46 protein-coding genes, 1 tRNA gene and 1 pseudogene (1 of these 48 running past the window's edge) are annotated in these 57,671 nt (G+C 45.3%); 46 read left to right on the top strand and 2 right to left on the bottom strand.

Going from position 1 to position 57,671, the window contains the following annotated elements:
• Nucleotides 1-267: 267 nt before the first annotated feature.
• The 25 genes and pseudogenes from I6E26_RS02295 to I6E26_RS02415 all read left to right on the top strand — a co-directional run bounded on the left by I6E26_RS02295 (nt 268) and on the right by I6E26_RS02415 (nt 25,811).
• Complete coding sequence (locus tag I6E26_RS02295; RefSeq protein WP_235320219.1) at nt 268-825, top strand: hypothetical protein; 558 nt, start codon at nt 268-270, stop codon at nt 823-825.
• 28 nt (nt 826-853) lie between these two features.
• Nucleotides 854-2,056, top strand: a complete 1,203-nt coding sequence (locus tag I6E26_RS02300; protein WP_235320220.1) for an SEC-C metal-binding domain-containing protein — start codon at nt 854-856, stop codon at nt 2,054-2,056.
• Nucleotides 2,057-2,280: 224 nt separating this feature from the next.
• Nucleotides 2,281-3,021 carry a DNA repair protein RecO gene (gene recO, locus I6E26_RS02305; RefSeq protein WP_235320221.1) on the top strand — a complete coding sequence of 247 codons (741 nt, stop codon included), beginning with the start codon at nt 2,281-2,283 and terminating at the stop codon, nt 3,019-3,021.
• Nucleotides 3,022-3,048: 27 nt separating this feature from the next.
• Nucleotides 3,049-4,071, top strand: coding sequence for a PhoH family protein (locus I6E26_RS02310; protein ID WP_235320222.1), 1,023 nt, complete (start codon nt 3,049-3,051; stop codon nt 4,069-4,071).
• A 3-nt stretch (nt 4,072-4,074) separates the two neighbouring features.
• Nucleotides 4,075-4,551 (top strand): annotated as a pseudogene (gene ybeY, locus I6E26_RS02315) (rRNA maturation RNase YbeY); the annotation flags it as partial.
• A gap of 81 nt (nt 4,552-4,632) precedes the next feature.
• The gene (era, locus tag I6E26_RS02320) at nt 4,633-5,556 is read left to right on the top strand and encodes a GTPase Era (RefSeq protein ID WP_268824761.1); all 924 of its coding nucleotides are present in this window, start codon (nt 4,633-4,635) and stop codon (nt 5,554-5,556) included.
• Nucleotides 5,557-6,225: 669 nt separating this feature from the next.
• The gene (locus I6E26_RS02325) at nt 6,226-7,224 is read left to right on the top strand and encodes a deoxyguanosinetriphosphate triphosphohydrolase (protein WP_235320223.1); all 999 of its coding nucleotides are present in this window, start codon (nt 6,226-6,228) and stop codon (nt 7,222-7,224) included.
• A 174-nt stretch (nt 7,225-7,398) separates the two neighbouring features.
• Complete coding sequence (locus I6E26_RS02330; protein WP_235320224.1) at nt 7,399-8,685, top strand: TolC family protein; 1,287 nt, start codon at nt 7,399-7,401, stop codon at nt 8,683-8,685.
• 14 nt (nt 8,686-8,699) lie between these two features.
• The gene (locus tag I6E26_RS02335; RefSeq protein WP_235320225.1) at nt 8,700-9,812 is read left to right on the top strand and encodes an efflux RND transporter periplasmic adaptor subunit; all 1,113 of its coding nucleotides are present in this window, start codon (nt 8,700-8,702) and stop codon (nt 9,810-9,812) included.
• Between the two features lie 13 nt (nt 9,813-9,825).
• A complete protein-coding gene (locus I6E26_RS02340) occupies nt 9,826-10,542 on the top strand; it encodes an ABC transporter ATP-binding protein (RefSeq protein ID WP_235320226.1) in 717 nt (238 codons plus the stop codon).
• Nucleotides 10,532-11,749: an ABC transporter permease gene (locus I6E26_RS02345; protein WP_235320227.1), complete on the top strand. Its 1,218-nt coding sequence runs from the start codon at nt 10,532-10,534 to the stop codon at nt 11,747-11,749. The genes I6E26_RS02340 and I6E26_RS02345 overlap by 11 nt, the downstream gene beginning before the upstream one ends.
• Nucleotides 11,750-11,888: 139 nt before the next feature.
• Nucleotides 11,889-12,908, top strand: a complete 1,020-nt coding sequence (locus tag I6E26_RS02350; protein ID WP_328227929.1) for a rod shape-determining protein — start codon at nt 11,889-11,891, stop codon at nt 12,906-12,908.
• Nucleotides 12,909-12,954: 46 nt separating this feature from the next.
• Nucleotides 12,955-13,764 carry a flagellar basal-body rod protein FlgF gene (flgF, locus tag I6E26_RS02355; RefSeq protein ID WP_235320229.1) on the top strand — a complete coding sequence of 270 codons (810 nt, stop codon included), beginning with the start codon at nt 12,955-12,957 and terminating at the stop codon, nt 13,762-13,764.
• Between the two features lie 45 nt (nt 13,765-13,809).
• Entirely contained in the window at nt 13,810-14,598 is a 789-nt protein-coding gene (gene flgG / locus I6E26_RS02360) for a flagellar basal-body rod protein FlgG (protein ID WP_235320230.1), read from the top strand.
• Between the two features lie 26 nt (nt 14,599-14,624).
• On the top strand, nt 14,625-15,413 hold the full coding sequence (gene flgA / locus I6E26_RS02365) for a flagellar basal body P-ring formation chaperone FlgA (protein WP_235320231.1): 789 nt from the start codon (nt 14,625-14,627) through the stop codon (nt 15,411-15,413).
• Nucleotides 15,414-15,479: 66 nt separating this feature from the next.
• Nucleotides 15,480-16,073, top strand: coding sequence for a flagellar basal body L-ring protein FlgH (locus I6E26_RS02370; protein WP_235320232.1), 594 nt, complete (start codon nt 15,480-15,482; stop codon nt 16,071-16,073).
• Between the two features lie 38 nt (nt 16,074-16,111).
• The gene (locus tag I6E26_RS02375) at nt 16,112-17,230 is read left to right on the top strand and encodes a flagellar basal body P-ring protein FlgI (RefSeq protein WP_235320233.1); all 1,119 of its coding nucleotides are present in this window, start codon (nt 16,112-16,114) and stop codon (nt 17,228-17,230) included.
• 1 nt (nt 17,231) lies between these two features.
• Nucleotides 17,232-17,675 (top strand): rod-binding protein, encoded by a 444-nt coding sequence (locus I6E26_RS02380; RefSeq protein ID WP_235320234.1) that lies wholly within the window; start codon nt 17,232-17,234, stop codon nt 17,673-17,675.
• 73 nt (nt 17,676-17,748) lie between these two features.
• On the top strand, nt 17,749-19,182 hold the full coding sequence (locus tag I6E26_RS02385) for a phosphodiester glycosidase family protein (protein ID WP_235320235.1): 1,434 nt from the start codon (nt 17,749-17,751) through the stop codon (nt 19,180-19,182).
• A gap of 107 nt (nt 19,183-19,289) precedes the next feature.
• The gene (locus I6E26_RS02390; protein WP_235320236.1) at nt 19,290-21,308 is read left to right on the top strand and encodes a SpoIVB peptidase S55 domain-containing protein; all 2,019 of its coding nucleotides are present in this window, start codon (nt 19,290-19,292) and stop codon (nt 21,306-21,308) included.
• 165 nt (nt 21,309-21,473) lie between these two features.
• Nucleotides 21,474-22,244 (top strand): MlaE family ABC transporter permease, encoded by a 771-nt coding sequence (locus tag I6E26_RS02395; protein WP_235320237.1) that lies wholly within the window; start codon nt 21,474-21,476, stop codon nt 22,242-22,244.
• Nucleotides 22,245-22,262: 18 nt separating this feature from the next.
• Nucleotides 22,263-23,009, top strand: coding sequence for an ABC transporter ATP-binding protein (locus I6E26_RS02400; protein ID WP_235320238.1), 747 nt, complete (start codon nt 22,263-22,265; stop codon nt 23,007-23,009).
• A complete protein-coding gene (locus tag I6E26_RS02405; protein ID WP_235320239.1) occupies nt 23,006-24,283 on the top strand; it encodes an MlaD family protein in 1,278 nt (425 codons plus the stop codon). Before I6E26_RS02400 ends, I6E26_RS02405 begins: the two co-directional genes overlap by 4 nt.
• A gap of 34 nt (nt 24,284-24,317) precedes the next feature.
• Nucleotides 24,318-25,679, top strand: coding sequence for a TolC family protein (locus tag I6E26_RS02410; protein ID WP_235320240.1), 1,362 nt, complete (start codon nt 24,318-24,320; stop codon nt 25,677-25,679).
• A gap of 43 nt (nt 25,680-25,722) precedes the next feature.
• Nucleotides 25,723-25,811: transfer RNA gene (locus tag I6E26_RS02415), tRNA-Ser, on the top strand.
• A 97-nt stretch (nt 25,812-25,908) separates the two neighbouring features.
• Here I6E26_RS02415 and I6E26_RS02420 read toward each other — a convergent pair.
• Together I6E26_RS02420 and I6E26_RS02425 are read right to left on the bottom strand one after the other, a co-directional pair.
• Nucleotides 25,909-27,093 (bottom strand): aminotransferase class I/II-fold pyridoxal phosphate-dependent enzyme, encoded by a 1,185-nt coding sequence (locus I6E26_RS02420; protein WP_235320241.1) that lies wholly within the window; start codon nt 27,091-27,093, stop codon nt 25,909-25,911.
• Nucleotides 27,090-27,569: an Lrp/AsnC family transcriptional regulator gene (locus I6E26_RS02425; RefSeq protein WP_235320242.1), complete on the bottom strand. Its 480-nt coding sequence runs from the start codon at nt 27,567-27,569 to the stop codon at nt 27,090-27,092. The genes I6E26_RS02420 and I6E26_RS02425 overlap by 4 nt, the downstream gene beginning before the upstream one ends.
• Nucleotides 27,570-27,830: 261 nt before the next feature.
• Here I6E26_RS02425 and I6E26_RS02430 point away from each other — a divergent pair, with 261 nt between their 5' ends.
• The 21 genes from I6E26_RS02430 to I6E26_RS02530 form a co-directional block, all read left to right on the top strand.
• Nucleotides 27,831-28,307, top strand: a complete 477-nt coding sequence (locus I6E26_RS02430) for a YhcH/YjgK/YiaL family protein (protein WP_235320243.1) — start codon at nt 27,831-27,833, stop codon at nt 28,305-28,307.
• A 46-nt stretch (nt 28,308-28,353) separates the two neighbouring features.
• A complete protein-coding gene (locus I6E26_RS02435) occupies nt 28,354-32,136 on the top strand; it encodes a phosphoribosylformylglycinamidine synthase (protein WP_235320244.1) in 3,783 nt (1,260 codons plus the stop codon).
• 188 nt (nt 32,137-32,324) lie between these two features.
• Nucleotides 32,325-33,986 (top strand): AAA family ATPase, encoded by a 1,662-nt coding sequence (locus I6E26_RS02440; RefSeq protein WP_235320245.1) that lies wholly within the window; start codon nt 32,325-32,327, stop codon nt 33,984-33,986.
• Between the two features lie 26 nt (nt 33,987-34,012).
• Nucleotides 34,013-36,106, top strand: coding sequence for a type I restriction-modification system subunit M (locus I6E26_RS02445; protein ID WP_235320246.1), 2,094 nt, complete (start codon nt 34,013-34,015; stop codon nt 36,104-36,106).
• Nucleotides 36,107-36,116: 10 nt separating this feature from the next.
• Nucleotides 36,117-37,379 carry a hypothetical protein gene (locus tag I6E26_RS02450; RefSeq protein ID WP_235320247.1) on the top strand — a complete coding sequence of 421 codons (1,263 nt, stop codon included), beginning with the start codon at nt 36,117-36,119 and terminating at the stop codon, nt 37,377-37,379.
• Entirely contained in the window at nt 37,372-40,431 is a 3,060-nt protein-coding gene (locus I6E26_RS02455; protein WP_235320248.1) for a type I restriction endonuclease subunit R, read from the top strand. Before I6E26_RS02450 ends, I6E26_RS02455 begins: the two co-directional genes overlap by 8 nt.
• 174 nt (nt 40,432-40,605) lie before the next feature.
• Entirely contained in the window at nt 40,606-42,108 is a 1,503-nt protein-coding gene (gene glpK, locus I6E26_RS02460; RefSeq protein WP_235320249.1) for a glycerol kinase GlpK, read from the top strand.
• Between the two features lie 120 nt (nt 42,109-42,228).
• Nucleotides 42,229-43,218 (top strand): dihydroxyacetone kinase subunit DhaK, encoded by a 990-nt coding sequence (gene dhaK / locus I6E26_RS02465; RefSeq protein ID WP_235320250.1) that lies wholly within the window; start codon nt 42,229-42,231, stop codon nt 43,216-43,218.
• A gap of 20 nt (nt 43,219-43,238) precedes the next feature.
• A complete protein-coding gene (dhaL, locus tag I6E26_RS02470) occupies nt 43,239-43,862 on the top strand; it encodes a dihydroxyacetone kinase subunit DhaL (protein WP_235320251.1) in 624 nt (207 codons plus the stop codon).
• A 137-nt stretch (nt 43,863-43,999) separates the two neighbouring features.
• A complete protein-coding gene (gene dhaM / locus I6E26_RS02475; protein ID WP_235320252.1) occupies nt 44,000-44,392 on the top strand; it encodes a dihydroxyacetone kinase phosphoryl donor subunit DhaM in 393 nt (130 codons plus the stop codon).
• Nucleotides 44,393-44,491: 99 nt separating this feature from the next.
• Nucleotides 44,492-45,379, top strand: a complete 888-nt coding sequence (locus tag I6E26_RS02480; RefSeq protein WP_235320253.1) for a DMT family transporter — start codon at nt 44,492-44,494, stop codon at nt 45,377-45,379.
• Between the two features lie 61 nt (nt 45,380-45,440).
• The gene (locus tag I6E26_RS02485) at nt 45,441-46,640 is read left to right on the top strand and encodes a cell division protein FtsZ (RefSeq protein WP_235320254.1); all 1,200 of its coding nucleotides are present in this window, start codon (nt 45,441-45,443) and stop codon (nt 46,638-46,640) included.
• A gap of 69 nt (nt 46,641-46,709) precedes the next feature.
• Nucleotides 46,710-47,453 (top strand): tRNA threonylcarbamoyladenosine dehydratase, encoded by a 744-nt coding sequence (locus I6E26_RS02490; RefSeq protein ID WP_235320255.1) that lies wholly within the window; start codon nt 46,710-46,712, stop codon nt 47,451-47,453.
• A gap of 214 nt (nt 47,454-47,667) precedes the next feature.
• Nucleotides 47,668-48,627, top strand: a complete 960-nt coding sequence (locus tag I6E26_RS02495; protein WP_235320256.1) for a TAXI family TRAP transporter solute-binding subunit — start codon at nt 47,668-47,670, stop codon at nt 48,625-48,627.
• Between the two features lie 173 nt (nt 48,628-48,800).
• A complete protein-coding gene (locus tag I6E26_RS02500) occupies nt 48,801-49,199 on the top strand; it encodes a DUF1850 domain-containing protein (RefSeq protein WP_235320257.1) in 399 nt (132 codons plus the stop codon).
• Nucleotides 49,200-49,204: 5 nt separating this feature from the next.
• A complete protein-coding gene (locus tag I6E26_RS02505) occupies nt 49,205-51,139 on the top strand; it encodes a TRAP transporter permease (protein ID WP_235320258.1) in 1,935 nt (644 codons plus the stop codon).
• Nucleotides 51,140-51,277: 138 nt separating this feature from the next.
• Nucleotides 51,278-52,999 (top strand): putative bifunctional diguanylate cyclase/phosphodiesterase, encoded by a 1,722-nt coding sequence (locus I6E26_RS02510; protein WP_235320259.1) that lies wholly within the window; start codon nt 51,278-51,280, stop codon nt 52,997-52,999.
• A gap of 71 nt (nt 53,000-53,070) precedes the next feature.
• Nucleotides 53,071-53,568, top strand: a complete 498-nt coding sequence (queF, locus tag I6E26_RS02515) for a preQ(1) synthase (RefSeq protein WP_235320311.1) — start codon at nt 53,071-53,073, stop codon at nt 53,566-53,568.
• Between the two features lie 182 nt (nt 53,569-53,750).
• The gene (locus tag I6E26_RS02520) at nt 53,751-54,386 is read left to right on the top strand and encodes a helix-hairpin-helix domain-containing protein (RefSeq protein ID WP_235320260.1); all 636 of its coding nucleotides are present in this window, start codon (nt 53,751-53,753) and stop codon (nt 54,384-54,386) included.
• The gene (locus I6E26_RS02525) at nt 54,383-56,917 is read left to right on the top strand and encodes a DNA internalization-related competence protein ComEC/Rec2 (protein WP_235320261.1); all 2,535 of its coding nucleotides are present in this window, start codon (nt 54,383-54,385) and stop codon (nt 56,915-56,917) included. Before I6E26_RS02520 ends, I6E26_RS02525 begins: the two co-directional genes overlap by 4 nt.
• 215 nt (nt 56,918-57,132) lie before the next feature.
• A protein-coding gene (locus tag I6E26_RS02530) for an OPT family oligopeptide transporter (RefSeq protein WP_235320262.1) crosses the window boundary here: on the top strand, nt 57,133-57,671 show its 5' end (the start). 1,336 nt of this gene lie beyond the right edge of the window; only the first 539 of its 1,875 coding nucleotides appear in the window; its start codon is at nt 57,133-57,135; its stop codon lies off the right edge, out of view.

Genomic DNA, 57,671 nt, shown 5'->3' on the forward strand with positions numbered 1-57,671 from the left:
CGAGAATCCACTGACATAACGACTTTCAGTTACAATATTTGAGTAGATAGGCAATTCGGCAAATCAGAATTTATGATTTTAAGTCTCTAGCAATAGAAGGATAATAGTTATATGATTGCAAGAGAATTTTGAATTAGGGAGCATGCGAGTGCTATAAGGCTGGTATGCTTCTTTTTGTGTGTTCAGCAGGGGGACAATCTAAAATTTGCAATTAGTTTTCTGGAAAGGTATAATAAACGCAAACATAATTTGGAAGGGAAGAATATTATGAGCATGTTGACATTGGCTCAGGCCAAAGAGATTTTGCCTAAGCATACGACGGAACAGCATCTTTTTGTTCATGCAGCAGCCGTAAGCGCAGCTATGGGAGCTATGGCAGAGCATTTTGGGGAGGATAAAGCGTACTGGGAGGCTATTGGCTATCTTCATGATGTGGATTTTGAAAAATTTCCCCAGGAGCATTGCCATCATGTCCGGGAGCTTTTGAACAATGAGCCAGTGGATGAGGAAGATATGGAAAATATCATTGCTCATGGCTATGGTATTTGTACTGAGGAAGTGCAGCCATCCAGCAATTTGCAAAAATCCTTGTTTGCGGTAGATGAGCTGACTGGAATTATTCATGCCTATTCTTTGATGCGTCCAGAAGGGATGGAAGGCATGGAGGTAAAAAGTCTGAAGAAAAAATTCAAGGATAAGAAATTTGCGGCTAAATGTAATCGTGAGATTATTAAAAATGGCGTAGCAGATTTGGGCATGGACCTAGGGGATGTGATGGCCTGCTGTATTAAGGGCATGACTGAGCATAAGGCAGAGCTTGTGTAAAAATATTAAAATATGGAGTTAAGTAAAAATGGCAGAAATAAACGGAAAGACAATTGAGACGGAAAGGGATTTTACCTTTTCTGAGGCTGAATACAATCAGCTGATGGAGGAGCAGAGAAAAGAGCGAATGAAGGCCCTGCGCCGTCATAAGCTGCCAGAGAAGCTGAGCCTTCAGGATGCTTTGCTGGCTTTGACCAAGCAGGAGCTGGAGGATATTCAGTATAATCTGAATCTTCCTATGGGAAATCTGAATCGCACCAAGAAAGCAGATATGGTAGCGGCCATAGAGCCAGAGGTGGTAAATTTTGTGGGCCGTTGGTTTGTTAGTGCCTTTCAGGAGCAGAAGGATATTTTTGACTATGCCTGTCAGCATAAAGGCCTGTTAAAGGATTTGCAGCAGGAGGACTACCGTCTGGATTATCTCCGAGGAGTAGGTGTGCTGTACTGTGGCCTGCAGGACGGAGAAATGCTTTGGTATATGCCAGAGGAGATTCAGGCTGAATATGAGAAAATCAATAACGCCGCCTATGCTGATGCCGTAAACCTCAATACAGAGGTTATGCGTCTGGCAGCAGGCATGGTTTATTACTATGGCATTATTGACTATGACCAGCTCTATCAGAAGGTTTGCGACCAGATTGATGGTGAATTGGATTTTGCTGATTTTATGGGCATTATATTCAATGGTGGCTGTTGGTATCCCCAGGTGGTAACTACGGAAAAGGATTTGATGCATGAGTCAGTAATGAATCCAGAGGCTCTCCAGGCAGCTCAGAGACAGCGGGGTATGGTTAACTATGCTGATTTTCCTTATGATAAGCTGTTTGATGCAGGGCAGGAAAGCTATATTGAGTCCACAGAAGCCTATCGGGCTTTGGCTCAGTATTTTATGAAGCAAAAACAGCTGGATGTGCTGCAGGCAGCGGAGGCTGTCAACAGCATTAATATGATTCTCCAGAATGGTTATGGCATGAAGGAAATTATGGGCTTCCTCAAGGACCATGAACTGGTAATGGAGAACAGGGCAGAAGCAGATGAATTGGTGGCCCTGATTAGCGACTATAATAATACCTTGCCACAGTGGGTGCTAAAGGGGTATACTCCTGAGGAAGTAGCCAATATGCCTCGTCAGTCTGTGGTAAGGACAGGCCGTAAAATTGGTCGTAATGAGCCATGTCCTTGTGGTAGTGGCAAAAAATACAAAAATTGCTGTCTGAAAAAGGAATATTGATTGCTGAAGCCATCGGTATGACAGGGGTTTTCTTGTCAGCTGATGGCTTTTTAGCAAAAAAATTTTGTTTTTGGGGCATATTGATGTAAAATAATCTATATGTGACTATTTTTAGATAATACAGGGTGGAGCTAATATCTCCACCCTCGTCGAAACCCCATTGAAATAAAATGCAATGGCATTTTATTTGAACAATGTAGGGGTTATAAAAAGTGAGATTTTCTATGGGACAATATTCAACTGAGGCCCTGATTCTAGGAATTAGGAATTGGGGGGAGGCAGACAAAATCATAACCCTTTTATCTCCACAGCAGGGGCTTATTAAGGCTGCCGCCTTTGGCTGCCGCCGCACCAAAAGTGCTTTGGCAGGTTCTCTCCAGATGTTTAATCGGGTGGAGATTCAGTTGAAGCAGGGTGACAAGCTGGACACCATTCGGGGTTGCAGCCTTTTGCACAGCTATCGGGTAATGAGCACTGATTTTACCGCTATGGCCTATGGAGCCTTTGTGGCAGAAACAGCTAGCAGGCTGGCTATAGAAAATTTTCCCCAAAAGGATATGTACAATAGGTTGTTGGAAATATTTTCCACCTTTGGGGAGCGAAATCCTCGGATTGCTGCTTTGGCTGCGGCCTATCAGCTGTTGGAGTTTTCAGGTATGCAGCTAGGCTACCAATATTGTGCCGAATGTGGCAAAAGGCTGGAGGGAGATGGCACCTTTTCCTTTGAGGCTGGTGGAGGGCTTTGCTCAGAATGCAGCCGTCATGGCTATGGGCCTCAGGGAGAATATCCCCAGGAGCTTAGACAGCTGATAGTACAGCTTTTGCAGCTGGATTGGCAAAATCCTCCGGCTTTGACTGTCAAGGGTAAGACTCTTTTGGCAGCAGAGGCCCTGCTGTTGGGATATTTGCATCATATATTTGAAAAACCGTTAAAATCGCTGGAATTTATCCGGCAGATTAGTTAAGTGTGGAATAGAAACGAGGTTGCTTTATTGCGAGAGGTATTAGAGGAAATTATTGAATTTCAGGATAGACAGGAGGCTCAGGCTCTGCTGGGAGAGCGGGATGAATATGTTCGGGTATTGATGGACAATTTTGATGCTCGTTTTATCAGTCGGGGTGATGCCATTAGTATTAGCGGCGAGGCGGATCAGGTACAGCCGGCAGCTAAAATCCTACGAGAGCTGCAGTATCTTCATCGTCAGGGTACCACTATTACCATGCATGAGGTACGCTATAGCGTAGGGCTGGTTAAGGGCGGCAAGGGCGAGGCTCTTCACCATCTCTTTAGTGATACCATTATGGTGACTTCCAGAGGCCGTCATGTACGGCCCAAGACCTTGGGCCAGCGTATATATGTGGATACTATCCGACACAACTTTATTACCTTTGGGGTGGGGCCGGCAGGAACAGGTAAAACCTATTTGGCTGTGGTGCTGGCCTGTGCGGCTCTTCGCAACCGAGAGGTGGAAAAGCTGATTCTCACCCGCCCTGCTGTAGAGGCTGGCGAAAAGCTGGGCTTTTTGCCGGGAGATTTGCAGGAAAAGGTGGATCCTTATCTGCGACCTCTTTATGATGCCTTGCAGGATATTCTGGGGCAGGATGTATTTGCCAAGCTTATGACCAAGGGGGTAATTGAGGTAGCTCCTTTGGCTTATATGCGTGGGCGCACCTTGGAAAATGCCTTTGTTATTCTGGATGAGGCACAGAACACTACGGACAAGCAGATGAAGATGTTCCTTACCAGATTGGGCTTTGGCTCCCGTATGGTGGTAACAGGCGATCCGGGACAGATTGATTTGCCACGAGGGGTTACCTCTGGGCTGGTGGAGGCTACCAAGATTCTGGATGGCGTCAAGGGAATTGGCGTGGTACGGCTGGAGGCTATGGATGTTATTCGTCATGATGTGGTGACTAGAATTGTTCAAGCCTATGATGCCTATGAGCAGAAGCAAAAGATTGAACAGAAAAAAGAAATTGCTATAAATAATAAGCGAAAGGGAGAGACAGAATAAAGTATGGAAATTATTATTGGCCGAGAGCCGGAAAATCTGCAGGTATCTGAGGAAATGGGTACCTTGGAGGAATTGGAAAAAATCGTCAAGCGGGCAGTGGAGATAATTGGCCCTCTTTATGATGTGGAAAATTCCGAGGTTAGCATTACTCTGACCAATGATGAGTATATTCATCAGATGAATAAGGAATATCGGGGGTTGGATAGGCCTACAGATGTGCTTTCCTTTGCCTTTGTGGACAGTGAGGAGCCAGAGATTGAGGATGGGCCGGAAACCGAGGTGCTGGGAGATATTATTATTTCCTTGGAGAGAGCCTGGGCTCAGTCTCAGGAATATGGACACAGTATGGAACGGGAGCTGTCCTTTTTGACCATTCACGGTATGTTGCATCTTCTAGGTTATGACCATATGGAAGAGGAAGAGCGAATGGAAATGGAGGAGGAGCAGCGCTACATTATGGGTAAGCTGGGGATTTCCAGAGATGGCAAGGGCATGATTCTGCCTTTGGCTCAGGAGCCTCAGATTGCCCTGTCCAAGGGTAAGGAAATCAAGCTGGAAGATATGATACCAGAGCCAAGATTCCAGATTGATCCCAAAACTCACAAATCTGGCTTTGTGGCTGTAATTGGCCGGCCAAATGTAGGCAAGTCTACCTTGATTAACAGTCTGATTGGTCAGAAAATTGCCATTATGTCTGATAAGCCTCAGACTACCCGCACCCGTATTATGTGTGTGCTGACTCAGCAGGATGCTCAGATGGTATTTTTGGATACGCCTGGTATTCATAAGCCAAAGCATAAGCTGGGTGAATATATGGTGAAGGCTGCAGAGGGAACCTTGAAGGAAGTGGATGCCATTATTTTTGTGGTAGATGCTACGGAGAAATTTGGCCCTGGGGAGCAGTATATTATGGAGCGTTTGCAGGCTACTAACAAGCCTGTAGTGTTGGCCATTAATAAGCTGGATTTGCTGGAGGACAAGGAGCAGCTGCTGCCTATTATTACCAGCTACAATGGAAAATATCATTTTGCGGCTACGGTGCCTATTTCTGCCAAGGAGGAAAACAATCTGGATGGACTGCTGACAGAGATAAAGAAGCATTTGCCTAAGGGCCCGCAGTATTATCCAGATGATATGGTGACAGATCAGCCAGAGCGGTTGATTGTGGCGGAGCTGATACGAGAGAAGGCCCTGTTGCTGACTAGAGAGGAAATCCCTCATGCTATTGCTGTGGATATTGAGGAGATGAAGGCTAGAGATAACGGGGATATGTATGTCCGGGCTACTATCTATGTGGAACGGGAGTCTCAAAAGGGTATTGTTATTGGTAAGCGAGGTTCTTTGCTGAAAGAAATCGGGGCTCAGTCCAGAGCAGATATTCAGATGCTTTTGGGGTGCAAGGTCTTTTTGGATTTGTGGGTGAAGGTAAAGAAAGACTGGCGCAATAGAGATAATATTTTGAAAGACTTTGGCTTTCAGGATTAAAAATTCTGCTTTGCAAAGTTGCCTATTTCCCTAAATATTGGAAATGAAAGTCGTTATGTCAGTGGGTTCTCGAAATACAGCCTGCGGTCATAACGACTTTTGCTCTGTCCGACTTAATGGCCCTATCTGATGATTTATCCTGACGCAGTAATACCGCTTATCGCTGAGCCAATTCACAGAGGCCATAATGATAGAAAGTGCCACCGGGGCCACTTTTGCTGCGCAAAAGCAGGAGTCTCTCGACGCAAAAGTGTCATGTCCCTCCGGCTGTTGCCGAATCATCAAGGCTTATCGATATTGTCAATCCTTATAATTCTGCTACCTTTGTAGAAAATCGGTTATTACAAACAGTGCCAAAGCGGAAAGACTCAATGAATACACTAATGAGCGGTATGGGAGTACCCTGCACAGGTACTCTTCGCGCCTCGGTACTTAGCGATTCATGAGCTTTCGGGGCGTTAGCCACGAATTGCCTCATGAGAGCTTTAGTACCGCTAGGCGAGAAAAGTAGCGAGAGCGTGCCTGAAAGGGTACTCCCATATCGCCATTAATAGTGGATAAGATGTATTCGGCAAATCACAATTTTTATGTCACAATGATTTTTTTGCTGGATTTTGCTATAATATATATGGGAAAATTGAGAGCAAATAAGAAAGGTAGGTGGCGGTTGTGCTGGTTAGAGAACGGGTTGAGGATCAGGAATATCTTTTGCTGTCTCCTTTGGCGGCTAAGAGCCGTGAGGCTGAAAGGGATAAGCAGCAGGAGGAGTGTCCATTTCGCACCAAATTCCAAAGAGATCGGGATAGAATCTTACATTCCAAGGCATTTCGCCGCCTTAAGCATAAGACACAGGTTTTTATTGTCTCCGGGGATCACTACCGTACTAGAATGACTCATAGTCTGGAAGTAGCTCAGATTGGCCGAACTATTGCCAGAGGCCTTAGTCTAAATGAGGATTTGACGGAAGCCATAGCCTTGGGCCATGACGTAGGTCACACGCCCTTTGGTCATTCTGGGGAATCGGCTCTTAATAAGCTGTGCAATCATTTTGCCCATAATGAGCAAAGTCTGAGAGTGCTAAAATATTTGGAGAAAAATGGTCAAGGTTTGAATCTGACTCAGGAGGTGCAGGATGGAATCCTTCATCACAGTGGGGCGGTACTTCCCTATACTATGGAGGGAAGGATTGTGCACTGGGCGGATCGAATTGCCTATCTTTGTCATGATTTTGATGACAGTATGCGGGCAGGGCTTTTGTCCGTAAGTGATTTGCCAGAGCAGGTGCAAAGCCATATTGGCACAGTAACCTCTCAGATGATTACCAACATGGTGTCAGATGTAATCTGTCAATCTGAAAAGGCAGGAGATATTGTTTTTTCACCTCAGCTGACAGAGGCAATGAATGTATTTCGCCAGTTTATGTTTAAGAATATCTATCATTCAGAGGCCTTGGACCGGGAAAGATGGCAGGGAGTATTTGTCTTGGAACAGCTTTACAAATACTTTATGGAGGATAGCAGCCGTTTGCCAGAGGAATTTAAAGAAAGAGAAAAGCAATGGGGCCTCCAGCAAACAGTGGTGGACTATGTGGCAGGCTTAACGGATAGCTATGCAGTGCAGCTTTTCAATCATATTTTTATGCCTCCTGTAGGGGAAATGGTGCGTTAGAAAATTTAAAATATATGTAGGGAGCATATTTGCCTTGGGGCAGATGTGCTCTTTTTTTCTAAAACTAACCTTTTTAGTCAACATTTTTAATGCTATTTTAAGAAAAATATTATAAACTAGAGAGGTAAATTTGTATGGTAAAATGGAAATTTTCACCTAAAGGACGGTGTTTTTATGAAAAAAGCGAAGCTTATATTGGGGGCCTGGCTGCTGACAGGAAGCCTGCTGGGATATATGCCTATCGGCAGCTGTATGTCCCTGTCCTTGGATGAGGCTGTGGATATGGCCATAAAGAACAATCCTGATGTGCTCATTACCCAGCTAGGGGAAGAAAAGGCCAAGGCAGGTTTGCGACAGGCCAGAGGTCAGAACAGCATTAGCTGGACAGCTGGTTCTACCTTCGGCAGATCCGATAACAATAATCTTGGCTGGAATAACAGTAACAATAACAAGATTTCTGCTTCCCTGCCAATTTATTCTGGAGGCGTGCATCAGAACAATATTAAAAGCAGTGAGCTGGATGTGGATATAGCCAAGCTGCAAACAGAAAGAAAATGGGAAACTACTCAGCTGGCTGTAATTCAGGCCTATTATGATGTGCTGGAGGCGCAAAAGAAAATTGGTGTCTATCAGGATACAGTTAATAAATACCAGCAGCATCTGATAAACGTGGAGCAGCTTTATAGCGCAGGCAGTAAAGCCAAGGTAGAGGTGCTGCGGTCTGAGGTGGAGCTGTCCAATGCCAGACAGGATTTAATCAAGGGAAAGAATAACTATGATAACAATCTTAGTACCCTGAGAAATCTTTTGTATTTGGCTAGTCAGGAGCCATTGGAGCTGACAGATGATTTTGTCTATATTCCCTTTGCCGGCAGTATAGGCGATTGTGTGGATTTTGCCTTGGCCAATCGAAAGGAGCTTTTGATTGACAGCTATCAGCTGCAGCAAAAGGAATTGGCTGTTAAAAATGCCAAGGCAGGCTACCTGCCTACAGTGGATTTGTCATTAGGGGCAGGCTGGAACAAGCAGGTTCTGCCAGATGGAGACAATCATGAATATAGCGCTTCCATTGGTGTTAGCTGGAATATTTTTGACAGTGGTGTAACAGCAGGCAAGGTGGATGCTGCCAATACAGAGCTAAAGATTGCCCAGGCTACGCTGCAAAAGGATAAAAATGATATAGATTTGTCTGTGCGGAAAAACTATAACAGTATGCGAGAAGCGGAGGAGCGCTTTAATTCTACGGAAACAGCCATAAAGCAGGCAGAGGAGGATTATTTTATTGCTCAGGAAAAATACAAGGCTGGGGAAGGCATAATGCTGGATATTATCGATGCTCAGGAGGCTTTGTCCACTGCTCGTCAGAATTATATCAGTGCCCAATATGATTATGCCCGCTATAAGGCAGCCTTGGAAGCAGATATGGGTGGCACCAATGAGCCAGCCCCCATTGATAATTAGTGAGGAGATAGTATATGGCAAAAATATTACAAGGCAAGGTAAAATGGCTGGTGCTGGTCGTTGTACTGGTGGCAGCTGCTGTTGGTGGCTATATGTATTACAACAGTCAGCAGGAGGCCGCTAAGGCCAATATTAATGCAGATTTGGTAGAAACACAGCGGCAAAGTCTGAAATCTGTGGTTTCAGCTACAGGAACTATTAGACCTGTGGACTCTGTTGAGGTTAGCTCCAAGATTACCGCCAGAATCAAATCTGTGCTGGTAAAGGAAAACGATACAGTTAAGGCGGGGCAGACTGTGGCTATTCTGGATGGCAAGGATTACGAGGCCACTAAGGATCAGGCTACCTACAAGGTAAATAATACCCGCTCCAAATATAATAGAGCAGAGTATCTTTACTCCATTGGCGCCAAATCTAAGGAGGAACTGGAGGATGCAGAGTATGATTACGATACAGCCGAAAGCTCTTTGTCCAAGACAGAATCTGATTTGGCAGAAACCGTTATTACAGCTCCTATGGATGGCGTGGTAGTAGGAGAACCAAAATCTGCCGGTACTATGGCGGTACAGGGAAATAGCAATCCAACTGTTATTATGACCATTGCTGATATGTCCCGGAAGCAGATTATTGCCAAGGTGGATGAAACGGATATTGGCAGTGTAAAGGTAGGCCAGAAGGCAACTTTTACGGTGGATACCTATAATGGCAAAACCTTTACCGCTACAGTGTCCAGAATTTCACAGACTGATGTTACCAATAGTTGGAACATTAATACCAGCTCCGCCAATACCAGTACACCTACAGTTATTTACTATTATGTGATTCTGGATGTGGATGATCCGGATAATCTCCTTTTGCCAGCTATGACTGCCAGGGTAGATATTGTTACCGACGAAAAGGAAAATGCTTTGGTGGTGCCAATTTCCGCCTTGAAAACAGATTCCTCCGGCTCCTATGTAATGGTAGCTGCTGGGAAGGAGCAGGAAAAGCGGTATGTTTCTACAGGCATCTACAGTGATGAATATGTGGAGATTACCGATGGGCTGACCGATGGAGAACAGTTGGTAGTCACCTACAAATCCAAATCCGGCTCTAGTAAGAATATGGGTGGGCCGCCACCAATGTAAAAGGAGGTTAGCTATGGATAAAAAAGATGCAATAGCTATCCGTCTCAGGGATATTAAGAAAATTTACAAGATGGGCGGTCAGGAGCTGGCTGCTCTGAATGGTATTAATTTGGATATAAAACGAGGGGAATTTGCTGCTCTCATGGGACCATCAGGCTCTGGTAAATCCACTCTGATGAACATTCTAGGTTGTTTGGACAGACCTACAGTAGGCTCCTATGAGCTGGAGGGCAAGGAAGTAGCTCATTTATCAGATGATGAGCTGGCCGTGATGCGCAATAAGCATATTGGCTTTGTCTTTCAGAATTTTAATCTGCTGTCCCGGATTTCCTCTTTGGAAAATGTGGCCCTGCCTTTGGTTTATGCCGGGGTAGGAGCTTCAGAGCGACGCAAAAGAGCGCAAGAGGTTTTGGAGGCGGTAGGTCTGGGGGATCGAGCAGAGCATCTGCCTAATGAGCTATCTGGTGGTCAGCGGCAAAGAGTGGCCATTGCCAGAGCCTTGGTAAATAATCCAGAAATTATTATGGCTGATGAACCTACAGGTAATCTGGATACCAAATCCACCAAGGAAATTATGGAAATATTTCAGGAAATGCATGGTCGAGGCAAAACCATTATTCTGGTAACCCATGAACCGGAGATTGCTGTATGTGCCAATAGACAGCTTTTGGTGCGGGATGGGGTTATTACCAGAGACGAAGGAAAGGGCGTGGTGTTGGATGTTGTTTAAGGAATGCTTCCTGATGGCCTTTACAGCTCTATATGCCAACAAGCTTCGCTCACTTTTAACCATGCTGGGCATTATTATTGGCGTGGGAGCCGTTATTGCTATGGTATCTGTAGGTATGGGTGTCCGCAGCAATGTACAGGAATCCATTGCCAGCCTGGGTAGCAATATGCTTATCGTATCTCCTGGTTCTTCCAATCGCAGCGGCCCTAGGGGGGCTGCTGGCTCTAAGACCACTTTGAAATATGAGGATGCCCAGGCCATAGAGAGCAAGGTGCGGAATATTGATTACGTATCTCCCAATGCCAGTGGCAATTACCAGATTGTTAATGGTAATCAAAACTGGAATACCAGTGTTCAAGGCGTAACTCCTGGTTATATGGATATCAAATCCCTGTCGGTGCAGTCTGGTTCCTTTATTACCCAGGAACAAATGAATAAGCGGGAAAGAGTGGCTGTTATTGGTACGACTGTGGCAGAAAATCTATTTGGTTCCGAGAATCCTGTAGGCAAAAAAATCAGGGTGAACAATCAGCCCTTTCGGGTAATTGGTCTTTTGGAAAGCAAAGGCCAGTCATCTATGGGACAGGATCAGGATGATGTGGTAATAATACCACTGACTACGGCTCAGGAGAGAGTGCTGGGTATTACCTATGTTAATTCCATCAGCATTCAGGTGAGCAATGCCAAATATATGGATCAGGTCCAGGAGGATGTAGAAATTCTTTTGCGCCAGCGACACAAAATTGTAGGAGGCAAGGAAGATGATTTCCATGTACGGAACCTTACCAGCCTGATGGAAACCATGACTCAGACTACCACCATGATAACGCTGCTTTTGGGCAGTGTGGCAGGTATTTCCCTAGTGGTAGGCGGGATTGGTATTATGAATATCATGATGGTCTCTGTAACAGAGAGAACCAGAGAAATTGGTATTCGCAAAGCCTTGGGAGCAACCTTCAACAATATCATGATGCAGTTTCTGATTGAATCTGTGGTTATTGGTGTTATAGGAGGCATTATTGGCATTTTCCTGGGCTGTGGCATTTCTTCCATTATTGCCAAGGTGGGAGGCTTTAATACAGTGATTACCTGGGCGCCAATTGCGGTATCCTTTAGCTTTTCCGTGGGAATCGGCCTGCTTTTTGGAATATTGCCAGCCCGCAAGGCTGCTCGTTTGGATCCAATAGAAGCTTTGCGTTATGAATAATTTGTTTATGCCTGTGCAAAGATAAATTTTCTTTAAAATTGGTAAAATTTCTCATTGTTTTTTTGCAAGATTTATTATATATTTATTGGGTATAAGTATATATTAAATCTTGTTTTTTTACGGAAGGATGTTGACGGCATTGTTTGGCATGTCTATGGATATAGGAATTGATTTGGGTACAGCCAATGTGCTGATTTATATTAAGGGCAAGGGCGTTGTCCTGCGGGAGCCATCAGTAGTGGCTATTGATAGAGATACCAATAATATTTTGGCTGTAGGCGAGGAGGCACGGCAGATGATAGGCCGTACTCCTGGCAATATTGTAGCTATTCGCCCCATGCGGGATGGAGTTATTGCAGATTTTGATATTACGGAGTCTATGCTGCGCCATTTTATTGAGAAGGTAACTGGTCACAGTTTTATGATTCGCCCTAGAATTATGGTATGTATTCCTTCCTGTATTACTATGGTGGAGCAGCGGGCCATTCAGGAGGCTGCTGAGCAGGCTGGAGCCCGCAGCACTTATTTGATTGAGGAGCCTTTGGCAGCAGCTATGGGTGCAGGCCTGGATATTTCCGAGCCTTATGGTTCTATGGTAGTGGATATTGGCGGCGGTACTACAGATGTGGCTGTTATCAGCTTAGGTGGTATTGTTATTAGCGATAGCCTGCGAGTGGCTGGTGATAAATTTGATGAAGCCATTATGGATTACATCAAAAAAGAATTTAATCTCATGATTGGTGAACGCACTGCCGAGAATATCAAAATGGAGGTTGGGGCAGCCTTCCCAGAGGCTCGCCACAGCAAGATGAATATTCGGGGCCGGGATTTGCTGACAGGCTTGCCAAAGAATATTGAAGTAACTACAGAGCAGGTTAGCAAGGCTCTGGAGTCTTCTGTGGTTCAGATTGTGGATTGTGTCAAGGAGGTATTGGAGAAATGCCCACCAGAATTGGCTTCCGATATTATGGATCACGGCATTATTCTTACTGGTGGTGGAGCTATGCTCTACGGGTTGGATGAATTGATACGCAAGGAAACTCAGATTAGCACCAGCTTGGCAGAGGATCCATTGAGTTGTGTGGCTTTAGGTACAGGTCGAGCTTTGGAAAATATTGATAAATTAGATAGCAAGAAAAGTATTGCTTTTTGGAAATAAAAGGCATATAGGTTAACGGATAAGTTAATCAAAGGGGGATTTGCATATGTGGCGAGGTTTGTACACCGCAGCTACTGGTATGATAACTGAAACCAGACGAACTGATACTATTGCCAATAATTTGGCTAATGCCAATACAACAGGCTATAAGCGTGATGATGCCGTAACTATGGATTTTGAACCAATGCTGCTGCGGCGCATTAACGACAAGACTGGCACCCAGCAGGAGGTAACCAGCTTTAAGGGATTTTCTCTAGGTACCAATGCTTCTGTGGTAGGTGAGCTGGGCTTAGGTGCACAGGTGGCAGATATAGCCACTGACCATACTCAGGGTTCCTTGCAGACTACTGGCAATCAGTTGGATTTTGCTGTAGAGGGTGAGGGATATTTCCGGATTGCCACCCAGCGGGGGGAGAGGTATACTAGAGATGGTAATTTTTACCGGGATGCCCGCAGCCGTCTGGTTACCGTAAATGGTGAAAATGTGCTGGATAATCGAGGTAGAAATATCATTATTCCACCAGAGGCAGCAGAGTTCTCTGTATCACCAGAGGGGAGAATTACGGCTGATGGTGTGCTGGTGGCTCAGCTAGGCTTGGTAACCTTCCCTGGAGGGGATGAGGTTATGGTGAAAGAGGGAAATAGCCTTTATCGTGTGGCAGATCCTCAGCTGCAGCCTCAGCAGGCAACAGGCTCCGTTCAGCAGGGAGTGCTGGAGCGTTCCAATACAGAGGTGGTATCTGAGATGGTAAATCTGATTGCTAATTATCGAGCTTATGAGGCCAGCTCCAAGGCTGTGGTAACACAGGATGGAATGCTGGATAAGGCGGTTAATGAGGTTGGGCGCAATAGCTGATAACTGCTAATAATTATGTGGAGATAGAAAAGGAGATTTTGTCCTATGATGCGTTCTTTATGGTCTGCGGCTTCAGGTATGAAGGGACAGCAGAAGCAGATGGATATCGTGGCTCATAATTTGGCCAATGTTAATACTACTGGTGCCAAGGCTCAGCGGGCTGAGTTTCAGGATTTGCTGTATCAGACCTTGAGAGCTGGCGGCGCGGAAAGCGGCGATGGCAATATGTACCCTACTCCTATGCAGATAGGCTTGGGTTCCCGTTTGAGTGCTACCAATAGAATTTTTGTTCAGGGTAACGTACAGACTACTGACAACCCTACAGATTTGTGTATTCAGGGTGAGGGCTTCTTCCAGATTCAGATGCCAGATGGAACTACTGGCTATACCAGAGATGGTTCCTTTAAGATTGATGCCAATCGCAATCTAGTAACCAGTGATGGCTATCCTCTCACTGAGGGAATTACCTTCCCAGAGAATGCTACTCTGGATAGCGTAGTGATTTCTCCTACTGGTGCTGTTAGCTGTGAAGTAGATGGACAGCCACAGGATGTAGGTCAGATTGAGCTGGCTCGCTTCCTGAATCCTGCTGGTTTGACTGCTGTAGGCAAGAATCTTTTTGTAGAGTCTGCTGCATCTGGCGAGCCCCAGGTAAATCAGCCAGGCAACGATGGTACAGGTACTCTTTTGCAGTCCTGTCTGGAAATGTCCAGTGTGCAGATTGTAGATGAAATGGTTAATATGATTGTTTCTCAGCGTGCCTATGAGTCCAACTCCAAGGCTATTACTACCTCCGACAGTATGCTGGAGATTGCCAATGGCCTGAAGCGCTAAGGCATGATTTAATCAGGAGTGTGACTATGGCTATAGTCAGATTTTTGTTAGTCTTTTTGATAACTATAGGGTGCTGGTATCTGCCTGAGAGGCAGGTTCCAGCTCTTTGGTTTGTACAGCTTTCCAAGGTAGAGGCTGCTATTCAGATTGAGCCTACCCCTCAGCTGCCTCAGGTTATTCTGCGGGAGAATCTTATTCAGCAGGCCACCAATTGCATTGCTCAGGAAATGGCGGCAACGGGAGGCAATAAGCGTTATACAGTGGAGGCAGTAAGGGCGCCAGCAGGCTTGCGACTGCCCTGGGGGCATATTACCTATAGCTGCAGCTTGCCCAATGGTATTCGCAAGTCCCTTTTAACCGCAGTAAATGTGGAGGTGCTGGTAGATGGTGCCCCTTATGCTCATATGGTATGCAGTATGCGGGTACATATTTACGAAAAGGTGGTAGTATCTGCTACTCCTATTCAAAAGGAAACTCCTATCAGACTGGAAAATCTCATGGTGGCAGAGCGGGAGGACAAGGGCAAGGCCTATGAGCGTTATACTGTTCCCCAGGATTTGGTAGGCAAGGTGATTACTACCAATGTTCCAGCAGGTACGGTGCTTCATAGCGGCATGGTGAAGGAACAGATTTTGATTCAGCCTTATAGTCAGGTAAATATTTGCACCAATGTCAACGGTGTAGAAATCAAAACCGACGGCACAGCTTTGGAGCGGGGACGGCGGGGAGATTATATCATGGTTCAGAATATTTCTTCCAAGAGAAAGGTTCGGGCCAAGGTAATAGATGAAAATAATGTACAGGTAGCAGCCTGATAGGCTTGTTATAAGCATAGGAGGCGCACCTGTTTGAGGCAGCCCTTATGATGGGAGATGAATAATATGCAAAAAAATAAAATCGCCTGTCTGTCTGTAGCAGCTTTGCTGGCTGTGAATGTGGCAGGTATGGCACCGGCTCACACCAGTGCTGAAAGCCTGTGGGGAAGCCATCATAGTTTGTTTTCCGATAGGAAGGCATCCCAGGTGGGAGATATTCTGACTATTTTGATTAACGAAAGCTCCAAAACATCCCAGAGCTTGTCTAATTCCAATTCCAAATCCGGTAATCAGTCTCTGGGTGCTGGTACAGGAATTTTTGGTTTTTTGGCGGCGGCTACGGCATCTGGCTCTGATAGCTTCAAGGCCAATGGCAATGCCAATAATACCAACACAGCTACAGGTAATGTAACAGTAACTGTAATAGAGGTAAAGGATAATGGCAATCTGGTGGTTGAGGGAACTCAGTCCATTTGGAATAACAAGAATGAGCATAAGATTACGGTGCAGGGGGTAGTTCGTCCTGATGATATTTCCCCTGATAATACGATTGTCTCCAGCAAGGTGGCAGATGCAACCTTGAGATTCGATGGCAAGGGTCCATTGAATGCCAAGCAGCGTCAGGGTATCCTTACTCAGATTTTCAATATTTTGTTCTAAATGCCGATATAGGTGTTGGGAAAGGCAAGGAGAAATATATGCAGAAGTTATGGCGTGTAATAAGTCTGGCTTTGTGTCTGTGCCTGCTGGGAACAGCCACAGCTATGGCGGCAGGTTATTCCTCTGTACGGCTGAAGGATGTGGCCAAGGTACAGGGGGTGCGCAGCAATCAGCTTATGGGCTATGGCCTGGTGGTAGGCCTGAATGGTACAGGTGATTCCAACAAAATGACTCAGACCATTCAATCCATTGGCAATATGATGCGGGAGTACGGTGTAGGTTTTGACACCAGTGGCTTGAAACCAAAGAATGTAGCTGCAGTTATTGTTACAGCTACCCTGCCTCCCTTTGTACGGGAGGGAGATACCATTGATATAACTGTTTCCTCTATGGGTGATGCCAAAAGCATTCAGGGTGGTACTCTGTTGCAGACTCCTTTGAAGGCTGGCAATGGCAATGTTTATGCCGTGGCTATGGGAGCTGTGTCCACAGGAGGTTTTTCTGCTGGCAAAGGCAACAACACTGCTCAGAAGAATTTTCCTACCGTAGGCACCACTCCTAATGGTGCTATTGTGGAGCATTCTGTGGAGGATGATGATTTAGCTCCTAATGGTGTTTTGTCCTGGTCTTTGACCAAGGCTGATTTTACTACAGCTAATAGAATTGCTCAGGCTATTAATGCTCAATATGGTGGTATTGCCAAGGCTGCTAATCCAGGCCGGGTGGATGTAGTCGTACCTGCCTACTATCGCAGCAATATTGTAGGCTTCATTTCTACTATGGAGGAGCTGATTGTTACCCCTGACAATATTGCCAAGGTTGTGGTTAATGAACGCACTGGCACCATTGTTATGGGCGGTGATGTGGCTGTGGACACCATTGCTATTACTCAGGGCGGTATTACTGTGGACATTGGCCGCAACTACGATGTGATTCAGCCACCACCATTTACTCATGGCAATACAGTGATTTTGCCACAGGATGATGTTAGTGTAAATGAGCAGAAGGGCAGTTCCATTGTGCTGCCAGCTACAGCCAATGTAAATGATATTGTAGGAGCCTTGAATTCTGTAGGCGCTACCCCAAGAGATATTATTTCCATCCTGCAGGCCATAAAAGCAGCAGGAGCATTGCATGCAGATTTGGAGCTGATTTAAGATGATGAATACAATTGGCGGTTTGGGGCTGTCAGCCAATATCATGGCTGATAAAGCTCAGAATAAGGCTCAGGTGGAAAAGGCAGAAGGCTTTGCCCAGGAGCTGTCCAAGGCTGAGAAGAATACTATGGATGATCCAGCCTATCAGAAAAAGCTGAAGGATGCCTGCCGTGGCTTCGAATCCATGTTTATGCAAATGATGTGGAAGGAAATGCGAGGTACCGTGCCAGAGAATGCACTCTTTGGGGAATCTCATGGAGAAAAGATTTTCAAGGATATGCTGGATACAGAAATGGTAGATCGCATGAGTGAGGCTGGGGGCTTAGGCTTGGCAGATATGATGTACAAGCAGCTGACAGCTCAGTATCAGGCCAAGAAGGATATGGCAGAGCGGGCTAGGGCTTCTATGGAAGCCAAAGGCCAGCATATAAATCTGCCTGGCTAACCAATTGCTGTGGATTTGGTGAAGAGGCTATCAGATGATAGTCTCTTTTCTTTGCATATATTATGGAGGTACTATGAAAAGACTTTTAATAAGTTGTCTGGCTGTTATGCTGCTGGTGGGGAATCTGTCCTCAGCTTGGGCTGCCAAGATGCCGGATTGGCTGCCGACAGGAGGCATAAGCACTTCACAGAATGTACTAAGCAATATTCGCTATGGGGATAATAATACCCGTTTGCGTATTGTACTGGATTTGAGTGCAGCTGCTAATTACAGTGTTAACAGAGAGAATAATGATACCAGATTGGTGGTTAATCTAAATAATATTGCTACGACCTTGCAGGGAGCACCTGCCCTGCGCAGCAATGCGGTTAAGGATATTATTCTAGGCACCTATGGCAGTGATACTGTTCAACTGATTGTGGATATGAAGGCACCTATGGAGGCCAAGGTATATACTATGGCCAATCCCAATAGGCTGGTTATTGATATTCAGAAGGAATATGAGGAAATGCAGCCCCGGCAGATTATGCCAGGCTTGAATTATACCCGTTATTTACGGGTGGATAACCGTGGTATGCTGACAGCCTATGTGCTGGAGGCAGATAGAAGCAAATTTGATTTACAGCTGGTGCTGGCAGGGGATAGCATTGCCTCTGGCCGTCAGAAGTTAAAGGCTATAGCATCTGCCCATCAGGCTGTGGCTGCTATTAATGGTGGTTATTTCGCCCTGGATGGCAGTTTGATTGGCAATACGAGAATTAATGGTCAGACGGCAGGAACCACCTATTTCGACAGGACATCTCTGGGCTTTATGCCAGATGGCACCTTGAAGCTGGCTACATCTCAATACTATGGGGTAGTAGAGATTGCTGGTCAGAAGGTGTATTTGTCAGGAGTAAATTGCCCTAGAGGAGAAAATAATACCATTCTGTATAATAGCCTTTTTGGCAATTATACTGGTACTAATGAATTTGGCAAGGAATATGTGGTGCAGAATGGCAAGGTCATAGCTATTAATCAGGCTAATAGCTTTATTCCTACAGATGCACAGGTGATTTCAGTGCATGGTACGGCTCAGGATGCCTTCGCCAAGGTTAGGATAGGAGATAAAATAAGCATTGGCGAAAATTTTGGCCCTGAGCTGGATAGTGCCTCTACCATTGTAGGTGCTGGCCCAGAACTGCTAAGAAATGGTCAGCTTCATGTTACGGCTGTGCAGGAGCAGTTTCCCTCTGATATTGCCAAGGGCAGAGCGCCTAGAACGGCTTTGGGCATCAAGGCTGATGGCAAAATTATTCTCATGGTTATAGATGGTCGTCAAAGCCATAGTATTGGTACTACCTTGACAGAAACAGCTCAGCTGCTGCAAAAATTTGGAGCAGTTAATGGCTTTAATCTGGATGGAGGCGGCTCCAGTGAAATGGTGCTGCAGGGACAGATTTTGAATAGTCCTTCTGATGGAGGTGAACGGCCTGTAGGCAGCGGTTTGATTTTGACAAGGCGATAATGAGGAATTTTTAGATGTATATGAGCAAAATACTTATTGCTATTATTTTTTTTTCGGCTATAATGGATATATTACCGATAAGCAAAAGTATTTTCGAGGTGAATTTTTTGAATAGATATATAGGAAAAATAAAAAAGGGTTTGGTGTCTCTGTGTTTGACTGGTGCCCTGCTGGTAAGCAGTGTGGCAGTGGCAGCCCTGCCAGAGATTATAGGGCTAAAGGAGCTGCAGCCTGGTATGTGGGGAACTGGCTATACTGTAATTGATGCCAGTGGAGAGATTCGCCCCTTTGATGTGCAGGTAGTGGGCATATTGGGAGATAATAGCAAAATGTCTGCCAAAAGAATCCTGGTTAATCTATCTGGACCTTTGATTGAGGAAACCGGGGGAGCCATTTCTGGCATGAGTGGCAGTCCCATTTATTTTAATGGCAGGTTGGCAGGCGCATTGTCTGCCGGCTACAAGGATATGTATCCTACCCAGCGGATTATGCTGACTCCTATTGAGGATATGCTGAAAATATGGGATTACCCAGATACTAGAAACAAAACCCGTATGCCCCAGCTGGATTTGGCTCAGATGAAGGCGGAGCGGGAAAAGTTCCAGGCTGACCAGGAGGCCAAGGCCAAGGAAGGCAAGGAGCCTGCTGAGGAAAAAGCTGCAGAGGAGGCTGTAGCGCAGTCCGAGGAACATGAGGAGCAGGCAGGAGCAGAAGCTCAGGATGAAGAAACAGTCACTGATGAAGAAGCAGCCACTAATGAAGAAGCAGCCACTAATGAAGAAGCAGAGGTGGAAAGTGGCAGTGAAGCTCCCTTAGAGCATAAAACTACTTATTTTGCTTCTGGTTTTGGTGCACAGGGCTTGAAGATGCTGCAGAGCAAAATGTCTCCTTTGGGGATTCAGGTAGATTATGATAATACCTGGGACAATGGAGTCTCCATGATGTCTGCTCGCCCTAATGCAGTTTTGCAGCCTGGTTCTCCTGTAGGTGTAGCCATGTCCATAGGTGACTTCACCTTTGGTTCCATGGGTACTGTTACAGCAGTGGATGGCAATAGGGTTTTGGCCTTTGGTCATTCCTATACCCATAGAGGCAATGTAAATTATTTTATGACAGACGCTGATGTTATCAGCACCATACATGGCCCCACCTCCGGTATGAAGCTGGGCAATGTACAGGGAATTATTGGCAGAGTCAATCAGGACAGACAGGATGGCATAGGCGGTATTTTAGGCCAGTTCCCTCAGACTGTGCCTGTGATTGTTACAGTTCATGACAAGGATACAGGTCGGGAGATAACCTATAATACTATGGTAGCCTACGATGAAGAGGTACTGGCGGCACTGGCACCAGTAGTAGTATACAGCTCTATTAATACCACTCTTGATCGACAGGATGCTTCCACTGCCAGCTTGCAGTTTTCTCTGCGAAGCAGCTATGGCAAGGATGGTCTGATTAGCCGTCGCAATATGTTTTATGATGATGGGGATGTGGCCAAGGTTGCGGTAACAGAGCTGAATGATATATTGGCGGTTATTCTGGGCAACAAGGAAAAGGAAGCAGATATGCTGGATCTTAAGGTGGATGTAACCATTGATAAGGGCCGCAAAACTGCTACCTTGGTATCTGCTGTGCCTAGCAAGCAGGAGGTAGTGCCAGGAGAGGAAATTACCTTTGATACCACCATCAAGCCTTATCGTGGGGAAAAGATAAAGCTGTCTGTACCATATAAGGTGCCTGAGCATCAGCAGCCAGGCCAGTTGGCTCTAGATGTACACGGTGGTGGTCTGGTTAATGTAGCAAAAATCCTGCTGGCTCAGCAGCAGGCCGCTGAGGCAGGTGCCAAGCCTGCTGAGGAAGAGCCTACAGTAGATGTTCAGCTGCAGAATATGCTGTCCAGCAATTGCAATAATGATATTGTCATTGAATCTACAGTAGAAGTGCCTCAGAACGATGCAGAGCTGAAGGAAAGTATTCGTCAGGCTCAGAAATTGGCCAAGGAGTTAGCTAAGAATCCCCAGGCCGTCAAGAAACCTAATCAAAAACCTGTAGTCAATAAGCTGGCTACTGATTATATTATTGAAAATGTTATTCATACCAGCGTTAAGGTGCTGGAGAAAAAATAGTTTACTTCCATAAGTAAAGAGGCTGTCCAATTTCAGTTAATTTTCACATAATTTTACTATGATTGTGCATGGTATTATGGCTGAAATTTTGGGACAGCCTTTTAAATTTTGTTTTTTCCTGCTAAAATAGAAGGTAGTTTGGAATTATATGGAGGAAAACACAATATGTTTATCCGATTTTTGGAATATATAGGCAGTTGGGTGCTGAAGCTGTTATTTTTGGTGGGGGATATGACCTTGCTGCTTTGGGAAATCTTCAAGCAGCTGCCCAAAAAGCTGCGGCCTAAGCATATTCTGCAGCAGATGTCCCATCTAGGAGTAGATACCCTGCCTATTGTGTCTTTGACACTTTTATTTACGGGTATGGTTATGACCTTGCAGATGGCAGGAGAAATGATTCAATTTGGTGCCGAGTCTACCGTAGGCGGCGTTATTGCTATTGCCACTGGTAGAGAGCTGGGGCCGGTGCTGGTCGGTGTAGTAACCGCTGGACGGGTTGGTTCTGCCATGACAGCGGAAATCAGTACCATGAAGGTAACAGAGCAGATAGATGCCTTGCGCTGTATGGCTGTAAATCCAGTGGGCTATCTAGCTGGCCCAAGGATGCTGGCCTGTATGGTTATGGTGCCCTTACTGACAGTATATGGCAATTTGATTAGTGTCTTGGGTGGCTGGCTGGTGTCCAAAGAATATTTTGGCATCTCCAATTATGTATATTGGCATTCCATTGAGCAGTATGCAGATGGAGCTGATTTTTCTGGTGGTCTTATCAAGGCTGTGGTTTTTGGCATGGTAATTGCTACAGTAGGCTGTTACTATGGCATGAGGGCACCAGAGGGGGCTCAGGGTGTAGGTATGGCTACCACTCGTTCTGTGGTTACCTCTATTATTATCATTTTCTTGTTGAACGTGATTTTGTCCTGGATGCTTTATTAATAAAGGATAGAGAACTATATGATTAGAATAGAAAATGTTTGTAAAAGCTTTGGCGAAAAGCAGGTTCTCAAAAATATAAATATGGAAATCCGTGAGGGAGAAACCTTGGCTATTATAGGTGGCTCCGGTTCTGGTAAAAGTACCCTGCTAAGGCTCCTTATTGGTTTGGATAGGCCTACCAGTGGCGAAATCTACATTATGGGACAGGCTATTTCCCATATGCAGGAGGCAGAGCTGGATAAACTGCGGATGAATATGGGCATGGTTTTTCAGTATTCTGCTCTCTTTGATTCCATGACAGTGGGGGAGAATGTGGCCTTTGGCCTGCGGGAGCATACGGATTTGTCTGAGGAGGAAATTCAGACTATTGTAGCCCGCAAGCTGGAGCAGGTTGGCTTGCCAGGGATTCAATCCACCATGCCAGGAGAACTGTCTGGTGGTATGAAAAAGCGAGTGGGGCTGGCTAGAGCCATAGCCTTTGACCCCAAGATTATTTTTTATGATGAGCCTAGCTCTGGTCTTGATCCTATTACTACAGTGAAGATTGATGAGCTGATGAAGGAAACTCAGAAAAAGCAAAAGGCTACCAGTGTGGTAGTTACCCATGATATGGTTAGTGCCTGCAATATTGCAGATAGAATAGCCATGATTTATGAAGGGGAGCTAATAGCAATAGATACAGTGCAGAATTTCTGTCATATCAAGGATGAAAGAGTGCAGAGCTTTATGCAGCGTATGTACATGGGAAGGGAGCAAGCAGAATGAAGTTGGAAGCCAAGGTAGGAGCCTTTACCCTGCTGGGATTGGGACTGCTGATTGCTATCATGGTAATGCTTAGTGGCATAAAGCTAGGTGGCAGTCAGGGCTATAGCCTTAGCATAGGATTTCCTCAGGCCGTGGGACTGACCTCCGGCAATGATGTATGCTATGCCGGTGTGGCTGTAGGCAAGGTAGATAGTGTGGAGCCATCTGGTGTTGGGGTAGTGGCTGCTGTGCATATAGACAGCCAGGTAAAGATTCCTCGTAAATCCACTGTAATTGTTACTGCCAATGGTGTTATGGGAGGCAAGTTTATCAATATTGTGCCAGATAAGGATGCCAATTTTGAGGATTGCTATGGGCCAGGGGATTTTATCTATGGTTTGCAGGAGACTACTATGGATGATATGATGGCCAATATGAATAATGCTGTTTTGAAGGTACAAACACTGCTGGATTCCATGAATCAGCTATTGGGAGATAAGGATACTCAGCAGGCTTTGAAGGAAGTATCCATAAATATGCGCAATATTACTGCCAACATAGATAGCCTGACAGCAACCTTGGCCAATATGGCTCAGGTTAATCAGGGAGATATTCGCCAGATGGCTCAGAATTTGAATCACATGACAGGCAGCCTGATGCGGACTGCTGATAGTTTGGAGGTTTTGGTAGCAACATTTAATGGCAATGGAGAAACCGGAGCTAATTTGAGGGAGGCTATTGCTAATCTTTCTGCCACCAGCAAGCGCATTGATAATATGGCCGCTTCCCTGGAGGGAGTAGTAACAGATCCTCAGGTGGCTGATGATTTGAAGGCTACTCTGCATAATGTACGCAATGTTAGTCAGCGGGCTGACGATATGATGAATACCGTTTCGAATATTGAGGTTAATGCTGGCTTGGAAACCATGTACAGTGGCAAGGAAGATCGCTGGCAGACTAATATGGGGGTGGATATCCGCCCTACAGAAAATAGCCTGCTAAGATTGGGCCTGAATGATATTGGAGAGGACAATCACTTCAATCTACAGGGCGGTATGTACAATGGCAGTCTAGGGGCGAGAGCCGGAGTTATTGATGGCAAAGCTGGTTTGGGCTTGGATATGGGGGGCAACAAGCTGCAGCTGTCTGTAGATGGCTATGACCCCAATGATTTCAAGCTGAAATCCCGTTTGCAGTATGAAATTGCCAAGGATACCTATATTTTTACCCAGGTTAATGATATAAATAAAGCTGATACCAGAGCAACATATTTCGGTCTGCGCCGAAGCTTTTAGTATAAATGGTTGATAGATGTATATGTAGGAGGAAATGAAGTTGAAAAAGAATTATATGAAAAAGCTGACAGCCCTTGTGCTGGGCGGTTTGATGACCACAACTATGGCAAGTGCCGCTATGGCAGAGTCTGTGGACATGACCTTGGAGGAAAGTGTTCGTACTGCCTTGGATAATAACTACAGCATCAAACAGCAGGAGGCTGAATACGATAGTGCTGTATGGGCCCGCCATCAGGCTCGCCGCAGCTTTGGCCCTACTGTGAACTGGCAGAGCACAGCTACCAAGATGGGTGGCAAATACAACGATAAGCTGAGTTTGAGCCGTAACTATGGCAATACTCTTAGCCTGACCATGCCTATTTATACCGGCGGTCAGCTGGAGGGTGCCATCAAGGCAGCAGATTTGGCTATGAATGCCAATGAGCTGGGGTTGGAGCTTTCCAAGCAGAAGGTAAAGGCTGCCACCATGAGTGCTTACTATCAGGCTTTGCAGGCCAAGAATCAGATTAAGGTAGCTCAGGATTCCGTAAATACCCTGACTGAACATCTGAAAAATGTTAATGCTCAGTACACTGTAGGTACAGTAGCTAAATCCGATGTGCTGGGAACTCAGGTGCAGATGGCCAATGCAGAGCAGAATCTCATTAATGCCAAGAATAGCTATGATGTGGCTATTGCCAGCCTGAACAACGTTATGGGACTGCCTACTGATACAGAGCTGAATCTTACCGATAGTCTGGATTACAATGTTTATGAGATTCCTTTGGAAGAGTGCACTGCCTATGCCCGCAGCAACCGCCCTGATGTGCTGATAGCAGATTATCAGGTGGCTATTGCTGAGGCTGGGGTACAGCAGGCTAAAGCTGGCTATATGCCAAAGGTAAGTGCTCAGGCCTCCAAGAGCTGGGCTGGTGATTCTCCATTTGGTTCCGAGGAAACTGACCCGCGTTATCAGAATAACAATAATTGGACTGCTGGTGTGGTAGTGTCCTGGGATATTTGGGACAATAATGTTACCCAGTCCAAGGTAAACCAGTCTAAGGCTGCTGTAGCCAAGGCTGAGGCTGCTGCGGAGAATACCCGTCAGTCTGGTGATTTGGAGGTTCGTACTGCTTATCTGAATCTGAAGGCTGCGGAGAAGAGCATTAATACTACCCAGGTTGCTGTGGATAAGGCTCAGGAGGATTATAAGATTGCCCAGGTTCGCTATGCGGCTGGTGTAGGTACCAATCTGGATGTTATGGATGCCGAGGAAAAGCTGGCTCAGGCTCAGACCAATTATTATACTGCCCTCTATAACTATAATTCCAGCAAGGCTGCTCTGGATAAGGCTATGGGCATTATGGTTGACCTGGATGTTAGCAAGCTGGCTCTGCCACAGGAAGCTGCTAAGTAAATCTTGACAGATAGATGATTTTTTGTTAAACTGATATGGCTATGGAGAGGTGTCCGAGTGGTTTAAGGAGCTGGTCTTGAAAACCAGTGATGTCGCAAGGCACCGTGGGTTCGAATCCCACCCTCTCCGCCATAGAGAAATTAAAAGGACTGCCGAGGCAGTCCTTTTTTGTGCGTAATTTTAAAGGCCATACCAGCAATAGAAGCAGGCATGGCCTTGGAAATTTAAGTTATTTTTTGCAGTGTTGTACGAAATGTTCAATGCGGGCAATGGCCTCAGAAATTTTGGTTACGGAGGTGGCATAGGAACAGCGTACATAGCCCTCGCCACACTGACCAAAGGCAGTACCTGGTACCAGTGCCACATGCTCCTTCATAAGAAGCTGTTCGGCAAATTCCTCAGAGGTAAGGCCGGTGGAGGTTATATCTGGGAAGATATAGAAGGCTCCCTTTGGCTCAAAGCACTTCAGGCCAGCATTGGTAAGACCATCATAAATAAGGCGGCGGCGCTTGTCGTATTCAGAAACCATTTTCTTCATGTATTTCTCACCGTGACGAAGAGCCTCTACCGCAGCAATCTGGGCGGTAATAGGAGCACACAGCATGGTGTACTGATGTATCTTGGTCATGGCAGAAATAATGGCCGGGTTGGACATAGCATAGCCAATGCGCCAGCCAGTCATGGCATAGGCCTTGGAGAAGCCATTGAGAAGAATAGTTCTATCCTTCATACCAGGCAGACCAGCAAAGCATACATGGCGTTCCCCGCCATAGGTCAGGTCACCATAGATTTCATCGGAAATAACAATCAAATCGTGTTCCTGGGCAAATTTGGCAATATCCATCAGCTGTTCCTTGGTGAGAATAGCACCAGTAGGATTGTTAGGATAGCCAATGAGGAGAGCCTTGGTTTTGTTGGTAACATGAGCCTCCAAATCTGCTGGGGTAATGCTGAAATTATTTTCGATTTTGGCTGGTACAGCTACAGCTACAGCACCGGCTAGGGAAGCACAGGCCTTGTAGGAAACGTAGCAAGGTTCTGGGATAAGAATCTCATCCCCAGGAGTGAGAATAGCCCGCATGGCAATATCCAGGGCTTCACTGACACCTACTGTAACCAGTACATTGGTCTTGGGATCATAGTCAATATTGAAATTGCGCTTCTGCAGGGCGCAGATTTCCTCTCGCAGTTCCCAAAGACCACGGTTGGCAGTATAGGAGGTATAGCCCTGCTCCAGACCGTAGACACAGCTTTCTCGAATGGACCAAGGAGTAACAAAATCCGGCTCTCCTACGCCTAGAGAAATAACATCCTCCATTTCGGCAGCAATATCAAAAAAACGTCGAATACCAGATGGAGGTATAGCCTGTACTACAGGAGAAATTCTTTTCTGCCAATCTATATTTTCTGTCATGGAGTCATCACCAGCCTTCGATCTTGTTCCTTATCCTCAATAATAATGCCATCCTTTTTGTATGACTTCAGCATAAAATGACTGCGAGTCTGGGTAACCCCTTCAATGGTGGACAAGCGGGTAGCTACGAAATTAGCCACATCCTGTAGGGATTTACCCTCAATGATTACCAGCAGGTCAAAGCTGCCAGACATGAGATAAACAGTTCGTACTTCGTCAAAGCGATAGATGCGTTCCGCAATGGCATCAAATCCTGTCTCTCTCTGAGGGGTAAGATTTACCTCGATAATGGAGGTTACGGTGTCGCTGCCGGTTTTTTCCCAGTTAATCAGGGTGTTGTAGCTTAGGATAATCTTGTCCTGCTCCAGCTGACGCATCTGCTGTTCAACCTCATATTCGCTGCGGTGCAGCATGGCCGCCAGCTCACCGGCTGGCCGACGGGCATCATGTTCCAAAAGCTCTAACAATTCACGCATTTTTCATCGCTCCTTTTTTCAATAGTATTAATCTTTATACCATATAAAAGAAAAAATTGCAAATGAAAAGAAAAAGATTAATCTTTTGAGAAGAAAATATATTAAATTATATTGATTTATCCTAGAATTTCTGCAAAATATTTTTCCTTGTAATTTACCTCTGATATAATTTGCATAATATGGGATTTTTGTATAAAATATCCTTGGTATAGTCTTTTTTTTGGAGATGATGGAAAAGGTTTTCCAAAGGAGTAGATGAAATTGATTATTGGAAATATGAAGGAGGCAGCTTCCGGCTTTGGCAGATACCCAGAGGCCGTTAGAGAAGCATTGGAGTTTCTTCGCAGCCATGATTTTACCACCATGGAGGATGGTAAATATCCCATTCATGGTGAGGACAGCGTGGCGATTCTACAGAGATACGAAACCAGAGAGCCAGATAGCGGCAAGCCAGAGGCCCATCGTCGTTATGTAGATGTTCAGTATATTGTCAGCGGTCGGGAGGAAATGGGCTGGTGTCCTATGAGTCCTGAGCTGAAGGTATGCGATCCTTATGACCAGGAGAAGGATATTGTTTTCTTTGATAATTTGATTCCTATCAGCGGCATCGAATTAGCAGCAGGAGATTTTGCTGTGCTTTATCCCACCGATGTGCATCGGCCTTGTGGTTCACCAGAGGGAGGCCCGCAACAGGTTACCAAGGTGGTAGTAAAAATTGCCATAGACCATATGAGATAATATTAGCTAGCTTTGTTTTTTTATTATAGATATTGGAGGCAGATCAATGAGTGTAAGAAGAATTTTTGTGGAAAAGCGTCAGGGCTTCTTTGACATCCCCGCCCAGCAGCTGCATGACGACTTGGTAGAGAGCTTCAGACTGTCCGGGCTGAAGGCTGTCCGCCTGTTCAATCGTTATGATATTGAGGGCCTTAGCGATGAGGAATACGCCCAGGTAAAGGCTGTCGTTTTCTCTGAACCTCCTGTGGATGTGGTTTATGAAGAGGAGCTGCCAACCTTCCCAAATTCTACCATGTTTGCAGTGGAATATCTGCCAGGCCAGTATGACCAGACCGCAGATTCTGCTGCTCAGTGCGTACAGTTGGTAACTCAGAAGGAGCGTCCAAAAATTGCTACAGCCAGAGTTGTAGTTCTGGTAGGGGATGTTTCTGCTGCAGATGTGGAGAAAATCAAGAACTACTATATTAACGCAGTAGAAAGCCGTGAGGCTTCCATGGCAAAGCCAGAGACTCTGGATATGAACTTCCAGGCTCCAGCTGATGTAGAGCTGCTGGAGGGCTTTACCACTATGGATGAGGCTGCTCTCCATGCTTTCATGGATGCCAGAGGTTTTGCCATGAGCTTTGAGGATCTGAAATTCTGTCAGGAGTATTTCAGAGATACTGAGAAGCGGGATCCAACCATTACCGAAATCCGGGTAATTGATACCTACTGGTCAGACCATTGCCGTCATACTACCTTTACCACAGCTGTAGATTTGGTGGATATTGAGGATGGCTATTATGCAGAACCTATCCGCAAGGCTTATGATCAGTATTTGGCAGATAGAAAGGATCTCTATGCTGGCCAGAATCGTGATGTTACCCTGATGGATCTGGCTGTTATTGGCATGAAGGCACTGCGGAAGCAGGGCAAGCTGGAGGATTTGGACAAGTCCGAGGAAATCAACGCTTGCAGCATTGTGGTTAATGCAGATATTGGTGGCAAAAATGAGGAATGGCTGGTTATGTTCAAGAACGAAACCCATAACCATCCTACTGAGATTGAGCCATTTGGTGGCGCTGCTACCTGTCTGGGCGGTGCTATCCGCGATCCATTGTCTGGCCGTTCCTATGTATATCAGGCCATGCGTGTTACCGGCGCGGCAGATCCACGCCGTCCTATTAGCGAAACCCTGAAGGGCAAGCTGCCACAGAAGAAGATTACTCTGGGGGCAGCAGCAGGCTATAGCTCCTATGGTAATCAGATTGGCTTGGCTACTGGTCAGGTTTCCGAGGTATATCATGAGGGCTTCCTGGCTAAGCGTATGGAGATTGGTGCTGTTATTGCAGCTGCACCAAAGGTAAATGTAGTTCGTGAAGTTCCTACCACTGAGGATGTTATTGTGCTGGTAGGCGGTCGTACCGGCCGTGATGGCTGTGGCGGTGCTACTGGTTCTTCCAAGGAGCATACTCTGGAGTCCTTGACTGCCTGCGGTGCAGAGGTTCAGAAGGGTAATCCTCCTACTGAGCGGAAGATTCAGCGCTTGTTCCGCAATGCAGAAATCAGCCGTATGATTAAGCGTTGCAACGACTTTGGTGCAGGCGGTGTTTCTGTTGCTATTGGCGAGCTGACTGATGGCCTGGTAATAGACTTAGATGCTGTTAAGAAGAAGTACGAGGGCTTGGACGGTACTGAGCTGGCAATTTCCGAGTCTCAGGAGCGTATGGCCGTTGTTATTAACAAGAAGGATGTAGAAGCATTCTGCAAGGCTGCTGATGAGGAGAATCTGGAAACCGCTGTGGTAGCTGTTGTTACAGATAACCGTCGTCTGGTTATGAACTGGCGCCAGAATACCATTGTAAACCTGAGCCGTGATTTCTTGGATACCAATGGTGTCAAGCAGCATATCAATGTAGTTGTGGAAACTCCTGCTAAGGAGACTTGCTATTTAGACCATATTCCTGGCAAGGTAGCCGCTTTGGCTCCTGATTTGGAGAAAGCATGGCTGGAGAACTTGAAGGATTTGAATGTATGCAGCCAGAAGGGCTTGGCTGAGCGCTTTGACTCCTCCATTGGCGGTAACAGCGTTCTTATGCCTTTCGGTGGCAAGAACCAGCTGACTCCTACTGAGGGTATGGTGGCTAAGCTGCCTGTTATTGGGGCAGAAACCACTACAGCTACTGCTATGACCTATGGTTACAATCCATATCTCATGGAGTGGAGCCCATTCCACGGTGCTATGTATGCTGTTATTGAGTCTGTAGCCAAGATGGTAGCTCTGGGCGGTCGTGCGGATAAGATTCGCCTGACCTTCCAGGAGTATTTTGAGAGCCTGGGAACTGATAGCAGAAAGTGGGGCCGTCCATTTGCTGCTTTGCTGGGTGCTCTTTGGGCACAGCATCAGCTGGAGATTCCTGCCATTGGCGGTAAGGACTCCATGTCTGGTACCTTTATGGATTTGACTGTTCCACCAACTCTGACCTCCTTTGCTGTGGATGTTATGAAGGCAGATAATGCCCTTTCTCCTGAGTTTAAGGTGGCTGGCAGCAAGGTTTATTATGTACCAATGCCAAAGGACAAGCTGGCAATGCCTGATTTCCGCAAGCTGCGGGATACCTACGAGAAGGTAAGCAATTTCATTGCTGCCAAGAAGGTATTTGCTGCTTCCAGTGTTCGTATGGGTGGTACTGCTGCTGCTATTACCAAGATGTGTCTGGGTAACGGCATTGGCTTCCGCTTCAATACCAAGCCATCTATGGAGGATTTGTTCAAGGCTGACTACGGTGCTTTGATTCTGGAGGTTGCTCCTGATTCCGATATTAAGGAGGCCTTGGCTGGTACTGGCTGCTATGAGCTGGGTACTACTACTCAGAATAGCAATATTGTGGCTGGTGAGGCTGTTATTGGCTTTGCTGAGGCTAAGAAGGCTTATACCTCTCCATTGGAGAAGATTTTCCCAACCAAGGTAAAGGTAGGGGAGAAGAAAACTGCCAGCGAGTATATCTACACTGGTGGCAATAGAGTTACGCCAAAGGTTGGCATCGCCAAGCCAAAGATTTTCATTCCTGTATTCCCAGGCACTAACTGTGAATATGATACTGCCAGAGCTTTCAGCAGAGCAGGCGGCGATCCAGAGACCTTGGTTATCCGCAACCTGACTCCACAGGCTGTAGAGGAGTCTGTAGAGGCTATTGTTAAGGGTATCAAGGCATCCCAGATTGTTATGCTGCCAGGTGGCTTTAGTGGCGGTGATGAGCCAGATGGTTCCGGCAAGTTTATTGCAGCTATGTTCCGTAACCCTCGTATCAAGGAGGCTGTTCATGAGCTGCTGCAGAAGCGGGATGGTCTGATGCTGGGTATCTGTAATGGCTTCCAGGCTTTGATTAAGCTGGGCTTGGTTCCATACGGTGAGATTCGGGATCTGGATGCTGCTTCTCCAACTCTGACTCACAATCAGATTGGCCGTCATGCTTCCTGCATGGTTCGCACCAAGGTTGTATCCAATCTGTCTCCTTGGTTCAACAATGTACGTCCTGGTGATGTATTCACTATTCCTATTTCTCATGGTGAGGGACGCTTCTTTGCTGACAAGGAGGTTGTGGCTAAGCTGAGAATTAACGGTCAGATTGCTACTCAGTATGTTAATGAGGAAGGCAATCCTACTATGGAGATGCCATTTAATCCTAATGGCTCCATCAATGCTATTGAGGGTATTACCAGCCCTGATGGCCGTGTATTGGGCAAGATGGGCCACTCCGAGCGTATCGGTGGCTCTGTAGCTATGAATGTACCAGGTGAACAGGATCAGAAGATCTTCGAAGCTGGTGTAGCATATTACAAGCTGTAAGCATTAAATTGAATTAACTAAGAAACCGCAATCGGTCTGGATAAGGTGTCAGTGCCTATCAAGGTCTGGTTGCGGTTTTTTGTTGCCAATTTATCTTTTTGTATGTTGCATTTTGCTGAAGGCGGTATGTAAATTGCTATTAATAATTGTGTTGATGTGATAAAATTTATGGTGAAGGTGGTGTTATTATGTGCAGGATGCCAATAGGAATAGATGATTTCAGAATGCTCAGGGAGGAAGATTATTATTTTGTCGATAAGACGCATTTTATCAAATCGCTGATAGATTATCATGCACAGGTGACATTAATCACTAGGCCGAGAAGGTTCGGCAAGACATTGATGCTCAGCATGCTGCAGGAGTTTTTCGATATAAATGCTGCAGGCGGCAATTTGTTTGATGGTTTGAAGATAGTCCAAGCCGGAGATTTTTATACGAAAAAGCAGGGTAAATATCCTGTGATTTTTATTTCCCTGAAAGATATGGGGGTAGGAAATTTTAAGAAAACTATGTGCATGCTGCGGGCTATGCTGTCTGATTTATATAAACAGTTTTCCTTTTTGCTGGAAGCTGATGTTTTGTCTGAGGATGAAAAAGGGTATTTTGAGAAGATTAAGCAGGCCGATGAATATATGGTGGCAGAGTTTGCCATGAGTCTAAGCCGCCTGTCAGAGTATTTGTGCCGCTATTATGGCGTAAAGCCAATTGTGCTGATTGATGAGTATGATGCACCGGTGCAGTATGCCTGGGAGCATGGATTTTATGATGAAATGATTGTATGTATGCGGCCATTTTATAGTAAATTGTTGAAGTCGAACAAGAATTTGGAGTTTGCAGTGCTGACAGGGGTGCTGCGTGTGACGAAAGAGAGCATTTTCAGTGGCTTGAATAATCTGCATGTATGCTCGGTGTTGGAAAATGATTATGGTGATGTTTTTGGCTTTACACCTGATGAGGTGCAGGGAATTGCTGCACAGCTTGACAGAGAGGATAAGCTGCCGGAACTGAAAGAGTGGTATGACGGCTATTTGTTTGGCGGCAAGGAAATATATAATCCCTGGTCAGTCATAAAGTATTTTCAAAATGATTGCAAGCTGGGGGCCTATTGGGTAAATACATCGGAAAATGGCATTATCAAATATCTGTTGCAGGATTTGGACGGCGGCAGCCGGGCGGAACTGCAGCATTTACTGGAGGGCGGCAATGTGGCCAAGCCTTTGCAGGAAGGCGTGGTATATACCGATATTGGCAGGAACAGGGATGATTTGTATACCATGTTGCTGACAACCGGCTATTTGAAGGTCATGGGGGAAGAAATCGATATGTTCGGGCGTGTAGTTGAGATGGCGATTCCCAACAAGGAAATTTATACTTTATTTGCACGTGAAGTTATGCAGTATATGAACGGATACCGAGGCACAAGTGAGCTGAGGAACATGTTGCAGGCCATGCTGACAGGGAATGCGGAAGTCTTTGAGGCGGAATTGTCGAGATTGTTGCGCAATCTGGTCAGCTATCACGATACGGCCAATGGTGAAAGTTTTTATCATGGCTTAATGCTGGGAATGTGCGTCTTGCTGCGTGACAGGTATATCGTAAAATCCAACTGGGAGAGTGGCTACGGACGGTTTGATTTGGCCCTTGTGCCTCGCAATAAAAATGTCTGCGGCGTACTGCTGGAGTTTAAAAAAGCTGATAATAAGGCGGACCTGCCAGCAAAGGCGGAAGCGGCAGCAGAACAGATTGAAAGCCGGGAATATGCTGTTATGTTTTCTGAGCAGGATATTGACAAGGTATGGAAATACGGTGTGGCTTTTTGTGGCAAACATGTCTGTCTAAGAAGATATTAACTAAAATTCTATGTGGAGGTTTTAACGTGACTGACATCAAGAAAATAGATGTGCTTTGGGATGATAATCCCGTTGATATAACTGCAGAGGCGAATTTTATTTGGAGTATTGCCAATAAGCTGCGTGGCACGTATATGCCGGATAAGTATGGTGATGTTATTATTCCTATGACGATTATCCGCCGTTTTGAGTGCGCTTTGGCAAAGACTAAGGCTGCTGTTGTAGCAAAATACAATGAGAACCCTAATTACCCTGCTAAGGCTATGTATAGGCTTTCCGGCTATCAGTTCTATAATATCAGCGAGTTTACTCTGCAGGAGTTGTGCAACGATGCCGACCACATTGCGGAAAACTTCAAGGCATACATTCAGGGTTTTTCCGATAATATTAAGGATATTTTGAATAACCTCGATATGGAAACCCATATCAAGAAGATGGATGAAGGCGGTTGCCTGTTCAATACGGTCAAAGCCTTCTCTGAACTGGATTTGTCCGTTGAGAGCTTTGACAGCATTAAGATGGGGTATATCTTCGAGAATCTTATCGGCAGATTCTTCCAGAACGTAGATGCCGGTCAGTTTTACACCGGTCGTGATATTGTTAAGCTGGGCGTATCTTTGCTTGTTTCCGAAGGCTGCGACGATATTTTTGATGACCACAAGCTGATTACCATTTGTGACCAGGCAGCAGGAACTGGCGGTATGCTGAGTACGGCGTACAGTTATTTTAAGCATTATAATCCTACTGCCGATGTTAAGCTGTTCGGCGTGGAGTTTATGGGTGTTTCTTGGGCTGTGGGCATGGCGGAAATGCTGATTAAAGGCCAAGATGCAACTAATTTTGTACATGCGGATTCCTTTAAGGAGGATCCTTCTGCTGATACCAAGATGCGCTTCGTGCTGATGAACCCGCCTTTTGGTACTCCCTGGAGCGGTAAGGACGCAAAGGCAGGACAGGAAGAAGCTGTAAACAAGGAATACGCCAAGGAAAACAGTCGTTGGGGTGCAGGTTTGCCCGGCGGTGGTGATTCGCAGATGCTGTTTTTACAGTCCGCCATTGCGAAGCTGGATGAAAAGGTTGGCCGTGCTGCGATTATCGAAAACGGCTCACCGCTTTTTACCGGCGGCACAGCATCCGGTGAAAGCCAGATTCGCCGCTGGATTTTGGAGAACGATTTGCTGGAAGCTATCATTGCTATGCCGACGGATTTGTTTTACAACACCGGCATTGCCAGCTACTGGTGGATTATATCCAAAAACAAACGCCCGGAGCGCAAGGGTTATGTGCAGCTTATAGATGCGACGAATATTTACCACAAGCTGCGTAAGCCTGTGGGCAACAAGAAAAACGAGTTCTCTCCCGAGGACAGAGCGCAGATTGCCAAGCTGTATACTGATTTTGACAAGGCTGACAGCGAATACAGCAAGATTTTTAAGAACGAAGATTTTATGTACCGTGAGTATGCTGTTATGCAGCCTTTGCAGCGGAGCTATTCCATTACGGAAGCAAGCATTGAGCGTATGCTGCAGAAGGGGGCGCTGAAAGGCTTATGGGATGAAGCTAAGGTTGCAGAATACGAGGAAAAAGGCAATGCTTTGAGTGGTAAAGACCAGAACAAGCTGCAGGCTTTTTATGCTACGAAGCCTGTTTATGATGCTATTATGGCGAAGCTGCAGGAGCATATTGCTGATAAAAAATGGCTTTCGCCTAAAGCATTTACACCGGTGCTGCAAGCTGTTCTTGGCGATTTGGCTGATAAAAAACTCTTTGAGAAAATCATGGACGGACTTTCCGTTATGGATAAGACTGCGGAAATCCAGCGGGATAAAAAAGGCAACATTATTTACGACAAGGAAACCAAGGATACAGAGCTTGTGAAATACACCGAGGATATTGAAACCTATATGGCGCGAGAGGTGTTGCCGCATATTCCTGATGCCAAGTGGTTCTGGGAAGAGAATTTGACGAAGAAGAAGCCTGTAATTAAAACCGGTGCGGAAATCCCCTTCACCCGCTACTTCTATAAATACCAGGCACCTAGGCCCAGTGCAGAGCTTCTGGCGGAGTTTTTGGCAATCGACAAGGCTGTGAATGAGCGTGTTGCTCGCCTGATGAAATGAGGTGATGAGAATGCGCGAAATGAAGGATAGCGGGATTGAGTGGATTGGGGAGATTCCGAAGGATTGGGAAATCATAAAAGGTAAGTATGTTTTGGAATACTTACAAAAACCAGTTAAAGATGACGATGGTGTAATTACTTGTTTTAGAGATGGCGAAGTTACTCTTAGATCAAATCGTAGAGAAGATGGTTTTACGTTGTCTGATAAGGAAATAGGTTATCAAGGTATTGATGTAGGAGATTTAGTAGTTCATGGTATGGATGGATTTGCGGGTGCTATAGGAATTTCTGATTCTCGTGGAAAAGCGTCTCCTGTTTTAAATGTACTTAATTCAAAATACAATAAGCGATATTTGATGTATTATTTGCGTTCTATGGCGTTTAGCAATGTTTTTGTTGCATTAGCTTCTGGTATTAGAGTACGGTCTTGTGATTTGCGTTGGAACAAATTAGCAGAGTTACCTTATCCAACGACTAGTTATGATGAACAAACGGAAATAGTAAGCTACCTCGACACTCAATGCTCCGAAATCGACGCGACCTCTGAAGATATCCAAAAGGAAATTTCTCTTTTGGAGGAGTATAAGAAATCTGTTATTACCGAAGCGGTTACCAAAGGGCTGAATCCTGATGTGGAAATGAAGGACAGCGGTATTAAATGGCTTCCTAAGATTCCTATGCATTGGAAGGTAATTCCGTCGAAGTATTTGTTTGCTAATTCTGATATTAGGCGTCAGACTGGCGATGAACAATTAACTGCAAGCCAAAAATATGGCATTATAACACAAAAGGATTATACAGCTAAAGAAAATGCTCAGATAGTTTTAGCTACACAAGGATTAGAAAAATGGAAACACGTTGAACCAAATGATTTCATCATAAGTTTGCGTAGTTTTCAGGGTGGTTTGGAAATGAGTGAGATTACGGGCTGTATTACTTGGCATTATGTTGTATTGAAAGCTCAGAAAGAAGTGTGCCATAAGTATTATAAGTGGTTGTTTAAGTCTGCTAGATATATTAATGCATTACAAGGAACATGTAATTTTATTCGCGATGGTCAGGATTTGCGCTTTTCAAATTTTGCTTTAGTACCATTATTTGAATTACCTTTAGCAGAACAACAGCAAATTGCAGACTTCCTCGATTCCAAATGCTCCGAAATCGACTCTCTTATCGCTGACAAAAAGCGCCAGCTCGATATCCTTGCCGACTACAAAAAGTCCCTCATCTACGAATACGTTACCGGCAAGAAGGAGGTTCCTGTAAATGAATAACATCCTTTCAGAAAAAGAATATCAGCGTTATATCATCGACCAGCTTGTAAAGCCGGAATGTGGGTACGCAGAAGCTCCAGGAGCGGAGTTCGACCGCCTTTTTGCGATGAACCGTAAGGCATTGTTTACTTTCCTTGATGATACCCAGCCGGAAAAAATGGAGGCTTTGCGCAAAATCTATAAGGAAAAAGCTGAAGATACCATTATTGCCTTTATCAACCAGCAGGAAACGAGGGCGAACGGCAGTCGTCTTGATGTGCTTAAGCATGGCGTAGAGCTGGCCAACATTCATCTGGATTTGATGTATACGAAGCCTGCAACGACCTTCAACAAGGAGCTTAACGCTTTGTATCATAAGAACATCTTTACCGTCTCCGAAGAGGTTTGGGCAAGCAATGATGAACGCATTGACCTGGTAATCTTTCTCAATGGCCTTGCAATCATCACCTTCGAGTTGAAATGTAATGCCGCAGGACAGTCCTATCAGGATGCCATCTATCAGTATCGTATGGAGCGCAATCCTAAAGACCGCCTCTTTTTGTGGAAGGCCGGTTCCTTGGTAAACTTCGCTATGGATTTGGAACAGGTTTATATGTGTACCAAGCTCAGCGGCAGCAGTACCTTCTTCCTGCCCTTCAATATGGGATGTGGTGAAGGTATTCAGGTCGGTGCCGGCAACCCTGTTTTGGAAGATGAATACAGCGTTCATTATATGTGGGACGATATCCTGCAAAAGGACAGCCTGCTGGAAATCCTTGGCAAGTTCATGTTTATCGAGGTCAGCGAAAAAGAAGATGCCAACGGCAAGGTGAAGAAGAATGAAACAGTTATCTTCCCTCGCTATCATCAGCTTGATGTGCTGCGCAAGGTGCTTGCCGATGTTAAGGAGCATGGCAGCAGCCTGAACTATCTTCTGCAGCACAGTGCAGGCTCCGGCAAAACGAACGAGATTGCTTGGCTTGCACATCGTCTGGCGTCTTTGCATAGTGCAGACAACAAGATTATCTTTGACAATATCATCATCTGTACCGACCGCGTAGTAGTCGACAGACAGCTTCAGCAGGCGGTACTTGGTATTGAGCACAAGGAAGGCCTTATCCGCGTGATGGACGACCAGTGCAACTCTACTGACCTTGCCAATGCGCTTGGCGGTAACACCAAGATTATTGCAACGACGATTCAGAAGTTCCCCTATATCGTGGATAGCGTCAAAGGCTTGAAGAATAAGCACTTTGCGGTAATCATTGACGAAGCCCATTCTTCTACCTCCGGCAAGAACATGGCGGCGATTACCAAGTCGCTTGGCTCCGGTAAAGTGGAAACCGATGTTGATGTTGAAGATATTATTACCGATGAAATCCAGCGCAACGGCAAGCAGCCTAATGTGTCGATGTTCGCCTTTACCGCTACGCCGAAACCGACTACTCTGCAGCTTTTCGGCAGGGTAAATGAGCAGGGACAGTATGAAGCCTTTCATATTTACTCCATGAAGCAGGCTATCGAAGAAGGCTTTATTCTTGATGTACTGCAGAACTATATCACTTACGATACCTTCTTCCGTATCAACAAAGAGATTGAAGATGATCCGGAAATGAAAACGAATGATGCCAAGCGCCAGATTGCCCGCTTCGTGCAGCTGCATGAAACAAATATCTCGCAACGCATTGAGGTTATCATCGAGCATTTTCGCCAGAACGTCATGCAGGAGCTTAACGGTCAGGCTAAGGCTATGGTCATTACGGAATCGCGTGCCGGTGCAGTAAAATATCGACAGGCCTTTGAGGATTATATCAATCGCAAAGGTTATACCGGGCTGAAAGCACTGGTTGCCTTTTCTGGCAAGGTTACCATTGACGGCAAGGAATATACCGAAGTAGGCATGAACGGTATTGCTGAAAAGAACCTGCCTAAAGAGTTTGATAAGGACGAATATCAGGTACTGCTGGTAGCAGATAAATATCAGACCGGCTTTGACCAGAAGAAGCTGTGTGCTATGTACGTGCTCAAAAAGCTGCGTGGCGTAAATGCAGTGCAGACTTTATCCCGACTGAACCGTATCTGTCCGCCCTTTGACAAGAAAACTTTTGTCCTGGACTTTGCTAATGATTATGCGGATATTGAGAAGGCTTTCAGCAAATACTACACTGTGACTTTGCTGTCCAATAGCATTAACCCGCGTTCTATTTATGATATCAGCGCGAAAATCGACGGCTATTTCTTCCTTGATCCCGGCGATGTAGAGGACTTCAATACGCTTCTGTACAAAGAAAAGGTTACCGCTGCGGACAAAAAGAAAATGACTTTTTTCCTGCAGAAAGCCAAAAACGTCATCGAAAAGAATAATGACGAGCAGACGCAGAAGGAAATCCATATGGCAATCCGCCATTTCATCCGCTGTTATGAGTTCTTGGTGCAGGCAACCTGCTTCGAGGACTTGGATATTCATAAGAAATATAAGTTCTTGTCTTACTTGCAGACGTATCTGAAAGTAAGACATTCAGGTGGCGGTTTTGACCTGACCGGCAAAATCAAGGCAGATAACTTTGTGCAGAAAAAGAGCGGAGAGTTTGCAAATGTTAAGCATAAAGCTGATCCGATTGTTCATCTGCCAACCGCTGAATCTCTTAACCTTACTCCTGCAAAGATTGAACGTCTGTCACAGATTATTGCAGAAATCAACAGCAGAACAGGCAAAAACTACGACAATGACGTTGCAGTCAAGGCAATGTTGCAGATTAAGGATATCATGATGAAATCTGAAAAGCTGCGAGCAAGTGCTCAAAATAACACTGAAAGAGACTTTGAGTTTGCTTATTTCGATAATATTGACGATGCCTTAGTGGAAGGTTTAGAGCAGAATCAGGACTTCTTCAGCCTGCTTTTGGATAATGATGAGATTAAGCGTCGGGTGTTGGGGATTTTTGCCAGTGATGTATATAATGAGCTTAAGAGCAAGAAAAACGTGATTTATCCTAAGTTTAAGCAAAAAACTATAGAACTTAATGTAGCGGAAGAAGTTGATACTTATAGTAGTAAAGGAGAAGAAAAGTGATGGCTAAAACAGAAATTATGTTGATTCTAAAAAAATAAAAATTTTTTTAGAATCAAGCAGGAAAATGTGACATGGATGGCGAATAGGTATCTTGATAAAAGTTTTGCAGGGGATTTAGGCAATTAACAAGAGCCTCTGCAAGGGGAATTGTTTTTTCAAGAGGGGGATTTTTCAATGGCAAAGAAGTATGTAATGGCATTAGACGCAGGTACAACCTCCAACAGAGCAATAATCTTTGATGAGAACTCCAAAATCGTAGGGGTAGCGCAGAAGGAGTTCACTCAGCATTTTCCACAGCCTGGCTGGGTAGAGCATGATGCAGATGAGATCTGGAGCACCATGTGCGAAGTAATGAAGGGTGCTTTGGAGCAGAGTGGTCTGGAGGCTAGCGACATCGCAGCTATTGGTATTACCAACCAGCGTGAAACCGCTGTTGTTTGGGATAAGAATACCGGCCGTCCTGTATATAATGCAATTGTATGGCAGTCCCGTCAGACTGCGGACATTGCCAATGATCTGAAGGCCAAGGGCTTGACTGAGGAATTTAAGCAGAAAACCGGCTTAACCATTGATGCTTATTTCTCTGGCACCAAGATTACTTGGATTCTGAAAAATGTAGAGGGAACTCGGGCTCGTGCTGAGGCTGGCGATTTGATTTTTGGTACTATTGATACCTGGCTGATCTGGAAGCTGACTGGTGGCAAGGCTCATGTAACTGATTATTCCAATGCTTCCCGTACCTTGATGTACAACATCAAGGAGTTGAAGTGGGATGATGCTCTCCTGGGCTACCTGGATGTACCAAAGTCCATGCTGCCAGAGGTTCGTCCATCCTCCAGCGTATATGGCTATACCACTCCATCTATTCTGGGTGCATCCATTCCAGTTGCTGGTGCTGCAGGTGACCAGCAGGCTGCCCTCTTTGGTCAGAACTGCTTCAAGCCAGGCGAGGCTAAGAACACCTATGGTACTGGCTGCTTCATGCTGATGAATACCGGTACTGATATCTATGATTCCAAGAATGGTCTGGTAACTACTATTGCTTGGGGCTTGGATGGCAAGGTTGAGTATGCTCTTGAGGGTTCCATCTTCGTAGCTGGCTCTGCTATTCAGTGGCTCCGTGATGGCGCTCGCATGGTAGATTCCGCTCCTGATTCCGAGTGGGTTGCTAAGAAGGTTCGTGACACCGGCGGTGTATATCTGGTTCCTGCCTTTGTAGGTCTGGGTGCTCCATATTGGGATTCCAATGCCCGTGGTATGATTATCGGTATTACCCGTGGTACTACCAAGGCTCATATCGTTCGTGCAACTCTGGAGTCTCTGGCATATCAGACTAAGGATGTTCTGGGTGCTATGGAAGCTGATTCCGGCATTAAGCTGGCTGCCCTGAAGGTAGACGGCGGCGCTGTTGCCAACAACCTGATGATGCAGTTCCAGGCTGATATTCTGGGCGTACCTGTAGACCGTCCTCAGATTATCGAGACTACTGCTCTGGGTGCTGCTTATCTGGCAGGCTTGGCTGTAGGCGTATGGACCAGCAAGGAAGAGCTGAAGACCGCTTGGAAGCTGGATGTACGCTTTGAGCCTGTAATGGCAGAGGCAGAGGCAGCCAAGCTCTACAAGGGCTGGAGAAAGGCTGTTAAGCATGCTATGCATTGGCTGGATGATGAGGAGTAATCTGGCAAGCTGATAAGCTGACAAAATCTGATATTCAACATCCTCACTTGTATTTTTGCAGGTGGGGGTGTTTTGGATTTACAACCATGAATGATGTTCAAATATAGGGAGGTTATTATTGTGAAAAAGATTATTAATGCTGTAGAGAATGTAGAAGAAGAAATGATTCTCGGTCTGGTAAAGTCTGCACCAGATAAGCTCCGCAAGCTGGACTGCGGCAACGTAGTTGTGCGTGTACCAAAGAAGGAAGGCAAGGTTGCTTTGGTTAGCGGCGGCGGCAGCGGTCATGAGCCAGCTCATGGCGGTTATGTAGGTGAGGGTATGCTGGATGCAGCAGTAGCAGGTGCAGTATTTACCTCCCCAACTCCTGATCAGATTTATGAGGCTATTAAGGCTGTAGCTACTGATGCAGGTGTACTGTGTATCGTTAAGAACTACACCGGTGATATTATGAACTTTGAAATGGCTGTTGATATGGCCAAGGATGAGGATATCAAGGCTGATTATGTGATTGTGAACGATGATGTGGCAGTAAAGGATTCCCTGTACACCACTGGACGTCGTGGCGTGGCTGGTACTGTGCTGGTGCACAAGATAGCAGGTGCTTTGGCTGAAACTGGTGCAAGTCTGGAGGAAGTAAAGGCTGTAGCTGAAAAGGTTATTGCCAATGTCCGCACTATGGGTATGGCTATTACTGCCTGCACTATGCCAGCAGCTGGCAAGCCAGGCTTTGAGCTGGGCGAGGATGAGATGGAAATCGGTATCGGTATTCATGGTGAGCCAGGTACCAGCCGTGAGCCACTGAGATCTGCAAATTCCATTGCTCAGGAATTGTTAGACAGAATTGTGGAAGATATAGACTATACAGGCAAGGAAGTTGCTGTTATAATTAACGGTATGGGCGGTACTCCATTAATGGAGCTTTATATCGTGAACAATTTTGTAGCAGATTTCCTGGCAGAAAAAGGTATCAAGGTATATCATACCATGGTAGGCAATTATATGACCTCCATTGAAATGGCAGGCTTCTCTATTACTCTGCTCCGTCTGGATGATGAGCTGAAGAAGCTGTATGATGCCAAGGCTGATACTCCTGCCTTGAAAAAGTAATTTCAAGAGGTGTATGACGAATGATTAACAGTGCAAAGACAATAGAGATTTTGAAGGCTATGGCTGACAGAATCGAAGCAGAAAAGGACTATCTCACAGAGTTGGATAATGAGATTGCAGATGGTGACCACGGTGTTAACATGGCCAAGGGCTTTAATGCCGTTGTTCCTAAGATTTCCACCATGGTAGGCAAGGACATTGGTTCTTTGCTGAAAACCACAGGCATGACCTTGGTATCCACTGTGGGAGGATCTGCAGGTCCTCTCTATGGTACAGCTTTTATGAAGGCTGGTGCAGCTCTCCGGGATAAGATGGAGATTGATGGTAAGGATTTGGTAGTTGCCTTGGAGGCAGCTATTGGCGGTATTCAGATGCGTGGTAAAGCTACCGTAGGCGAAAAAACCATGTTGGATGCTATTTGTCCTGCCTATGATGCTATCAAGGCGGCTGTAGAGGCTGGGGATGATATTAAGACTGCTCTAACCAAGGGAGTGGATGCGGCCAGAGATGGTGTAGAATATACCAAAACTATCAAGGCTACCAAGGGCAGAGCCAGCTATATCGGCGACCGTAGTATTGGTCATCAGGATCCTGGTGCTACTTCTTCCCTGTATCTAATGGAGGCAATGCTGGAGCAGCTTTGATAGATGTTGCTTTGGCGTAACGGCTAAAAATGTACAAGCACAATGAAGCAGGAAAGCGATTGGGCTTCTTTGAGGAAGGCTTTGCCTGCTTCGTTAGTTTGTAGGGAATTTGAAAACCATAGAAGGGGATATTCATCATGGTAGGTATTGTTGTAGTTTCCCATAGCCAGAAATTGGCAGAGGGTGCTGTGGAGCTGGCAAAATTAATGGCAGGAGATGCCAATATTGTAGCAGCTGGTGGCTTGGATGATGGACAGGCTGGTACCAGCTTTGAAAAGATTATGTCAGCAGTGGAAGAGGTTCATGAGGAGGATGGTGTAGCTGTGCTGATGGATATGGGCAGCGCAGTTATGACCACAGAAATGGTGATTGAAGCCTTGGGTTATGATGATGTAGTCATGCTGGATGGGCCTGTAGTTGAGGGTGCTATTGTGGCAGCTTTGGAGTCATCTATGGGGACACCTTTGCGGGATATGCAGGCCAAGGTAGATGAAGCTAGAGAAACACGAAAATTAGATTTAACAAAATAAAATGGTGAGGAAAATCTCATTGCCAGCAGGTAATGAGATTTTTTATTGTGTCTTTTGTTTTGAGTATGATATAATCATAAAGATATGGGGAGTGATTACTTGCGAGGATATTTGTGTTTATTAATGGCATCCTTCCTGTGGGGCACAACATTTGTGGCTCAGATGGTGGGCATGGATGATATTGGCCCCTTTACTTATGGTATGGGGCGATATGCTGTAGGTTTTTTTGTAGTTTTGGCAATTTGGCGAGCCTTGGCTGGTCAGAGAAAAAAAGCACAGCAGCTGGGCCGATGGAAGTCTGGCTGGAAATATGGCATCGGTGCAGGCTGTATTATGTTTGTAGGTTCTGCCTTGCAGCAGATAGCCCTGCTTTACACTACTGTAGGGAAGACAAGCTTCATTACCTGCTTGTATATTATATTGGTGCCCCTTTTTGCCAAGCTGATTGGCAAAAAAATAAGGCCGGAAAACTGGCTGGGAGCTGTTGTAGCCTTAACAGGACTTTATTGTCTAAGTATCAAAGGAGAATTTAATCTGAACTTTGGTGATGTATTGGCGTTTGTAGGAGCCTTTTTTTGGTCCTTCCATATACTGTTTATAGATAGATATGCTTCCAGAGCTGATGGAGTGGAGATTTCCGCTTCTCAGATAGGTATATGTGCTATATTGAATACCATAGCCTGCCTTTGGTTTGAAAGCTTCACCTGGCAGCAGCTGGTGAATGCAGCTATTCCTATTTTATACGCAGCAGTATTGTCCTCTGGTGTGGCCTTTACCTTGCAGATTATAGGCCAGCAGACAGCGGAGCCGGCTCCCGCAGCGGTGATTATGAGTCTGGAATCCGTATTTGGCGTGCTAGGAGGCTGGCTGGTGCTGGGGGAAATCATGAATAGCACAGAAATATTGGGGTGTTGCTTGATGTTGGCAGGTATGCTGGTGACACAGGCAGGGTTGCTTCTAAAGAAAACAAGGCGGCCTATAGGCTGATAGTATAGATTATAGGGTTAGAGTGGATTTGTGGAAATATGAAAATAGAGGAGGCACAAGCATGATTGATGTGCAGGATGATATTAAAGGAGCAGTAATTACCATTAAGATTGTAGGCATTGGCGGCGGCGGTAATAATGTACTGCGGAGACTGGCTGCCAGTGGCTTTAACAAAAGCCAGCTGTTGGCAATTAATACTGATGTGCGACAGTTAAAGACTTTGGATGCAGAGGGGATTCCTTGTCTGCTGATAGGTGGCGCCTTGACTAAAGGCAGAGGTACTGGCGGTAATGTAGAAAAGGCTCAGAATGCAGCTATTAGCGAAAAGGACGAGATTGCCAAGGCTATTGCCGGGGCAGATTTGGTTTTCCTGACTGCTGGTATGGGCAAGGGCGTAGGTACTGGTGCTGCACCTGTAGTGGCTAAGATTGCTCATGATATGAATATTCTTACTGTAGGCATGGTGACTCTGCCATTTTCCCATGAGGGTGAGCGTAAGATGAACACTGCCAAGGACGGCGTGGATTTGCTGCGTCAGAATATGGATGCCCTGGTAGTGGTAAATAATGATAATATTGAAAAGCTGCCGGAATTCCGTCGGATTACTGTAGGAGAAACCTTCTCCACTGTAGATGAGGTGCTCCGTCAGTCCATTGGCAGTATTGTAGAAATGATTGAAACCACTGGTTTTATTAATGTGGATTTTGCCGATGCCAAGACTATTCTCACTCAGGGCAATACCAGCGAGGCTATTCTGGGCACCAGTGTAGGCAGGACTGCTCTGGAGGCTGTCCAGAATGCCATTAACAGCCCATTGATTGAGCTTTCTATTCATGGTGCTCGTGGTGTTATTGTTAATATTACCGGTAGTGAGGATTTGACCTTGGATTCTGTTCGGGAGGCCAATGACTATATTCTGGAGAATATTCACCCAGAGAGCAATAATATCTGCGGTTTGGTAGTGGATGAAGCTATGGGGGATAAGGTACGAGCTACCATTATTGCTACGGATTTTGATCCTCAGATGCTGTCTGATTACCGCAATGGTATTAAGCCTATTTCCTTCGGCCAGCCTGCTGCTGCCAAGGAGATTCCAAGCCTTTATGATGAAAAGAAGCCTGCTAATGACAATGGACTTTTTGGTGCTGGGGAGAAACAGGTTGAGGCAAAGCAGGAGAATAACATCAATACTGTAGATGTACCTGCCTTTATGCAGAAGAAGCCAAAGCCATTGATTTTTGGCAAAACAGATAGAGATTAATTTTTTACTTCGTAAAATATGCATCCCAGGCTTTCGCCCTGTAGAGATGGCAATAAAGGAGGTGCATATATGTTAGATCAGTTTTCCCGCAGTCGGATTTTGTTAGGCACAGAGGCTATGGACAAGCTGGCGGCCAGTCGAGTTATTATCTTTGGCGTAGGGGGAGTAGGTTCCTATGTGGCCGAGGGCTTGGTTCGCTGTGGTGTTGGACATTTTATTCTGGTGGACAACGATGATGTGAGCCTTACCAATGTAAATCGCCAGATTCATGCCACTACTAAAACTATAGGACAGCCCAAAACTACTGTGATGGCAGAGCGTATGAGGGAAATCAATCCACAGGTGGAAATCCGGGAGATTAAGGATTTTTATCTGCCTGATAATAAGGAAATGTTCTTCAAGGAAGAATACGGTCAGATTGATTATATTGTAGATGCCATAGATACGGTAAAAAGCAAAATAGATTTGGCGGTAGAGGCTCAAGAGAGGCAGATTCCTATTATTAGCAGTATGGGGGCTGCCAACAAGCTGAATCCCGCCATGCTGCAGGTATCTGATATTTACAAGACATCTGTGTGTCCTTTGGCCAGAGCTTTGCGCCAGAAGCTGAAAAAGCTGGGGGTAAAAAAGCTGAAGGTGGTATACTCTCAGGAGGAACCATTGAAGCTGTTGGAGATTGAAGGGCAGATGGAAAAGCCGGCTGGGGCTAAATATACTACCCCAGGCAGTGTGTCCTTTGTGCCCTCTGTGGCAGGCATGATTGTGGCCAGTGAGGTAGTTAAGGACCTTTGCGGCATCGTAAAAAATAGATAAAAAGTTTATGTAACAATGAGGTTACGAAAGGGACAATGTTCCTTTGCGTAGCCTCTTTTTGTTTTTGGGAGGGATGATTATATTGATAATAATTATCATGTATACAGTATTTTTATAAAAACAGCTTTTATTATTTCACTTATATGCTATAATGATATATGTGATATGCGAAAAGCGAATAATATCATGATGTATTGGGCAAGGAGGAACTAAAATGAAATTATTTAGTAAATTATCCATTCTCAGTGTTCTGCTGGTGGCTGTAATCTCTGTGATTGCAGGCTGTGGCGGAGATACTGCTGGAGATAAGAAGTTTTTAAACATTGCTACTGGTGGTACTGCTGGTACCTATTATCCAATTGGCGGTGCTATGGCAGAAATTCTCAACAACAATATTCAGGGCATGAATGCCAGCGCTCAGAGTACTGGTGCTACTGTAGCTAATATCAATATGCTTCATGATGGCTCTGTGGATCTGGCTATTGTGCAGAACGATATTACCTATTATGCAGCCAATGGCCTTGAGATGTTCAAGGATAAGAAGATTGATTCCATTAGAGGTATTGCAACTCTCTATCCAGAAACCTGTCAGATTATTACTCTGGATGCCAGCAGTATCAAGAGCGTGGCTGATTTGAAGGGCAAGCGAGTAGCTGTTGGTGCTCAGGGCTCTGGTGCTGAGGCCAATGCTCGTCAGATTTTGGAAGCCTATGGCATTACCTATGATGATATTGATGAGCAGTACCTGTCCTTCTCCGAGGCAGCCAGTGCTCTGAAGGATGGCAATGTAGATGCAGCTTTCCTGACTGCGGGTTATCCAACCGCTGCTGTACAGGATATTGCCTCTCAGAATCCAATCCGTGTTTTGCCTATAGAGGCAGACAAGGCTGATGCTCTGATTGCCAAGTATCCTTTCTATACCAAGGTAGTAATTCCTGCAGGTACCTATGCAGGCTTCAATGAGGATGTGCCAGCTATTTCCGTTATGGCTATGCTGGTATGCACCGACAAGGTTGATGATACCATGGGTTATGATATTACCAAGGCATTGTTCACCAATCTGGATCGCATCAAGGCAGCTCATTCCGTTGGTAAGCTGATTACCAAGGAGGGGGCTATGGAAGGTATGCCAATCCAGATGAATGCTGGTGCTGAAAAGTTCTTCAAGGAATAAGTGAAGGAGAGAATGGGGCTGCGGCAGAGTTCTGGGCAGCCCTGTTTTTGTTTGTTATGCATGGAAAAGGAATTCAAAAAAATTATATTATTTTTCTGATACTGGTATTAGCTATGGCAGGATTAACCTGGTGGGGCAGCCGGCCTTGGCTTTTTATTCAAGGAGAGACAGAGATGATAGCTGCAGCTCCGGCCTATCCGGGACAGGCCTTGTCCATTAGCTTTATTCATTCGGTACAGAAAACCCCGGTGGAGGAATATCTAACTGTAGATGACAGTATGTCAGAGCTGGTGCTGAACAGCACTCGTTATCACTCCTTTGGGGTGGGACTGCCCTTTATGGAAAGCGATGGGGAATTTTATCAGGATGGTGATGATTTTGTTATGGATCATATGAATCGTCATTTTGATAGCCTTAGTCTCCGCACAGGCTTGGGCACCAAGTTAACCCTGGAGTTGGATAATCAAAGCTATCCGGTATATGAAAACCATGAGCCTGGGTATAGAGTTGATATTTTTATAGCCCCTAGGGCATATGGGATTCCTTGTATTAAACATTTATTTGGGAGGTAAAGCTTATGGCTTTAGATAAAAACACTGCCAGCGATGAGGCACTGGCTCAGGACGTGCTAAAAAAGTACGATCGTGAGTCAGATACTATGGAGTATAAAGGCTTCATGGCCAAGCTGGTTTCGGCAATTGCCATTACATTTTCTATATTTCAATTGTACACAGCCTTCTTTGGGGTGCTGGATGCCCAGCTCCAGAGAGCTGTACATTTAGGCTTTGCTTTAGCCTTGTCCTATTTGCTGTATCCAACCTGCAAATCCTGGTCCAGACATAAGCTCCATCCCTTGGATGCCATATTGGCTGTGCTAGGCGCTGCTTCTCCTGCCTATATCGTTATTATGTATAGAGAGCTGGCCTTTCGAGCTGGTATTATAAATTCTGTTGATTTAGTCATTGGTGTTTTGGGTGTACTGCTGGTTATAGAGGCCACCCGTAGAGTAGTAGGACTGCCTATGGTTATTGTGGTGCTGGCCTTTTTAACCTATGCTTTTGCTGGCCCTTATATGCCTGGTGTACTAAGCCATCGAGGTTTGACTCCTAACCAGTTGATTGGCCATTTGTATTTTACTACAGAAGGTATTTTTGGTATTCCTTTGGGAGTATCTTCCACCTTTATTTTCCTGTTTATCCTCTTTGGTGCTTATCTGGAATGCACTGGTTTGGGCAAATTTTTCATTGATATTGCCAATGCCATTGCTGGCTGGGCCAGTGGCGGTCCTGCCAAGGTAGCAGTTATTTCCAGTGCCTTTATGGGTACTGTTTCTGGCTCCTCTGTAGCCAATGTAGCTGGTACTGGCTCCTTTACCATTCCTATGATGAAAAAGCTAGGGTATCGCAAAGAATTTGCTGGTGCAGTAGAGGCCGCTTCCTCTACTGGTGGTCAGCTCATGCCTCCAGTTATGGGTGCAGCAGCTTTCCTGATGGCAGAGTTCGTAGGTGTGCCATATATTGAAGTTGTTGAGGCGGCCATTATTCCTGCCGTTCTGTATTTTGCTGGTGTATGGCTGGGCGTACATTTGGAGGCCAAGCGTACCAATTTGAAGGGTATTCCTAGAGATCAGCTGCCAAAGGCTTGGGTGATTTTCAAGGAAAGAGGCCATTTGGCTATTCCTCTGATTGTTATTGTATATCTGCTGGTAACTGGTTATACCCCTATGCGGGCAGCTTTGGTGGCTATTGTTCTCTCCATTGCTGTTTCCTGCCTGCGGAAGAATACCCGCATCAGTGTTAAGGATGTGGTAAAGGGCTTGGAATCTGGTGCTAAGGGCGTACTAGGTGTAGCAATTGCCTGTGCTTCTGCCGGTATTATTATTGGTGTCGTAACCAAGACCGGTGTTGGTCTGAAGCTGGCTTCTGGCCTGCTGGCTCTCTCTGGCGGTTATTTGCTGCCAACCATGTTCTTCACCATGATTACCTCTCTGGTGCTGGGTATGGGTGTACCTACTACAGCTAACTATGTTATTACCTCCACTATTGCAGCTCCTGCTTTGCTGCAACTGGGGGTGCCAACCTTGGCTGCTCATATGTTTGTATTCTACTTCGGTATTATTGCCGATGTAACTCCGCCAGTAGCCTTGGCAGCCTATGCCGCTTCCGGTATTAGTGGCGGTAAGCCCTTAATGACCGGGGTTAATGCTTCCAAGCTGGCTATTGCAGCCTTTATCATCCCTTATGTATTTGTTATGTCTCCAGAGCTGTTGATGATTAATGCTACAGCAGGAGGTTTGCTGATGGCTGTGGTTACAGCCATTCTGGGTATGGTAGGTGTCAGCTCCTCTCTGATTGGTTATTTGGCAGACAAGAGCACCATGCTGGAGCGGGTAATGCAGTTTGTCAGCGGTATTCTCATGATTATCCCTGGTACATTGACAGATATTCCTGGCTTTATTCTGTTCCTGATTGTAGTATTCTTACAGACTCGCCGTAGGAAGCAGCAAGGATAAATTTAACTTTCTAATTACCGTGCCATTCTATTATGGTACGGTAATTTTTTTGGAAAAACATTGCTATTATAGTGAATATTGTATAAAATGTATCTGTTTTATATTAGTTGACGATTTTGTGTTATGGAGTTGTTACGAATGAGCAAACGATGTCGGATTCCGAAAGATTCCATATTGAAGCGTATTCAAGGTTATTTTAGATTGCTGTGTGCCTCCTCTAGTGAATATTATTATGTTCAGGATTTCAAGGCAAATCTCATGATGCTATCTCCCAATATGATAGCAGATTTTGGCCTGCCGGCTGAAGTGGTTACGGATATAGAGGCTGTGTGGGTGCCTGTTATCCATCCTGATGATGTAGAGGGGTTTTTGAAGGAGCTGCACAAGAATTATACTCCGGAGGATAATGTCCATGATGCCTTTTACAGAGTGCGAGATATAAAGGGAAATTATATATGGGTTCATTGCTACGGTGTAGTATCCTTTGACAGCCGTACAGGAGAGCCGGAGCTTTTTGCTGGTGTTATCAAGCAGATGGAGCAAAAGATTCAGGCAGATGCCAATACAGGCTTGCTGGGGAAATACAGATTTGAAAAAGCTGTCAAAGAAGCCTTGGTGCGAATAGATGGCGAATATGGCCAGGGCATAATTATGATTATGGGGTTGGATAATTTCAAGATTATCAATGAATCCTATAATCGTCGTTATGGCAATATTATGTTGAAGCTGGCGGCAGAGGCTATAGAAAAGGTTTTGCCAGAGGGCGTTCGCCTCTATAAGCTGGATGGAGACGAATTTGGCTTAGTAATGCCAGGTTTGGATGAGGATTCAGCGAAGAATCTTTACGAGGATATTCAAAAAGCCTTTTGTCATCCTCATATGGTGGAGGGACGAACCCTGTTCTGCACCATTTCTGCCGGTGTGGTGGCCTATCCTCAGGGGGGCAAGGATTATCTGGTACTGCACAAGCATTGCGAGGCTGCTTTGGATCAGGCCAAGCGAGAAGGCAAAAACAAGAATGTAATTTTCAGTAAGGAGCAGTATAACCGCTGGCTTCGCTCTGTGAATATGCGGGAAATGCTTCATGATAGCATTGAAAATAATTATGAAGGCTTTTCCTTGTTCTATCAGCCACAGGTTAACGCCAGAACCCAGAGGCTCATCGGAGCAGAGGCTCTGCTTCGTTGGCGCAGTCCCAATGGCCGCATGGTTTCTCCTATGGAATTTGTGCGGATACTGGAAGAAACCAAGATGATTATTTTGGTGGGACGCTGGATATTCGAAACGGCTGTAAAGCAGTGCAAGGCTTGGCAGGAGAAGTGGCCCGGCATGAGAATCAGCATCAACCTTTCCTATGAACAAATTAAGGAAAAGGGCTTTGAGGATTTTGCCATTGACTGTCTGAAAAAATATGATTTGCCTCCTTATTTAATTGTTTTAGAGCTGACAGAAACAGCCATTGTATCTGATTGGAACAATGTTAATGCTCAGTTCCAGCGGTTTAGGGATTTAGGCATGAGTATTGCTATGGATGATTTTGGCACAGGTTATTCCTCTCTGGCCTATATGAAGCATTTGGCCTGTGATATTGTAAAAATAGATAGAGCTTTTGTTATAAATATTGTGGAGCCAGATAATGAATTTGACCGTCAGCTGGTGAAATCCACCATTGAGTTGTGTCATAGTGTGAATATTACTTGTTGCATCGAAGGCGTGGAAGCCGAAAAGGAATATTTGCTGCTACGGGATTTCTGTCATGCTGATAGTATTCAGGGCTATTATTTTGGTCGGCCAGAGCCACCAGAGGAGTTTGAGAAAAAATTCTTTGTGGAGCCGGGCAATCCTTATACCAGTTTTTAAGCAGGAATCTCCAGCCTCTATAGGCGGGAGTACCTTCACTATTGGATAAAAGAAAGGTATATATAATAATTATGAGTAGAGATAGAGAAAATATGCCTAACATCACCCTTTTGGGCAATCAGCATACTAAATATGATTTTGACTACAAGCCAGAGGTGCTGGAAACTTTTGACAATAAGCACCCAGATCGGGATTATTGGGTAAAATTCAACTGTCCTGAGTTTACCAGCCTGTGTCCTATTACAGGTCAGCCGGATTTTGCTACCATTTATATTTCCTATGTGCCGGATATTAAGATGGTAGAAAGCAAATCCCTGAAGCTGTATCTTTTCAGTTTCCGCAATCACGGAGATTTTCATGAGGATGTGGTAAATATTATCATGAAAGATCTGGTGAAGCTGCTGGAGCCAAGATATCTGGAGGTATGGGGTAAGTTCCTGCCACGAGGGGGAATTTCCATAGATCCATATACCAATTATGGCAAGCCTGGCACCAAATTTGAGGAACTGGCTTGGCAGAGATTCAGCCAGCATGATTTGGTGGCTATGGATAAGGTAGACAATAGATAAATATTTTGCGTTGAAGATTGTTTCCTTGTTGAAAATCAGCAGGGAAGCGGTCTTTTTTTATTTTATTAGAAAATTGCTGAAGAAATCATGTTTCTTTATATATATAATATGACGATAATTGGAAGTATTGAAAAATAAAGTAGTTAATGCTATATTGAAGAAAATATTCGGAGGTGAGAAAAATGCCTATGTACAAGAAGGTTATGGGAGCTTTGGGGATTATATTGCTATTGGTGGCGGGAATTAGTTTTTATGATTATCAGCAGTCTGGTCAGGCTGTGGATTTATCTACCTTATCCTCTGATAATAAGGAGACTGCCAGTGAGAGGCAGGTGGCTGTATATGTTACAGGAGAGGTGGCAAAGCCAGGGGTGGTATATGTGCCTTGGGAAGGACGGGTAGGAGATGCCATTAATCAATGTGGGGGACTGCTGCCTACCGCCGATAGCAGTCAGGTGAACATGGCGGCTACCGTTAAGGATGGCATGGAAATTCGGGTAAAGGGGAAAGCTATATCTAAAGATGGCAATACAGGAAGCCAAAGGAATCATTCTGGTGTAAAGAGTAGTGTTGCAAGCAGGGCTTCTAAGACCAGTTCCCCTGAGCAAGGAAAAAATGTCAGTGGTGAAATAGTAAATATTAATACTGCAAATGTAGAGGAGCTGAAAAAGCTTAAGGGCATAGGGCCGGCTATGGCTCAACGGATCGTAGATTATCGGGAGGCCAATGGCAGCTTTCAAGCTCCAGAGGATATTATGCAGGTTAAGGGCATAGGCAAGGCCAAATATGCCAAGCTAAAGGAGCAAATAGCTATATGAAATATGGTCAGCATCCCAAGGCCTTTGTAAATCTGCTATTGGTTGGTCTTGTAGTAGGGATTCTACTGGCTGATGCTATGAAGCTTCAGCCATATCAAGGAGCATTTTTTCTAGGCGCCTTGGTATTACTGCTGGTAGGAGCAGTGCTTATTAAGAAGGAGCATAAAATGGCCTGGGCTTGCCTGTGGCTGGGCCTGATTCTGTTAGGGGCAGGGAGATATTATTTAGCTATAAATATAGAAGAAAACAATATAATTAAATTGGCTGGCCAGCAGGTAAAGCTGCAGGGAAAATTGGCTGAGCCACCCAATGTTACCAGAGATGAAAAGGGCAAGCTTCATCTGCAATATGTGGTGGAGGTGGAAAAGGTTTGGCAGGGAAGCAAATACGGCAAAGCAGGTCAAGCCATGCAGGGAAAATTGCTGGTATATGGCGGGGAGGAATCTCTTAAAAAATCACCCCAACAGGGGAAAAATAAAGCAACAGGTTTAGAAGATGATACTGTTGTTGAGTCTATAGAAGGCATCTATGGTCAGGTGGGAGATGGTATTCAATTAGTAGGTAGGATTAGTGAATTTCATGACTATGGCAATCCAGGACGCATGAATAGGGTTATGAGCAATAAAGCCAAGGGTATTTGTGGCAGGGCTATGATTAGCAAATATAGTCTTGTTATAGAGCCAAGACAGGAAAAATCCTTGGCAAGGCTGGCGGAGCAGGTGCGGAAGCAATATGAGGCCTATATGGCTCAGGCTATGCCAAAGCAGGATGCGGCAGCGATTTTTGCCATGCTTTTTGGTGGTTATCAGGGGATACGCCCAGAACTGCTGGAGGCCTTTACTATAACCGGTATTGTTCATATTCTTTCTGTATCCGGCTCTCATATAACTTTGATGGCTGGTACCGCAAATATTGTAGGGCGTTTTCTGCATATGTCCCCCAGGGCAACAGCAGCCTTGGCCACAGGGGTTATATTGTTTTATAGCCTTTTGGCAGGGGCTATTCCCCCAGTTATTCGCTCTGCCTTAATGGGAATTTTAACCCTGCTGGCCTTAACTACTGGCAGGGAAAGGGATGCTCAGCATATCCTGGGATTGGTGGCCTTAGGCTTATTGCTATATTCTCCTCTTTGGCTTTTTGATATTAGCTTTCAATTGTCCTTTGGAGCTACCGCTGGCCTTTTGTATTTAGCTCCCCCTCTTAGGAAAAGCCTGCGCAAGAAACTGCCGGTATTTGTGGCAGATAGTTTGGCTGTAACTATAGGTGCCCAGCTGTCTGTAATTCCCATAATCGCTTGGTATTTTAATGTGCTTTCCCTTAGCTCCTTGTTGGCCAATTTGGTGATTGCCCCTATTGTGGAATGGATTATTGTGGCAGGACTGCTGGCAGGCTTGCTAGCTAGTCTACTTCCTTTGGCAGGCAAGGTGGTTTTTCTTCTGGCCAGTGTGGTGCTGGGCTTGGTTTATGAGCTTTCCCGTTGGGTGGCGGCTTTGCCGGGAAGTCAAATCTATATGCCTACCTTCATTTGGTGGGGGGGAATGTTGTACTATATGGGATTAGGCTGGCTGATTATTGGTAATGGATACAGGAAAAGACTGATGTCCTGTATCGGCAGTAAATATCTGCTGGCTATGGGACAGAAGCTACGGAGTTCAAAAGGCTGGCAAGCTGTTTTCCTATTGGGAATGTTGGCAGTGATTTTCTGCTGTTGGCAGATGGGGTGCAATAATAAGGAAATGCAGGTGCATTTTATTGATGTGGGCCAAGGAGATAGTGCCCTGGTTATAACTCCACACGGCAGAGCCTTTATGGTGGATACAGGGGGAGTACGGGAAGGAAGCTATGATATTGGCAGCAGGGTGGATGTACCTTATCTCCTGCATTATGGGGTGGAAAAGCTGGACTATATTTTTCTTACCCACGCCCATGATGACCATGCAGGAGGGGTGAAAGGTATTTTGACTAAAATACCGGTAGGCGCTATTGGTATTGGTCACGAGGGAGCAGGGGATTATCTTCAAGCCTTTGGCACAGGGGAAATAGGAAAAATAAAAAAGCTGCTGGTGCCCTTGCAGGAGGGCAGTAGTATAGAATTGGATGGAGTACGGATAGATATGCTTTACTCCCCAGAGTCAAGGAAGGTGCAGGAAAGTCAGCTGCAGGCCACTGGCAATGAATTTTCTAATCTGATAAGGGTGAGCTATGGAGAGGCTTCTTTTTTATTTACTGGGGATTTGATAGCGGAGCAGGAACAGCAGGTATTGGCTAATGGTACCAATGTAGCCAGTACAGTGCTAAAGGTAGGCCATCATGGCAGCCGTACCTCCAGCAGTCAGGAATTTTTGACAGCGGTCAATCCTGGCTGGGCGGTTATTTCCTGTGGCTACAATAATAGCTTTGGTCATCCTCATAAGGAAATTCTCAATCGACTGACTAGCTGTACTAAGGCAAAAATTTTGCGGACAGATCAGCAGGGAGCCATTGTCTTTAGAACCGATGGAAAGAGCATTAAGGTTGAAAGCTTCTGCTAAACATAAAAAAATCTTCATTTTCAAGGATATTTTAAAATTTTCTAAAAATATGCATAGTTGTGTATAAATATTTAAGGAATATCAAAGTATGCATAGAAATGTGTTATTTGTTAAATCCCGTAAAATATGGGAGTATTGAAAGTATTTCTTAAATGTGATAAAATTGCGAAGTATGTATGGAATAGTGTATATTTTTATGAAAAGAGGTATTTTAAGTGGAAAAGGTAACATTCAAGCCTTATATTCCTGCGGAGAAAACTCCTTTGGAATTAACGGCGGTTTCTGTAGTGGTAGGTATGCTGCTGGCTATTTTGTTTGGCGGTGCCAATGCCTATCTGGGATTGCGTGTAGGTATGACCATATCTGCATCTATTCCAGCAGCTGTTATTTCAATGGCTGTTATTCGTGTCCTGTTGAAGCGTGATTCCATTCTGGAGAACAATATGGTTCAGACCATTGGTTCTGCTGGTGAGTCCGTAGCAGCAGGCTGTATCTTTACCCTGCCTGCTATGTTTATGTGGGCACAGGAGTGGGGTACTGAGACTCCATCCATGGTAGAGATTGCAATTGTAGCTTTTATCGGCGGTGTTCTGGGTGTACTGTTTATGGTGCCTCTCCGCAAGGCTCTTATTGTTAAGGAGCATGGTGTTCTGCCATATCCAGAGGGAACTGCCTGCGCAGAAATCCTGCTGGCTGGCGAGGGTAAGGAATCTTCTGCCAAGACTATTTTTGCAGGCTTGGGCCTGGCTGCAGT

The organism is Anaerovibrio lipolyticus (genome assembly GCF_021531495.1).
Classification (GTDB): Bacteria; Bacillota; Negativicutes; order Selenomonadales; family Selenomonadaceae; genus Anaerovibrio.

Bases quoted from the DNA above. Each gene is read 5' to 3' on its own strand.
- I6E26_RS02410 (WP_235320240.1), top strand. From the start codon at position 24,318: ATGAAGTTGAAAAAGAATTATATGAAAAAGCTGACAGCCCTTGTGCTG.
- I6E26_RS02370 (WP_235320232.1), top strand. From the start codon at position 15,480: ATGCAAAAAAATAAAATCGCCTGTCTGTCTGTAGCAGCTTTGCTGGCT.
- recO (WP_235320221.1), top strand. From the start codon at position 2,281: ATGGGACAATATTCAACTGAGGCCCTGATTCTAGGAATTAGGAATTGG.
- glpK (WP_235320249.1), top strand. From the start codon at position 40,606: ATGGCAAAGAAGTATGTAATGGCATTAGACGCAGGTACAACCTCCAAC.
- I6E26_RS02435 (WP_235320244.1), top strand. From the start codon at position 28,354: ATGAGTGTAAGAAGAATTTTTGTGGAAAAGCGTCAGGGCTTCTTTGAC.
- flgA (WP_235320231.1), top strand. From the start codon at position 14,625: ATGGCTATAGTCAGATTTTTGTTAGTCTTTTTGATAACTATAGGGTGC.
- I6E26_RS02400 (WP_235320238.1), top strand. From the start codon at position 22,263: ATGATTAGAATAGAAAATGTTTGTAAAAGCTTTGGCGAAAAGCAGGTT.
- I6E26_RS02440 (WP_235320245.1), top strand. From the start codon at position 32,325: ATGTGCAGGATGCCAATAGGAATAGATGATTTCAGAATGCTCAGGGAG.
- I6E26_RS02450 (WP_235320247.1), top strand. From the start codon at position 36,117: ATGCGCGAAATGAAGGATAGCGGGATTGAGTGGATTGGGGAGATTCCG.
- I6E26_RS02455 (WP_235320248.1), top strand. From the start codon at position 37,372: ATGAATAACATCCTTTCAGAAAAAGAATATCAGCGTTATATCATCGAC.
- I6E26_RS02500 (WP_235320257.1), top strand. From the start codon at position 48,801: ATGATAGCTGCAGCTCCGGCCTATCCGGGACAGGCCTTGTCCATTAGC.
- I6E26_RS02495 (WP_235320256.1), top strand. From the start codon at position 47,668: ATGAAATTATTTAGTAAATTATCCATTCTCAGTGTTCTGCTGGTGGCT.
- I6E26_RS02490 (WP_235320255.1), top strand. From the start codon at position 46,710: ATGTTAGATCAGTTTTCCCGCAGTCGGATTTTGTTAGGCACAGAGGCT.
- I6E26_RS02420 (WP_235320241.1), bottom strand. From the start codon at position 27,093: ATGACAGAAAATATAGATTGGCAGAAAAGAATTTCTCCTGTAGTACAG.
- I6E26_RS02425 (WP_235320242.1), bottom strand. From the start codon at position 27,569: ATGCGTGAATTGTTAGAGCTTTTGGAACATGATGCCCGTCGGCCAGCC.
- queF (WP_235320311.1), top strand. From the start codon at position 53,071: ATGAGTAGAGATAGAGAAAATATGCCTAACATCACCCTTTTGGGCAAT.
- I6E26_RS02300 (WP_235320220.1), top strand. From the start codon at position 854: ATGGCAGAAATAAACGGAAAGACAATTGAGACGGAAAGGGATTTTACC.
- I6E26_RS02335 (WP_235320225.1), top strand. From the start codon at position 8,700: ATGGCAAAAATATTACAAGGCAAGGTAAAATGGCTGGTGCTGGTCGTT.
- era (WP_268824761.1), top strand. From the start codon at position 4,633: ATGATACCAGAGCCAAGATTCCAGATTGATCCCAAAACTCACAAATCT.
- I6E26_RS02505 (WP_235320258.1), top strand. From the start codon at position 49,205: ATGGCTTTAGATAAAAACACTGCCAGCGATGAGGCACTGGCTCAGGAC.
- I6E26_RS02395 (WP_235320237.1), top strand. From the start codon at position 21,474: ATGTTTATCCGATTTTTGGAATATATAGGCAGTTGGGTGCTGAAGCTG.
- I6E26_RS02295 (WP_235320219.1), top strand. From the start codon at position 268: ATGAGCATGTTGACATTGGCTCAGGCCAAAGAGATTTTGCCTAAGCAT.
- I6E26_RS02485 (WP_235320254.1), top strand. From the start codon at position 45,441: ATGATTGATGTGCAGGATGATATTAAAGGAGCAGTAATTACCATTAAG.
- I6E26_RS02375 (WP_235320233.1), top strand. From the start codon at position 16,112: ATGCAGAAGTTATGGCGTGTAATAAGTCTGGCTTTGTGTCTGTGCCTG.
- I6E26_RS02340 (WP_235320226.1), top strand. From the start codon at position 9,826: ATGGATAAAAAAGATGCAATAGCTATCCGTCTCAGGGATATTAAGAAA.
- I6E26_RS02405 (WP_235320239.1), top strand. From the start codon at position 23,006: ATGAAGTTGGAAGCCAAGGTAGGAGCCTTTACCCTGCTGGGATTGGGA.
- dhaL (WP_235320251.1), top strand. From the start codon at position 43,239: ATGATTAACAGTGCAAAGACAATAGAGATTTTGAAGGCTATGGCTGAC.
- I6E26_RS02345 (WP_235320227.1), top strand. From the start codon at position 10,532: ATGTTGTTTAAGGAATGCTTCCTGATGGCCTTTACAGCTCTATATGCC.
- flgF (WP_235320229.1), top strand. From the start codon at position 12,955: ATGTGGCGAGGTTTGTACACCGCAGCTACTGGTATGATAACTGAAACC.
- I6E26_RS02520 (WP_235320260.1), top strand. From the start codon at position 53,751: ATGCCTATGTACAAGAAGGTTATGGGAGCTTTGGGGATTATATTGCTA.
- I6E26_RS02525 (WP_235320261.1), top strand. From the start codon at position 54,383: ATGAAATATGGTCAGCATCCCAAGGCCTTTGTAAATCTGCTATTGGTT.
- I6E26_RS02330 (WP_235320224.1), top strand. From the start codon at position 7,399: ATGAAAAAAGCGAAGCTTATATTGGGGGCCTGGCTGCTGACAGGAAGC.
- flgG (WP_235320230.1), top strand. From the start codon at position 13,810: ATGATGCGTTCTTTATGGTCTGCGGCTTCAGGTATGAAGGGACAGCAG.
- I6E26_RS02510 (WP_235320259.1), top strand. From the start codon at position 51,278: ATGAGCAAACGATGTCGGATTCCGAAAGATTCCATATTGAAGCGTATT.
- dhaM (WP_235320252.1), top strand. From the start codon at position 44,000: ATGGTAGGTATTGTTGTAGTTTCCCATAGCCAGAAATTGGCAGAGGGT.
- I6E26_RS02380 (WP_235320234.1), top strand. From the start codon at position 17,232: ATGATGAATACAATTGGCGGTTTGGGGCTGTCAGCCAATATCATGGCT.
- I6E26_RS02385 (WP_235320235.1), top strand. From the start codon at position 17,749: ATGAAAAGACTTTTAATAAGTTGTCTGGCTGTTATGCTGCTGGTGGGG.